The following is a 57671-nucleotide window of genomic DNA, read 5'->3' on the forward strand; positions in this document are numbered from 1 at the left end:
ATCCTCTGGCATATTGCCGAGAATGCCCATTTCATCCATCTTTTCAACCAAGGTTGATGAGAGTCCACCACGCTTGCGGAGTTCAGTTTTAGAGAGGAATTCTCCCTCTTGACGGGCACGAACCAGTTGCTTGGCAACGTTCTCTCCCAGTCCATCCATAGCAACAAATGGTGGGATGAGGGTGTCTCCATCGATGATGAATTCAGTCGCATCACTGCGATAGAGGTCCAATTTGCCGAACTTAAAGCCACGTTCCCACATCTCATTGACGATTTCAAGCGTTGTATAGAGGTCGATTTCCACGTTGGAAGCTTCATTGTTCTTGCGCTTCTCAGCAATTTCTTGCATCTTGCGTTTGATAGCTTCCAAGCCTGCACCCATGGTCTTGATATCAAAGGCCTTGGCACGGATGGAGAAGTAAGCACAGTAATAATAAATCGGATGGTGAACCTTGAAGTAGGCCACGCGAAGGGCCATCATAACGTAGGCTGCCGCATGGGCTTTAGGGAACATGTACTTAATTTTCCCACAAGATTCGATATACCACTCAGGTACATTGTTAGCCTTCATAGCTTCGATATAACCATTGCGCTCTTCTTCTGAGATTTTAAGCCACAATCCCTTACGTACACGCTCCATGATGGTAAAGGCCATCTTTGGATCCAGGCCAGCGTGCATGAGGTAAACCATGATGTCATCCCGACATCCGATAACGGTTGATAGGTCCGCAATTCCAGCCTTAATCAAGTCTTGGGCATTTCCCAACCAAACGTCGGTACCATGAGACAGACCAGAAAGCTGAAGTAACTCCGCAAAGGTCGTCGGATGAGTTTCATCCACCATTCCGCGAACAAAGTTGGTCCCAAACTCTGGAATTCCAAGCATACCGGTCGAAGTGCCGATTTGTTCAGGTGTCACTCCCAGGATATCTGTACCCGAGAAGAGGGCCATGACACCAGGATCATCCATAGGGATATCATTTGGATCAATGCCTGACAAGTCCTGGAGCTTGCGAATCATTGTCGGATCATCATGTCCAAGGACATCGAGCTTGAGGACGTTCTCATCGATATCGTGGAAGTTAAAGTGAGTGGTCTGCCATTCAGCAGTTACATCATCTGCAGGATACTGCACTGGAGTAAAGTCATAGACATCCATATAATTAGGGATAACAACGATTCCTCCTGGGTGTTGACCGGTCGTACGTTTAACACCAGCAGCTCCTTGGGCTAGGCGCTCAACTTCGGCTTCTCGGTAGAATTTGCCATAGTCACGCTCGTAACCCTTGACAAATCCATAGGCTGTCTTAGCAGCCACCGTACCAACCGTTCCTGCACGGAAGGCATATTCTTCCCCGAAGATATCACGAACATCCAAATGTGCGCTCGGTTGGTCTTCACCTGAGAAGTTCAAATCGATATCAGGTACTTTATCCCCATCAAAACCAAGGAAGGTCTCGAAAGGAATATCCTGGCCATTTTTGCTGAGTTTGTAGCCACAGTTTGGACAGTCCTTATTGGGCATATCAAAACCTGAACCGTAAGAACCATCTGTGATAAACTCACTGTACTGACACTGACCACAGACATAGTGAGGAGAGAGCGGATTGACCTCGGTAATTCCAATCATGGTCGCAACGAAACTAGATCCAACAGACCCACGGGAACCAACCAAATAACCTCGTTCGTTGGAACGATGCACTAGCATCTGTGAAGCCAGATAAATTACGGCGAAACCATTCCCCAAGATAGAGGTCAATTCCTTTTCAATCCGTAGATCAACGATATCAGGTAGTGGATTTCCATAGATTTCAAAAGCTTTTTTATAGGTTAACTCGGCGACCGTTTCTTCAGCTTGGTCAATGAACGGTGTATATAAGTCGCCTTTAACAACCTCGACAGGCTCAAAGATTTCTGCCAAGGCATTAGTATTTTCAATGACAATCTTACGAGCCAAATCTTCTCCTAGAAAGGCAAACTCATCCAACATTTCATTGGTTGTTCTAAAATGCGCCTTTGGTAGTGGAGCTGGTTGGGCAGCTTCTCCATGACCGATCGTTCGGTTAATCATGGCACCCTGACCTAGACTTCGCACGATAATCTCGCGATAAATTTCATCCTCAGGTTCGATATAGTGGACATTTCCTGTCGCAAGAACGGGCTTACCGAGACGGTCTCCGACCTCAATCAAGCTCTTGATAATAGTCTGAAGCTCCTCCATATCTTTGACCTGCTCTTTGGCAATCAGAGGTTCATAGATAGCCGGAGGCATGACCTCGATAAAATCATAGTATTTAGCTACTTCGACTGCCGCATCTACACCTTGTGATACGACTGCATCAAAGACTTCCCCTTCCGTACAGGCTGAACCTAAGATCAAACCTTCTCGATGGGCATCCAGCACCGTACGTGGAATCCGTGGAACTCCTTCAAAATACTGGGTATTAGAAAGGGAAACCAGCTTAAAGATATTTTTCAAGCCCACTTGATTTTTCACATAGATAGTCGCATGCTTAACTCGAGCTTTTTTATAAGAGTCTGGACTGATTAAATCAAGGTTTAATCGTGCTAAGTCTGTCACACCGTGTTTTTCTGCTACTTCTTTGATAAAGATAAAGAGCAGACGACCAGTTGCTTCCGCATCATAGTTGGCCATATGGTGGTGTTCTAGAGCTACGCCAAAACGTTTGGTCAAGGGGCCCAAACCATGGCGTTTGTACTCAGGATAGAGATTTCTAGCGAACTCTAGCGTATCGATGACAGGTTGAGTAATTTTTGGAAGACCGTGACGCTCATAGTTGGCATTCATAAAACCAACGTCAAAGCTTGCATTATGGGCTACAAGAACGGTATCTTTACAGAATTCTTGGAATTCTTTCAGAACTTGAATCAAGGGTTTAGCGTTTTTCACATGATCATCAGTAATTCCTGTCAATTCGGTTGTAAAGGCTGATAAGGGGTGCCCAGGATTGATAAATTCATCAAACTCAGCGATGATATTACCCTTATACATCTTGGAAGCCGCCACCTGAATCAAGTCATTATAGATAGCAGATAGACCCGTCGTTTCCACGTCAAAGACTACATAGGTAGCTTCAGAAAGATCCATCTCCACTTCGTTATAGACGATAGGAACACGATCTTCTACGATATTGGCTTCCATTCCATAAATCAGCTGAATACCAGCTTTCTTAGCAGCCTTATAACCGTGAGGGAAGGATTGAACATTTCCATGGTCTGTGATTGCTACTGCTTTATGACCCCATTTTGCTGCTGTTCCAACGATTTCCTCAACCTCAGGAAGAGCATCCATAGTCGACATATTGGTATGGGCATGAAACTCAACGCGACGCTCGCCTTCTGGCATCAAATCCTTACGTTCATAGTGGACTACTTCCTGCACATCTTGTACATTCATGGTCAAATCTCGTGTGAAATTATTGACCTCGACATTTCCACGAACACGGAGCCATGAATTTTTCTTGATGATATCAAACTTCTGAGCTTCCTCTTCATTTTTGACCCATTTTTGCATAGAGAAACTAGACGTATAGTCAGTCATCTTGAAATTAATCAAGACACGACCCGTTCTAGTCACTTTATGTTCCACATCAAAGACAACCCCTTCAAAAACCAGTCGATTTTCTTCGGTATTGACCTCAATCATTGGAGTTATCTCTGCCTTGTCGAGTTTAGGCTTGGCAGCTGCCTTCTTGGCTTGGAAATCAAAGACAGGTTTGTCCTCAACTGGAGGTGGCGGTGCCATCTGTTCTAACTGTTCCATAGCTCGAAGGGTCTCATCATTGGCAGCCTGAACAATCATTTGATTCTCTGTATGGAAGGCTTCTTGTTCTTCCTTGGTCAGGTCCTCATTTTTTTCCAATCGGAAGGTTAATTTAGGAAAACCAAATTCTTCCAACTGTTTGACAAGATTAGGCAGGTGATTTTTTCTGAAATGCTCTGTATCTGCTGCTTCAGAGGCCTCAATAATCAACTGATCATTTTCAAACCGAACCTGAAAATCCTGATACATGGTCCGAAATCCTTGGCTAGAACAAGGGCCAGCTGAAAAAGCCTCCCGATAGTAGGCCTGTAAAAGCTCTCTTGAAAAATCTTGATCTTTCGTTTTAATCTCGAAAGTCGCTTGATTTCCTGTTTTTGAAAATTCTTCTTTCAATCCCTTCTTCAATGCTAAAAAGAGTTCAAAGGGCAGAATATTCTCAAAGACAAAACGGAACTCCCAAATGTTACTTTGCTTGTGTACGATAACTTGTTCAATTTCAGCCTGGGAGAAGGCCTCATGATTTCTTATCTCAGCAGGAATTCCCAACTGATTCATTAAAATTTCAAAAGTGGTTGACATCCATTTTCCTCACAATATACTCCCTCTATTTTACCATATTTGAGGCAATTTTAGCTATTTTACCAAACAGAAAAAGGAAGTCACTAAGTGACTTCCTTTTAGAGTGACGACGTATTAGTCTTCACCTTTGTTTTTCTTAATGATTTCTTCTTGTACTGACTTAGGTACATCTTCGTAGTGGTCGAATACCATCATGAAAGTACCACGTCCTTGAGATGCAGAACGAAGAACTGTTGCGTAACCAAACATTTCAGCAAGTGGAACGTAAGCACGAACGATTTGGCTGTTACCGTGAGCTTCCATACCATCTACACGTCCACGACGAGCAGTTACGTGACCCATAACGTCACCAAGGTTTTCTTCTGGAACAGTGATTGTTACAAGCATCATTGGCTCAAGGATAGCTGGTTGTGCAGTCTTAGCAGCTTCTTTAAGTGCAAGAGATGCAGCGATCTTGAAGGCAGTTTCAGATGAGTCGACATCGTGGTATGAACCATCGTAAAGCTTAGCTTTAACGTCAACCATTGGGTAACCTGCAAGAACACCGTTAGCCATAGATTCTACCAAACCTTTTTCAACCGCTGGGATAAATTCACGAGGAACCACACCACCGACGATTGCGTTTTCGAATTCGAATCCTTTTCCTTCTTCGTTTGGAGTAAATTCAATCCATACATCACCGAATTGACCTTTACCACCAGACTGACGTTTGAAGAATCCACGTGCTTGAGTAGAAGCGCGGAATGTTTCACGGTAAGATACTTGAGGAGCACCTACGTTCGCTTCAACTTTGAACTCACGACGCATACGGTCAACAAGGACGTCAAGGTGAAGCTCACCCATACCAGAGATAACTGTTTCACCAGTTTCAACGTTAGTTTCAACGCGGAATGTTGGATCTTCTTCAGCCAATTTTTGAAGGGCGATACCCATCTTGTCTTGGTCAGCTTTAGATTTTGGCTCAACCATCAATTGGATAACTGGTTCTGGAACGTTGATTGACTCAAGGATGATTTTCGCTTTTTCATCTGTCAATGAGTCACCAGTTGTAGTGTCTTTCAAACCAACGGCAGCAGCGATATCACCTGAGTAAACAGTGTCGATTTCTTGACGGCTGTTAGCGTGCATTTGAAGGATACGTCCGATACGTTCACGTTTACCTTTAGAAGTATTCAATACGTAAGAACCTGATTGAAGAACACCTGAGTAAACACGGAAGAATGTCAAACGACCTACGAATGGGTCAGTCATGATCTTGAAGGCAAGAGCTGCAAATGGCTCTTCATCAGATGCTGGACGAGTTTCTTCTTCATCTGTATCTGGGTTGATACCTTTGATCGCAGGGATATCAAGTGGGCTTGGAAGGTAGTCGATAACCGCATCAAGCATCAATTGAACACCCTTGTTCTTGAAGGCAGAACCACAAAGTACTGGGTAGAATTCAACGTTGATAGTCGCTTTACGGATACCAGCTTTCAATTCCTCGTTAGTGATTTCTTCACCTTCGAGGTATTTCATCATCAATTCTTCGTCAGTTTCAGCAACTGCTTCAACCAATTTTTCACGGTATTCTTGAGCTTGTTCAAGGTATTCAGCTGGAATATCTTCTTCAAGGATATCTGTACCAAGGTCGTTAGTATAGATTTCAGCTTTCATCTTGATCAAGTCGATGATTCCGCGGAAGTCATCTTCAGCACCGATTGGCAATTGAATTGGGTGTGCATTTGCTTGAAGACGATCGTGAAGTGTGCTTACTGAGTAAAGGAAGTCAGCACCGATTTTGTCCATTTTGTTGGCAAATACGATACGTGGAACTCCGTACTCAGTTGCTTGACGCCAAACTGTTTCAGTTTGAGGCTCAACACCTGATTGTGAGTCAAGAACTGTAACCGCACCGTCCAATACACGAAGAGAACGTTGTACTTCGATTGTGAAGTCCACGTGTCCTGGTGTGTCGATGATGTTTACGCGGTGGTTGTTCCATTGAGCTGTTGTCGCAGCAGATGTGATAGTGATACCACGTTCTTGCTCTTGCTCCATCCAGTCCATTTGAGACGCACCTTCGTGAGTTTCACCGATTTTGTGGATTTTACCAGTGTAGTAAAGAATACGCTCAGTTGTAGTTGTTTTACCAGCATCGACGTGGGCCATGATACCGATATTACGAGTTTTTTCAAGTGAAAATTCGCGTGCCATGAGGTTTGTTTCTCCTATATTTTTTATTTCTATTCTATTATAACACGATTTCAATAAAAACGGATAGGCAGGACCCACCCGTTCTCAATGTTTATCTTGTTTAGTTGGTTTCAACTCGTGAGATGGGAAGTTGAATTGTACTCGGGCTATAGTTAGTTAGCCGATTTGAGCCGGAACGGGATGCTGTGTGAAAAAGATAAACTTCCTTGTATTCGTCGAATACTGCGTCAGTTTCCTATTTTCACCTTGCATCCTTACCGTTCCTAGCATCATTTTATTACCAACGGAAGTGTGCGAAGGCACGGTTAGCTTCAGCCATACGGTGAGTGTCTTCACGTTTCTTAACTGCTGCACCAGTGTTGTTAGCAGCATCCAAGATTTCTTTTGCAAGACGGTCTTGCATTGTGTGTTCACCACGAAGGCGAGCAATTGTTACCAACCAACGAAGTCCAAGTGTTGTACGACGTTCTGGACGAACTTCAACTGGGACTTGGTAGTTTGATCCACCAACACGACGTGCACGTACTTCAAGTACAGGCATGATGTTTTCCATAGCTGTTTCAAATACTTCAAGTGCATCGTTACCAGTAGCTTCTTTGATTTGCTCAAAAGCACCGTAAACGATTGAAGCAGCTGTACCACGTTTACCATCAAGCATAACGCGGTTGATAAGACGAGTAACTAATTGTGAATTGTAAAGCGGATCTGGCAATACTTCACGTTTTGGAGCTCTATTTTTACGACTCATTTCTCTTTATCCCCTTTCCTTATGCTTTTGGACGTTTAGTACCGTATTTAGAACGGCCTTGTTTACGATCGTTAACACCTGCAGTATCAAGTGCACCACGGACGATATGGTAACGTACCCCTGGAAGGTCCTTTACACGTCCACCACGAAGAAGCACCACGCTGTGCTCTTGCAAGTTGTGTCCGATACCTGGGATGTAGGCAGTAACTTCGATAAGGTTGCTCAAACGTACACGAGCAAATTTACGAAGGGCAGAGTTAGGTTTTTTAGGTGTCATAGTTCCAACACGAGTTGCTACACCACGTTTTTGTGGTGAAGAAACGTTTGTTTGAACTTTTTTATGACTGTTGTAACCAACGTTCAAAGCTGGTGATTTAGATTTTTCTACTTTTGATTTACGCGGTTTGCGAACCAATTGGTTAATTGTAGGCATCTACATTCTCCTGTGTTTTTTTTTATTTTTGGTGATGATACACTTGGTGACAGCTATCATCTGTGTGTACTTTTGCAACATTTGTCAGCACGTCCCTGTACACTCTTGAGAGACCAAAAGTAAAAAGTACCGTCTAACATTGTACCACTTTTTTTCTATTTTTGTCAATATATTTCTTCTTATTTTTTGACTTCTTGGATCATAAATCTATCTGAAAACGCTCACCTACCAGATAGGTTCTCCAATCGACCACATAGACAAAGCTTCTTGTAATTGTCGACAAAATGGTGTTTAATAGATTTGTAAGCAAGAGATCTCTATTACAACTTTATAAAGGAGAAATTATGAAAGTCAGACTTGACATTGATGCACAACATACTGAAGAACAAATCATAATCGAAGCGCCAACCTTGTCCACTCGAGTTCAAAAAGTTCAGGACTTTGTCCAATCTCTGGATCAAAAGGAGACCATCAAAGGAAAATTTCAAGACCAGGTCTACTTGATTCAGATTAGCAAAATCCAGCGAATTTACATTGAAAATCGTAAAGTTTTGGCTGAAACTGATAGTCGAACCTACGCTCTCGACATTCGTCTTTACCAAGCAAGTGAAATTCTACCTGCTTCCTTTATCCAAATTTCCCAATCGGAAATTGTCAACATTGATGCAATTAATCATCTAAAACTAACCTCTAACGGCTTGATTGAAATCTATCTAAAAAACGACAGTTTTACCTACTCATCTCGCCGTTACCTCAAAACTATTAAGGAGAAATTAGAACTATGAAAAAACAAGTATTTCACGATGCCACAACTGGTATCCTCATCGGCCTCATCCTATCTATTATCTTTTCTTTTATCTATTCACCAAGCAACTACGCGCCACTTAGTCCAGAGTCAGCTATTGGTCAATTCATGAGCAGTCATCAGGTTCACGGTGCTCTAGTTTTACTCTACTGTACACTTATCTGGTCAGCTATTGGAGTCCTCTTTAGTTTTGGTAGCCGTCTATTCGCTCAAGATTGGAGCCTTCTTCGTGCGACTGTCACTCACTTCTTCCTTATGTTGCTAGGTTTTGTACCTTTAGCAATCCTAGCAGGCTGGTTCCCTCTTCACTGGACTTTCATCCTTCAGCTCATCCCAGAGTTTGCCATCGTCTACCTCATCATTTGGACGATTCTCTACAAGAGAGAATCTAAAAAGGTTGCCCACATCAACCAACTATTAGCTCAGAAAAAATAATACAACAGAAACCCACTCACAGGACTGAGTGGGTTTTGACTTATAATTTTTGCTTCCATTCTAACAAGAGGTTCATGGCTTGCATCGGTGTCATATTGTAAACATCTACTTCAGCCAATTCTGCTAGGATAGGATTTTCTTCTTTTTCATCAAAGAGAGACATTTGCTCATTGACAACATTCCTTTGATTGATAGAAATTGGATTTTCCTGACCTTGGCTCTCTAGTTGAGTTAGAATCGCATCCGCTCTTTTTAGCAAGTCTGCTGGCAATCCTGCAATCTTAGCTACATGGATACCGTATGATTTGTCAGCTGGTCCTGGTTCTATCTTGTGAAGGAAAGTAACCTGACCATTTTGTTCCAGCGTAGCCACGTGAACATTTACTAGATGATCAAGATTAGATTCCAGACTTGTTAATTCATGGTAGTGAGTCGCAAAAAGAGTCTTGGCGCCGATATGCTCATGGATGTACTCGATGATAGACTGGGCAAGAGCCATGCCATCATATGTTGCGGTTCCACGTCCTAACTCATCAAAGAGAATGAGAGAGTTCCTGGTCGCATGACTAATAGCATTATTAGCTTCCATCATCTCTACCATAAAGGTGGATTGGCCTGAAACCAAGTCATCAGCTGCACCAATACGAGTGAAGATCGCATCAAAGATTGGCAAACAAGCACTCTCAGCTGGGACATAAGAACCCATCTGGGACATAATTGCTGTTATCGCTAACTGGCGCATATAAGTTGACTTACCACTCATGTTAGGTCCTGTAATCAGCTGGATGCTGGTAGCTTCATCCATCTGGATACTGTTCGGAATATAGGTCTGCGCTCCCATAACCTTTTCAACAACAGCGTGACGACCATTTTGGATATCAATTCTAGAATCTTGTCCAAACTCTGGTCGAATCAGATGCTGTTTTTCTGCGACCACTGCCAAACCTTGCAAGACATCGACAGTGGCGATTCCTTGGGCTAGGGCTTGCAGGCGTTGGATATACTTGCCAACCTCCTCACGAATACGCATAAAGATTTCGTATTCTAGGTTTGCCAATTTTTCACGTGCCTCTAGCATTTCTCCTTCGATACGCGCCAACTCCTCTGTTCCAAAACGTTCAGAGTTTTTTAGCGTAGCCTTTCGGAAAAAATGGTCTGGAACATTGCCGAGCTGCGAATTGGTCACATGGAAATAGTAACCGTCTTTTTTATTGTAATCAATCTTGAGAGTATTGATGCCCGAGTTTTCTCTTTCCTTGGCCTCAATCTCAGCTATCCAGCTGGTTCCTTCTCTCAGAACACGGCGGTATTTATCCAAGGTCTCATCAAAGCCCGTTCGGATAATACCACCTTCGGTAATCACGTGGGGAGCCTCAGGGGCAATAGCAGCACTTATCAGGCTTTCCAACTCAGGAATATCATCCAGTTGTTCAATTAGATAAGCTAGAGCTGGTTGCTCCATTCCTTCTAAAATTGCTCGAATTCGTGGAACACTTCCTAAGGTAGTTGCTAATTGCAAGAGGTCTTTAGGGTTACTTTTCCCAAAAGACACTCGACTGGCCAGACGCTCGATATCGTAGACTCCCTTGAGACTTTCTGTCAAATCACTGCGCTCAAAGAAATAATCTAAAAAGACCTGCACAACATCCTGACGTTCAAGGATACGATCCTTGTCAATCAAAGGACGGTGGATCCAAGAACGTAGAAGACGCATACCCATAGCAGTCTTAGTTTCGTCTAGCAACCAGAACAGGCTACCTTGTTTCTTGCCTGAGCGAGCATTTTCAACCAAATCAAGACTAGCCTTGGTCGCAAAATCCATCTGCAAGAAATCTTTGATTTCATAACGAATAACAGGTTTTAAGTGATTCAACTCTCTCATCTGCGTCCGATGAACATACTGAAGAAGTTTTCCACTAGCTGCTTCTTCAACAGTTGCCAATCTTGAATCCAACAGATGTACATCTTCATACGGTTCCTGCTCATAGGAAAGTACTAGATTCATTTGACGACTGAGAATCTGTTCTTCCGCTTCAGACAAGTCGTAACCAATCACCACTTCTCTGGCCTTGAGATTACGGATTTCACCACAGACTAGAGAGAAATCTGATAATCCCGTTACATAGAAATCACCTGTCACTAGGTCCATATAGGCTAGTCCATACTGGGAACCTTCACGATCAATAGCCACTAAAAAGTTATTGTGACTATCTGGCTTACTACTATCAACCACTGTCCCTGGTGTAATGACCTGGACGACCTCACGCTTAACGACACCAACAGCTTGCTTAGGATCTTCCATCTGCTCGGCGATGGCAACCTTGTAGCCACGCTCAACGAGGACATCGATATACTGTTGGGCAGAATGATAAGGGACTCCAGCCATGGGAATCGGATTTTCAGCATTTTTATTGCGACTGGTCAACGAAATCTCTAGAATCTGAGCGGCATTGATGGCATCTTCATAAAACAACTCATAAAAATCACCCATGCGAAAAAGCAAAAAAGCATCTGGATATTGTTTTTTGATATCCACATACTGTTGCATACCAGGTGATAATTTTTCAGTAGTCATTTACTCTCTCCTTGTAAAAACAGTCCTGAGAGAAGCTCTCAAGACCTTATCTATCTTCCATTAACTCTAGCAAGCGTTCTTCCATGACTTTAGCTGCATGTTGATCTTTACAGATAACCAACAAGGTATTCGCTCCAGCAACTGTACCTAAGATCCTACCATCTTTATTTGAATCTACTACATTGGCTAAAACGGATGCTTCTCCAAGTTTAGTGTGGAGAACCAAGGTGAATTCGGCTCTTGCAACACCCTCTAAGTGATGTGAAAGGAATTCGACCAAATCAATCTTCTCTGTCTCATTTGCTAGCACATAGTAAACAACATCGTTTTTCTTAACTTTGGTTAAGCCAAGCTCTCGCAAATCACGGGATAATGTCGTTTGTGTCACAAAGACATCACAGGCTTCCAATCGATCTTGAATTTCCTTTTGAGTTCCTAGTTTTTCTTCTGTAATCATTCGTTTGATGAGCTGATGACGTTCTCTTTTTCTCATAAGATCCTTTCAAGTGCATATTTATTACATTTTACATTTTTTTAGTAAGAACATTATATCAAAAAAACTAGATATTTCAAAAAATATCTCTTCTTTCAAAAAAAATGTAGTAAATTGTGATAAAATAGTAGAAAAGCCCTAAAGGAGCCTTAAATGAATACAAAAGAATTGATTGCTAGCGAGTTGGCTAGTGTCATTGATAGCCTGGACCAAGAGGCTATTTTAAATTTACTAGAAACACCTAAAAACTCAGATATGGGAGATATCGCCTTCCCTGCCTTCTCATTGGCAAAGGTTGAACGTAAAGCTCCTCAAATGATTGCTACTGACATCGCTGAAAAGATCAATAGCCAAGCTTTTGAAAAGGTTGTAGCAACAGGTCCTTACGTCAACTTCTTCCTTGATAAGGCTGCCATTTCTGGTCAAGTTCTACAAAACGTTATCACTGAAAAAGAGCACTACGCTGACCAAGAGATTGGCAATCAAGAAAATGTTGTCATTGACATGTCTAGCCCTAATATTGCTAAACCATTTTCAATCGGTCACCTTCGTTCAACAGTTATCGGAGATAGCTTGTCACATATCTTCCAAAAAATCGGCTATAAAACTGTCAAGGTCAACCATTTGGGAGACTGGGGCAAACAGTTTGGGATGTTGATTGTTGCCTACAAGAAATGGGGTAACGAAGAAGCTGTCAAAGCTCATCCAATCGATGAACTCCTCAAGCTCTATGTCCGCATCAATGCTGAAGCTGAGAACGATCCAAGCTTGGATGAAGAAGCACGCGAATGGTTCCGCAAGCTTGAAAACGGCGATGAGGAAGCTCTCGCTCTTTGGCAATGGTTCCGCGATGAAAGCTTGGTAGAATTTAACCGTCTCTACAATGAGCTTCAAGTTGAATTCGACAGCTATAACGGAGAAGCTTTCTACAATGATAAAATGGATGCAGTTGTAGACATCCTTTCTGAAAAAGGGCTATTAGTCGAATCAGAAGGTGCTCAAGTTGTTAATCTTGAAAAATATGGAATTGAACACCCAGCTCTTATCAAAAAATCTGACGGTGCAACCCTCTATATCACACGTGACTTGGCCGCTGCCCTTTACCGTAAAAACGAGTACCAATTTGCCAAATCTATCTATGTAGTCGGTCAAGAACAATCTGCTCACTTCAAACAACTCAAGGCTGTCTTGCAAGAAATGGGTTACGATTGGAGCCAAGATATTGTCCATGTTCCGTTTGGCTTGGTTACAAAAGAAGGGAAAAAACTTTCTACTCGTAAAGGGAATGTTATCTTGCTAGAACCAACTGTAGCAGAAGCCATCAGCCGTGCTAAAGCGCAGATCGAAGCCAAAAATCCTGAACTTGAAAACAAAGACCAGGTCGCTCATGCTGTTGGAGTTGGGGCCATTAAATTCTATGACCTTAAAACTGACCGTACAAATGGATATGACTTCGACCTTGAAGCTATGGTATCCTTCGAAGGGGAGACTGGCCCTTATGTTCAATATGCCTACGCTCGTATCCAATCGATCTTGCGTAAAGCCGATTTCAAACCTGAAGCAGGTGCCAACTATAGCTTGAACGATGCTGAAAGCTGGGAAATCATCAAGCTCATCCAAGACTTCCCACGTATTATTAAACGTGCAGCTGATAATTACGAACCTTCTATCATCGCTAAATTTGCAATCAGCTTAGCGCAAGCCTTTAACAAATACTATGCCCACACTCGTATCTTAGATGAAAGTCCAGAACGTGACAGTCGCCTAGCCCTTAGCTATGCAACAGCAGTAGTCCTCAAAGAAGCCCTTCGTCTGTTGGGTGTAGAGGCGCCAGAGAAGATGTGATTCAGTACCAACAATTGGAACTAAAGGTTCCTAATTGTTGGACGCTAGCCGCTTTTATGCGGACTAGCTAACTGCCTCACTAGTTCTATAACATAAATAACATCGATTTATGTTATAGAACGTCGTAATCTTCAAATTACTGGAACTAAAGTTCCTAGTCTCTTGACGGCAATCGCTACTGGGCGATTTGCCTAAACGCCTTACTAATGCATCCAAATAAATAATATCGACTTATTTGGATGCATGTCGTGATCTATTAAATTAAATTAATTTATTACTAAGCAAGCTCAGTAACTAACGTCAAATCCTATTCGGACTTTGGCTAGGCGCTTACAATACTATCACTCGAAAGGCGAAGGATATTCGTTTTTCTCTAACCACTTACTTCTTTATCACCTAGGGAGAATTTTTATGAGCCAGTATGCTTATATTCTAGTTGTTATCAGTCTTCTTTTTCTCTTTCTTGTCAACAAATATGAAAAAGAGAAACTTCAAAGACTGCTTCAGGACCAACTATTGAAAGATCAAGATTTTCGTGCAACTATCAAAGAAAAAATCCAAACGATAGAAAATATCAATGATGTCATTGATTACGTGAATAAAGGTTACCGTTTAGGAATTCCCATTTCAAAAGAAATCGTTGACGAAATTCGCAACTAACAAAAAGACTCGAGATGACATTTCTCGAGTCTTTTTATTTATTTCTGACAGCTAAGATTCCTACCAGGATAACAATCCCTAAGGATACCATGGTTCCAACTGGTGCTACATTTTCATCAAAAATTTTCTCAGAGAACAGTAGCAGAGCAATCGCTAATAGTAGCAAGGCACTGCATAGCATAATATCCTTGAAGCTTGGTTTGCGTTTTATATACTTTAAAAATGATCTCTGTAATTTACTCATTTGAACTGTTCTCTTTTGAAAAAATTCTATGATCCATGGGATAAAAATCTAGCCCAGCATCTCTATCCTCTTACAAGGATTCAAGCTCATAAAGCTCAGCAATAATACCTGCAACCTTTTTGATGTCTCCTAGCATTCCGCGCATTTCAAAGTCAGCTAGGACTGGAAAACCAAAGCGCTGGCTATATTGTTTGGCGGTCAAACAGTATTGGTTGTTAAAATTGCGATTACCCGATCCTACGACACCAAAACACTTGCTAGCATTATCACCATATGCGATAAAGTCACCTACTGGAGTGGTCAAGATTTCCACATCTCCATTGTCAACCCCATTGCCACCTTCGAGGTAAGTCGGTAGAAAAGCCACATATGGGTTGGTCATCTCAAAGAAGTCTTCTCCTTCCTTGACCAAGTCTTTAATATGAATTTTTTCCACATCAATATTCGCATATTGCTCCAACAAATAAGCTTTCAAACGAGTTACAAAACTCTCCGTGTTGCCGCTTAGACTGATATAAACTAAGGAAATTTTTTTCATCTTTTCCTCCCTCTTTCTCGAATCCAAAAAAATAACTACCAAGATTGTATCTTGATAGTTATCCTTTGTCAACTCTTAGACGAGTTCTTCTTCTTGAGATTCTGTTAATTCTTTTTGTTGCTGCCATATTTTATAGAAGACGATTGCTAGAAAGATAACATTGAGTACAATCCCAAAAATAGTAGAACCTTTAGCACCTAGTTCAGCCCCCATACGAACATTAGGGTCTGTAAAAAGTGAAAGTGCATCTTGGACTCCTACAAAGTTGTAGATAGAACCAAGGATAGCTAGAAAGACATAGCCGATATAGGTATAATTGGCCAACTGAATATTTTTACGTACGAGGAAAATCAAAGCAACAACAACTAGAATAGCTGATAAGATAACTAAGATAATGTTGATAATTGAATGACTATGTTCAGCTGCTTTAATCGTGTAGGCAATCAATTCCTTAGCATAAGTAGCATCTACACCTGATGTCTCAATATTACCCATACTTTCTGCAGTAGGTACTGGAGAGATGATCCCAAATAGTGACATTGCTGAGAGTAAGGCTGAAAAAATCAGTAATACCCATAGATAGATTGGTTTCTTTTTCATAAAAGTAACCTCCTCATATTTTTTAAACTTATTATAGCATATTTTAAGATGGATAACAAAAGTTAGAGGGTTACATCAATCTGCTTGCGGTAAGCCTTAGGAGATTTTCCACATAGTTTTCGAAAGACCTTGTAGAAATAGCCTACATTACTATAACCAACCGTATAGCAAATATCCTCGATACTATCATTTGTAGATAGTAAAAGTTGCTGGGCTGCCTTGATGCGTTGCTTATTGAGAAGCTCAGCAAAGGTTGAATTGGTTTCCTTCTTGATTAACTGACCTAAGTAAACAGGATTGATAAAGAGATCTTTGCTGATATCCTTGAGAGAAAGCTCTTTTTTATAGTCTCTACCAATAACTTCAAGTACACTGACGACATTTTCATTCATACGATATTGACCAAAGAAGGACGTCAAGGTTTCTTTTGTATAAGCCACTAAGTCTTCAAAGTTAGTAATAGCATGAATCCTCTTGACAATATCTGTCATGTCGTCTGCTTTCAAATGCTCAAAGAGATGGAAAACATCCATCACAAACTGAGTAAAGAGTTGCTTGGTAATGGACACCCTCGGTGTGTTTTCCAACACAATCTTCTCAAGTAGGTTCAACTCCTCGATAATCTGTTGAAGATTGCCCTGGATAATAACTCGATAGATGGGTTCATAATAAGAAAAGAGACTGTCAGATTGATCTAGATTTACAGTCCCATAGAAGAGGGCTTTTTCAACGTCAAATTTCCATTTTTCAAAGTTGGATTGATAAGGTGCTTCAAAAGGCATGACCAACAAGCCCTCAAATTCCTGATCAGCAAGGACGATCTGCCAGTCTTGACCTAGGACGTAGTAAGGAATGACAAAATTCCCTTGTTTTTCTTTTGAAAGTCCAATCCACCAGTTTTCTTTTTGGCTGAGATGAGTCTTGAATGCTTCTTCATCTAGTTGCTGACTCAATATTTCGGGCTCATGAGATTTTTCACCAAGCTGACTGGCAATCTTTTCAAGCAAGCGTTCAAGCTCAACCTTATCAACTGGTTTGACAAGATAATCTACAACATTGAGGTTCATGGCTTTCTTGACATATTCAAATTCTTGATAGCCGGAAAGAAGGATATAGTAAGCCTCTGGCAAGAGTTCCTTCATTTCCCCAATCATTTCAAGTCCTGTCTTGCCAGGCATGTTGACATCAGAAATGACGATATCTACGGGATGTTCTCGAACATAGTCCAAAGCGTCGTCAGCATGATTGGCTGTTGCAACGACTTCCATATCCCATTTTTCAAAAGGGATCAAACGCTTAAGTCCTTCTGTAATCATGTACTCATCGTCAACTAATAGTACTTTATACATCTTTATCCTTTCTCTTCATCCTGAATGGTGATTCTATATTGAACACCTTTTTGTTCAGCTGATTCTACATTGATGTTATAGTGGTCTCCAAAATAGAGCACAAAGCGTTCGTGGATATTAACAATCCCAATAGACTGTCGTTGCCCCTTATAATCTGCTGTGTGTTCAAAGGTTCTTTGAGCCAGTTTAGCTTGAATTTCTGCTAGTTTTTCAGCAGACATCCCACGGCCATTATCGGTTACTAAGATTTCGACATAGCCATCTTTTTTCAAAGCCTTGATACTGATAACATTATCTGTTCTTCTGTGATCAACTCCGTGGGCAAAATAATTTTCCACTAACGGTTGGAGGGTGAATTTTGGAATGCGCATTTCTTCCAAGCCAGGGTCAATCTTAAATCCGTAAGCAATGGATTTTGGATAGCGAACCATACAGAGATAACTGTACTTCCGACAAAACTCCACTTCTTGTTTGAGTGTCGTTTCTCGCTCGTCAGAGATATTATTGCGCAGGAGACTACTGAACTCATAGATAATATCTGCTAGTTCATTTTGGTTCTCCATTACAGCATACATCCGCAAAAATTCCAGAGTATTGTACATAAAATGCGGATTAATCTGAGCTTGTAGTGCTCGCATGTTGGCATCTTTTTGATTGAGTTCCAGTTGATAAATATCGTGAATATTACTTTCTAGTCGATCCAACATATCATTTGTCGACTCAGCAATTAGTAGCAATTCCTGGTCCTTTTTATCTGTGTCGATTCTCTTGGTCTGCTCTCCCTTAGTAATGGCTTGGATAGAGTCCACCAAGTCCACAACTTGACTTTGATAGTCAGAAAAAGTCCTTCTTAAGGTCATATACAAAATGATGATAAAGAGAGCGCTCAAACCTAAAATAAGTGCCGAACTCGCTAAAGTCCCACTCCAAACATAATCCTTTGGTACAGCTACTCGAACTTGATAACCATGGGCAGTTGTTCCTACCAACCAAGACTCATTCGTTCCCTTCGCTCCAATATAGAACATATCTGTTTCATATGGTGCAATGACCGTTACGGCAACAGGAATTGTTCCCCTGGTATTGTCAATCGCCTTATAGAGGAATTCTGGTTCTACGGAAATATAAATGACCCCTAGAGCTTGATCCGAGATGGGATCAGACACTGGAACAGCGAAACTATTGGCATCTGGTTTAAAGCTCTCAGCTGGAATCTTCTGTCCACCTCTGTTTCCTCTTTTGGAAACAAATACATCCGTTGAATCCTGTAGAACAATCGAAATACCTGTTACAAAATCGTTTCGCACGTATATATCATCGATATTTTCATAAATAGAAACGGAAATATAGGGTGACGCCTTGCGCTCTAACTGCCAGTAAAAATAATCCGGCGTGCTGAGGCTAAAATACTTGTAAATCCCTTCAATGCGGGCTTGATTCTCGACCAATCCCTGAGCTAGGCGGGTTGACTCCCGATAGTAGTATTCAACCTCATCAACTGTTCGAGCGAGAACACGCTGACCGACACGATTGGCTTCCCTTTCACGCATATCCCAGTCTGCATAAGAAATCAAGAGAGCAAAGCAGGAAATGATGACAATCATTACCAGACTATAGATTCTTAGGAGTGAGTGGAGGCGAAATTGTTTGGTCTTATTTGGTTGCCGATTTTTCATGAATACTTTCATAAACAGGCTCCAATAAATCACTAATAAAGAAGTGCCACATTCCAATGCCTACAAAAGCAATGAGGGCTGGCATATAGAAGCCAATAATGGCTAACAAGACGCTACCAAGGAGAACTTTGGCCACTGCTGATAAACTCATAAAAATTCCGATAAAGGCGAGCTTTAAGGTGTTTTTATAGGACAATTCAAAGTAAACCTGTAACTTTAAAGATACCGTGTAGGCCAAAAATACCAAGGCTACTAAAAAGATATTTAGAAATGTTGCTGCCAAGTGGATAATCGTCTGGTTTGGCAACTGAATCATCAGATACAAGCCATAAATCAAGATGAAGTCAATCCCTATAAAAGTGTAGAAACTGATATTACTTTTGACAAAATTGCTCTTAAATAAAGCCCATGCTTCCTTGAAACGATAAGCACGGTAAGAATAGCCGTTTTCAGCAAATAAACTCATGAGAGTTGCACTAGCGGGTGCTATACCAAAGACCACTCCTCCTGCTAGTGTCAATAACCAAAAATAAGCCGTCGCAATCATCCCCAAAAAGAAACGATGAAAGACTAGCTCAATGAAATTTCCCACGGTTTGCCTCCTATACATTAATCTAGTTTTATTATAACATATTTCAAGCGCTCTCAAAAATAGGAGCAATAAAAATAAATACATTTATTGGTTTAATAATGATGTTTGTACTATAATAAAGATAGATAGAGATACCGATTAATAATCAAAGAACAAAGACTTTACCAGGGCAGATGGATATGTTTGAAAATTAGATAATTACTATTCAACTTATTTACTGGATTAACAACTAACGAAAGGAGTATGGACCATGACTATTTTTATTTTAAAAACTACTTTGTTTTGGGTTGCGCTTGTATTGAGTCTTTTCTCTGATAAATTGTTCAAACAACAATATGTAAAAATCGTAAAAATAATTTGCACTATAATCATGTTAGTCGTTTCATTATCATATCTGTTCTAAGTTATTTTAGGAGCTGGATTAACAATAATGAAAGGAGTATGGAACATGACTACTCAAACTTTAAGCACTGCGTTGATGTGTGTTGCGCTTGTATTGATTCTTTTCTCTGATAAATTGTTCAAGCAACATGAAAAAATCGGAAAAATAATTTGCACTATAATCGTATTAGTCGCTGCTTTGTTAAATCTGCTCTAAGTTATTTTAAGAATACAGGAATTTGTTTGTCCTGTATTCTTTTTTTCGTCAAATGTACATTGATAAAATAAATAACAAGTCGATAACATCAATCAAGTTAGAGGCGAAAAAGGTAGAGATTGAACTGAAATATAGTGACATGTATTGAAATTGAAAAAAGAAAAAACGCTTGAAATCAGCGTTTTTCTTATGTATTGATTCGTATTGAATGCTTACTTCACTTCTGTAAACACAACGTGTTTGCGAAGTTTTGGTGAGTATTTCTTCAATTGAAGACGGTCTGGAGTGTTACGTTTGTTTTTAGAAGTAAGGTACAAGCGTTCACCAGATTCTTTGTGTTCAAGTGTAATATTTACGCGCATGGTATCTCCCTTCTATTATTCAGCTGATGCAGCTTTAGCGATCTTACGTCCTTTGTAGTATCCTTTAAGTGATACACGGTGAGAACGTGAGTAATCTCCAGTAGTTTCGTCAAAGTTTACAGATGGAGCTGTTACTTTGTAGTGTGTACGACGTTTGTTTTTCTTCGCTTTTGAAGTGCGACGTGCAGGTACTGCCATTTTGTTTTCTCCTTTTAAGATATAATTCAGTTAGGTTTGATTTTCATCAACCATATTAGAATAACACATTTTTTTTGTAAAGTAAAGTTACTTGACAAAAAAAGATGTATTTTTTTTCGTACACTGCTGAATTGTCTGAAAATTTAAAAATTTTCTTCTGTTATTCATGTGAAAATTGTGCTATAATGGAACAAACTGAAATGGGAGGGATCAAATGACAGAATTAGATAAACGTCACCGCAGCAGCATCTATGACAGCATGGTAAAATCACCCAACCGTGCCATGCTTCGTGCGACTGGTATGACAGACAAGGACTTTGAAACACCGATTGTTGGGGTCATCTCGACTTGGGCGGAAAACACACCGTGTAATATTCATTTGCATGACTTTGGAAAATTGGCTAAAGAAGGTGTTAAATCTGCTGGTGCTTGGCCTGTGCAGTTTGGAACCATTACGGTAGCCGACGGTATTGCCATGGGAACGCCTGGGATGCGTTTCTCTTTGACATCTCGTGATATCATTGCGGACTCCATCGAAGCAGCTATGGGTGGTCATAACGTCGATGCATTTGTAGCTATCGGTGGTTGTGACAAGAACATGCCTGGTTCTATGATTGCCATTGCCAATATGGATATCCCAGCTATTTTCGCTTACGGTGGTACTATCGCCCCTGGAAAACTGGATGGCAAAGACATCGACTTGGTTTCTGTATTTGAAGGAATCGGTAAATGGAACCACGGTGATATGACTGCTGAGGACGTGAAACGTCTGGAATGTAATGCCTGCCCTGGCCCTGGTGGTTGTGGTGGTATGTATACTGCCAATACTATGGCTACTGCTATCGAAGTTTTGGGGTTGAGTTTGCCAGGTTCTTCTTCGCACCCAGCCGAATCTGCTGATAAGAAAGAAGACATCGAAGCAGCCGGTCGTGCAGTTGTCAAAATGCTTGAACTTGGTATCAAACCTTCAGATATCTTGACTCGTGAAGCCTTTGAAGATGCCATTACAGTGACAATGGCTCTCGGTGGTTCTACTAACGCCACTCTTCACTTGCTTGCTATTGCCCACGCAGCTAATGTTGACTTGTCACTTGAGGACTTTAATACCATCCAAGAACGTGTACCTCACTTGGCCGATTTGAAACCTTCTGGTCAGTATGTCTTCCAAGATCTTTACGAAGTTGGTGGTGTGCCTGCAGTTATGAAGTACTTGTTGGCGAATGGATTCCTTCATGGAGACCGTATCACATGTACTGGTAAGACTGTCGCTGAAAACTTGGCTGACTTTGCAGATCTTACTCCAGGTCAAAAAGTCATCATGCCACTTGAAAATCCTAAACGTGCGGACGGTCCGCTTATCATCTTGAACGGTAATCTTGCTCCTGACGGTGCAGTTGCCAAGGTGTCAGGTGTTAAGGTTCGTCGTCACGTTGGTCCAGCTAAGGTCTTCGACTCTGAAGAAGATGCTATCCAAGCTGTCTTGTCAGATGAAATCGTTGATGGCGATGTTGTCGTTGTTCGTTTCGTTGGTCCTAAGGGTGGTCCTGGTATGCCTGAAATGCTATCACTTTCATCCATGATCGTTGGTAAAGGCCAAGGAGACAAGGTTGCCCTCTTGACAGATGGCCGTTTCTCTGGTGGTACTTATGGTCTCGTTGTCGGACATATTGCTCCTGAAGCTCAGGATGGTGGACCAATTGCTTATCTTCGTACAGGCGATATTGTTACGGTTGACCAAGATACTAAAGAAATTTCCATGGACGTTTCCGATGAAGAACTTGCAAAACGTAAGGCAGAAACAACCTTGCCACCACTTTATAGCCGTGGTGTCCTCGGTAAATATGCCCATACTGTATCTTCTGCATCACGTGGTGCTGTTACAGATTTCTGGAATATGGAACAATCTGGTAAAAAATAAGCAAATCAAAAGCAAGCCTCAACTGGCTTGATTTTTTGTATTTTCAAAACAAATAATTATCGTGGAGGTAGCCCTAGAGCTATACGCCCATAACGACTAATGCGTGTAATCTTCCATGCTGGAGACCAGGTAACCTCAACCTTGACATCCTCAATCCCGTCAATTTGTTTTAAACCTGCCACAATCTCGATTGGCAGACTTTCTGCACAGTCACAGGCAGTATCAGTGAAGGTCATAACAACTGTACAAAGGCCAGCCTCATCTAAATGAATCTCATAAATCAATCCAAGATTGTATACATCTAACTCTACATCTGTATCATAAACTTTTTCGAGTACTTCAATGATTTGATCTTCCAAGGCTAGAGCACGGTCATTAATCTTGATGTCTTCTCTCATTGCATTCCCTCCATTTTTTGATTGTTCCTATTTTCTCATAATTCTGACAATTTAGCAAGTTTTTCCCAATCCTGTTTAAAGCAAAAAAGTAGAGATTCTATCTCTACTTTTTATTGATTATTTTGATTTGACAGGTTTATCTTCAAGAGTTTTTATAGCAGCATTAATAATCTCTGCATAAAGTTTAGCCCCTTCTTCCTGCTTAGTAGTATCACTACCGAAGTGAACTTGGTCTGTTCCTTTCCAAATTCCTGGATGATCTTTGGCTGCTTGATTCCAATCAGCAAGTGCAATATAAGGATATTTTTGTGCCAATTCACGCGCATAGCTTGCATACTGCTCAACATAAGGTTGCGTTTCCTGCGTTGTATCACCCTCGTATGGAGTTACAAGCACAAGCTGATGTCCCTTAGGTAGATTTGTGACTAAAGAATCGATATCCGCTTTATAATCTTCAGGATTGTTTACTCCAGTTGCAATGACTACAATTTTGGGCAAGACTTTATTTTGGCTATAATTTAGCATCAACGCATTTGCTTGTTTGGTATTTCGGCTAACTTGCCCATCAATTTGAGCGTTCGTTAAAATTTCTTTAATTTCAGGGGTTGCACGCAAAGTTACAGAATCTCCGATGATTGCTACACCATCAGCTATATTGTAGCGACTTGCTTCTGCTTGATCTGCCATGGTTTTTGTTCGGTTCATATTGGTTTGCGCCTGATTGAGACCATTAACCATCAAATCTGTTTCAAATGCGCCTACTTGAGGAGCTATCAATATCACGACAACGGTAATCAGACCGAGTACTCCAGCACTACTAGCAAAGACCGGTTTAATGTGCGGAATTTCTTTTGCCTTTTGCAAGAGTTCCGTAGTTTTTCCTGCTACCAAAGGTTCGATGATATAGAAAGAAAGGGTTGCGAAGATATAAGAGAAGATGGTCGTTAGAATCACTGCCGGAATATTTCCCATTAACTGTGAGAAAATAATATAAAACGGCCAGTGGAAAAGATAGACAGCATAGCTGGTATCCGCTAAAAAGCTGATAATCTTTGGCTCTTTGATAGTCGGTGTTTTCTCATGCAAGAGGCGTGCCGCAACAATCATCAGAAGCGCTGCTAAACTTGCCAACAAAAATCCAAGTAAATAGGCAAAGAGATATGTAAATTTCACAAAGAAGGTCAGTAATAGCAAGACTCCGAGCCCAGCTCCAAAGACTAGCAAAGTCTGCTTCAAATCCAAGCTTCTATTCAAACGTTTAAGAAGTGGCGTTGCATGACGAACCCCTATTATGGTAGCAAGCACACTACCTAAGAAGAATGGATACACATGAGCTAAGCTTGAAAAGTATACTGTTGAGTAAGAACTTACAATAAAACTACCGATAAACATCGAAAGGAAACTGACGATAAAGGCAGCTGATGAAAGTAGAAAGATTGTTCCTCGTAGTTGTCCGCTTGATTTTGCTCGCTTAGATAGGAACCAGACTGCCAAGCCCCACAAGATATAATAATGAACTTCAACAGCTAAGCTCCAGTTGTGAACAAAGAGGTGAGGGATAAACTGAGATTCATAACTTCCTCCTGTCAGCATTTCATAGAAGTTAGTCATAAATCCTAGAACACCGGCAATCTGCCCACCAATTCCTGCCACATAATCTTGGCGAACCAAGAAGGTGAATGGCATGATGACAAGAATCATTAAAACGACCGGTGGAAAAATTCGATAGAAACGTCTTCTAAAAAATCCTAAGATATCAATTTTCCCTTTTTGTCCAAATTCTTCTAATAAAAGTGATGTGATCAGAAAACCTGAGAAGGTAAAGAAGACGTCAACCCCGAAGAAACCTCCTGGGAAAGCCGTCTGAAAGAAATGATACAAGAGTACCAAAAGCAAACCTGTAATCCTAATCAAGGAAAACCATTTAATACGCATACGAGTTTATTCTCCATTCATTAGATTGGCAAAAAAGCCATCTAACTTTCATTCATAGTACCTTTATTTTATCAAAAAAAACAGAAAAATCCTAAGAGAAAACTTAGGATTTTTGGTGGATCTCAAGCTAAATTTAAAAATTTCGCCCTGACTTGTTATAACCATATTTTTCAACAAAATGTTCACGAAATTCCAGGAGATTATCATCCATGATAGCCTGGCGAACCTGCTTCATCAGATTGAGCAAGAAATACAGGTTATGGTAACTTGTCAAGCGGATACCAAAGGTTTCATCTGCCTTAAGCAAATGGCGTAGATAAGCACGGGTATAATTCTTACATGTGTAGCAATCACACTCTGGATCAAGTGGTGTAAAGTCCTCCGCAAACTGAGCATTCTTGACTACCAAGCGACCTTGACTGGTCATACAAGTCCCGTTACGAGCGATACGAGTTGGCAAGACACAGTCAAACATATCGACACCACGGATAACACCATCAATCAAGCTATCTGGCGCTCCTACTCCCATCAAGTAACGAGGTTTGTTCTCAGGAAGCAGTTGGGTCGTAAAGTCCAAAACTGCATTCATCTCTTCGTGGGTTTCTCCAACTGCTAGTCCTCCGATAGAGTAGCCTGGGAAGTCCATGCTAACAAGATCATGCGCCGACTGACGACGAAGATCTTCAAATCCTGCCCCCTGTACAATCCCAAATAGACCTTGATCATGCGGACGAAGGTGAGCCTTTAACCCACGCTCTGCCCAACGGCTAGTACGTTCAATCGATTTTTTCACATAATCATAAGGTTGATAAAATTGGGGACATTCGTCAAAGGACATCATGATGTCTGAGCCCAGATTGTTCTGGATAGAAATAGCTTTTTCAGGCGATAGAAACATTTTAGAACCGTTGAGGTGGTTCTTGAAGGTTACCCCTTCTTCTGTAATATTACGGCTGTCTGCTAGGGAATACACTTGGAATCCACCGCTATCCGTTAAGATTGGTTGATCCCAATTCATGAACTTGTGAAGACCTCCAGCACGGGCAATGAGTTCGTCCCCAGGGCGAAGCCACAAGTGATAGGTGTTGGATAGGATAATCCCTGAACCCATCTCTTTCAATTCTTCAGGCGACTGAGTCTTGACCGTTGCCTGAGTCCCTACTGGCATAAACATAGGCGTTGGGAAGGTACCATGGGGTGTGATAATCTCACCCAAACGAGCTCCTGTGTGTTTTTCTTTTTTAATCAATCGATATTTGATTGGCGAATCTGACATTTTTTACCTCCGAAGCTGGGAAAGACAGTCCCAGTTCTTACTTTGCGCCCAGGGGCATACTGTATGATTCTATCAAAAAAAACAGGAACTGTCACGAACTATGGTATAATGAAAGAATGAAGTACCCAAAAATTAATTTAAAAGAAGTTCGCGAGCAGACTAGACAATTTCAAGCCGAGCACCCTCGATTGCTGCTTGTCTTTTTATTACCAAGTATTCTCTTGATTCTATCGAGCTTTATCAGACCTTTATCCCTACTTGATGAAGGCATTCTTGAACAGTCCTTCTTGAGTTTTCTAGGGACCACAATCCAGTCTGCTCTCTTTCCGATAGCCGTTGGATTTACAAGTTCCATCATCCTAGCTGGTGCTCTCTTTACCACGATTAATCTTTACAGAATTTCTGAGATAGAGCTGTCCTTTAAAGATAGTCTGTCCTTGCTTGACAACCGCTTCTTTACCCAAACTTTTCTAACGCTCTTACTCAAGCGTTTCTACCTCTTTTTATGGAGCATCCCTAATCTTTTTGGAGTCTATTTGCTCTTTTATAGCAGTGCCATGGCTCGTAAATTTGTGGAACTTCATCCCGAATTTCCATCTGTCGACGTCACCAATCCAGATATCGAACACTTCCTACTTACTTTTGCTCTCTATTTCTTTGGTAGCGTCCTAGTAATGATTTTGGGAACCATTATCTATCTGCCACAATATTATGCCTATTCCCAAGTTGAACTACTTTTATGTGACACCCTTGCAATAGGGATTGCAAAACCAAGTCGTACACTTCAAACCAGCCGCTTCCTTATGAAAGGCTACAAGTTCCAACGCTTTGTCCTTGATTTACAACTACTTCCTTGGTATATCCTCATCTGGATTAGCTTTGGAATCGCAAGTATCTCTATCTTCCCTTATATCTATAGTAGCCAAATCTTCTTCTATCAAAGACTACTTGAAATCAAGCGGAGAAAAGTTTAACAGCAGTTATTAAAAACCAGCACCTTCATAGAAAGTGCTGGTTTTTTTATTTTAATAAGAGGATACTCAAAAGTGTTAAGATTGCTGGGCCACCTTGCTTTAGAATGATTTTTTTATCTGCTGTTAAAGCGCCATAAGTCGCTGCTCCTATGACAAACAAAACAAAGATTGTTACGATTTCTAAGCTATGCGAGAAATAAATCCCATAGATAAGAAACACCCCAATCAAAGCATTATAAATCCCTTGATTTTTAAACAGTGAGGCAACAGATGGTCGAGTCAACTCTTCCTTTCCCATATTAAAGACCCGGCTAGTTGCGTCTGATTGGGTTGCCATACTCTCCAAATAAAAGATATAAAAATGTTCGAGGGCAACAATAGTTGCTAAAACAGTAGTAATGATTGACATAGTGTTCTCCTTAAAATTCTATTTTTTCTAAACCTGAGACTAGTTTTGTCAGTAAGGTTGTCAGTTCTTTCTGCTCACCAGGCGATAAGATGCTCTCCATCTGTTCCTTCACATTCAAGTGATATTTAGGCGGATTAACTAATAGTTGATTCTTGGCTTCTTGGGTTAATTCAACTAGGACTTCCCGCTGATTGATTGGATTACGCTTACGACTGACATAGCCCTCTGACTCTAAAACCTTAAAATGACGGGTCAAAGCTGCCTGGTCAATCTGTAACTTCTCTTGAACGGCAGTTTGGTTACACGGTGACTTTTGCAATAAAAACTGCAGAATTTGATAGCGGGTTAAACTAATTCCCAATTGTTTCTCAAAAAGTTGAGTAATCGTTTGATCCGTTAAATGGAGCTGGTACAGCAATTCATGTATTTCTGACATTGTTCTTTCCTCGTTGATATTTGATTTATCAATAATTGACTCATCAAGTATAATACAAATGAATTGACTTTGCAAGCCATTTGCTCAATCCGTTAAATTTGCCTGCTAGCCACAATCCCAGAAAACTAGGTTTCCAAATTTTATGTCTGGAGTTTATCTTTGCTACCTAAGAATTTGAAAATAAAAAAGAAGTGGAAACTGAATCAGTTCCCAACTTCTCATTCATTATTAGTTCATAGATACGTGAACGTGGTCATAGTGGTTTTCTGTTACGCTACCACGATCTGGCATTGGATTCCAAGTGTAGGCTGGTCCATATTTGCTATCGTATGGTGCGTAGAAACGTTGTTTCCAGATGATGTAGTTGATTCCACGGCTAGCCATATTTTGGATAGCATAATCTGCAATTTGATCACCGAGAGCTGAACTTACTGGGACCATGAAATCAATCGCTAGACCTTTTCCGTGGTCACCTGGATCTCCTGGACGGTAACCACTAAATGATGTGATACCAAACAAGTTAGCTACTTCTTCTTTAAAGGCAGCAGTTTGTGGTTGGAGACCTGCATTTTCTGATTTTGTAGCTGCAATATTTGCATAATCAGGAGCAGCTGGCGCTGTATAAGTTGCTGATGCACCTTGACTTGGTTCAGCTTGGTAAGTTGCTGGAGCTGATTGAGCTTTTGTTACAGCCTCAGTTGTTGCTTCTGTTGTAGTTGTCTCCTCAACAGTAGTCGTTGTTTCTTCAACTGTTGTAGTTGGTTCAGCGACCGTAGTTGTTGGTTCAGCGACCGTAGTTGTTTCTTCAACGACAGGTGCCGCAGCTTCAGTAGTTGCTTCTGCTGTTGTTGCTTCTGACGATACTGTAGTTTCTGCTACAGCTTCAGTTTCTTCAACTGGTTGTGTCAAATCTTCGACTTGAACAGTTTGTTCATCTACTGTTACTTGATTCGTTGTTAAATCTGCTGTTGCACTTGCTACATCAGAACCAACTTCTTGAGGTGTATAAACCTCAACCTCTGTTACTTCTTCATTTTCGTTAACAGTTGTAGTCAGTACAGTTTCTGGGAAAATCAAGTCAATATTTGTGATTTTGTTCAAGTTTGCAAGGACATTTAAGTCTACTCCCAAAGCCTCTGCAATCGTGCTTAGGGTATCTCCGTACTTAATTGTGTAACTTGTTTTATTTTCGCTTTTAGCAACATCGTTTTGAATTTGCTCAACTGAACGTGGTGACCATACAATTTCTTCTGCTTGAGTCGCCAAGGTAGGGGCAAGTGATAGAGCTACTGTTGATGCTAAAATAATTCGTTTCTTCATACTATTCAAACTCCTTTTCAAATGTAGTACCTTTCTATCATAACATAAAGAAAAAAGAAAAAAAGCCCTTGGGGGGCTATTTAATAAAACTGTCTAAGCTCTGTAACAAACCACATTAATTGAAATAGTATGTATGAATTTTGTCACAAAGCTGACATATTCTCTTTCATAAAACTTTCATAAAGAGAGAGAAGGAATATCCGCTAAACAAGAAATCTGATGATTGCAATCCACCAGAGCTCCAAGGAAATTGATACTCTGGATGCCACTGTTTTGTGCAAAATAGATATCTAAGGTGCGGTCCCCTATATAAAAGGTGCGGTCTGGTTTTAAATGGTATTTGCTGATAAGGTAGGTCGCTGCTTCTGGACTTGGTTTACGAGCAAAACCGCTCTGGCTTGTCAAAATTTCTGTAAAATAAACATCCAAGCCCAAATCTCGTAAAAAAGTCAAGGCATTATCGCCTTTGTGGGTGTAGACATATTGCTGAATTCCTTGCTGATTTGCCCAGGCTAAAACCTCGTGCGCCCCCGGCATCAAGATGACCTGGGCATTCTTTTCAGCCAAGCTCTGAGCCCGAACTTGATTGAGCCTATCAACATCCAAGCCTCTTTCTTCTGCCACTTGCATTAGTAAATCCTGGACAGAGTATTTCAAGATAAAAGCTCGAACTTTCTCCTTGTCAAAAGGAATGGAAAATTGTGCATAGGTTTCCTCGATCCCTGACAAAATAGCTTCATAGGAGTCCAATAAGGTCCCGTCTAAATCCCAAATAAAAGCCGTTTCTTGCATTTTTTATCCTTTCAATGTCATATAAGATTTGTAACGATAGCGTAGGAAAATCCAACGGAAACCATTATCCAAAAGCGTTCCTGCCCAGATACCAGGCAAACCCCATCCAAGAACAATTCCCATCAGGTAACCAGTCCCAATACGGATGCACCACATTCCAATACTTGTCGCATAAAAGGGAAGTCGGGCATTTCCCAAACCTTGCCAGACAGCTGTATAAATGACCGTTCCCGTTGTCATAGGAGTCCCTAAAAGTGAAAAAAGAATCACTAAAACACTGGCTTTGATAGCCACAGGATCGCTGGTGTAGAGATAGCTTAGTGGTGTCCCGAGAGCATAGATACTAAGCGTTAAGGGCAACATGAGAAAGAAAGACAACCAAAAAGTTTGCTTACTTAGTCTGTCCACCCTTGCCCAATCATCCTCCCCAACTGCTCGAGCTACCTGCATGACTGTTGCTGTCGCAACACCAAAAGCAGGCATATAGTTGAACTGAGTCAAAACTTCACCGATAGCATTTCCCGCGACTGCCTCCGTCCCAAAGGAAACAACCAAGGCAATAATGACTACATCACCAGCCCTCATCATGAGACGCTCTCCTGCTGCAGGTAACGCCAAGGTCAGCAGGTCTTTATCCAGTCCAAACGTCGGTCTCATATATGGAAGTTTTAATTGTGACCACAAAATCACAACCCCGATCAAACGAGACAAAATAGTCCCCCAAGCTACACCAGCTATCCCCATATCAAGGATAAAAATGGCGACACTTGAAAAAACAATATTTAAAGCATTGGATAAAAAACTAACATAAAGCGGCAGTCGAGGATTGTGGGTAGCGCGAATCAAGGCCCCTAAACTAGTCATTAAGCCCAGGAGAACAATTGAACCACCCACCAATGACAGGTAAAGTCCACCGCTCTTAGCCACAGGCGCTTCAGTACCCAAAAGACCAATCATCTCTTGACCTGCAAAGATGGACAAGCCACCTAAAATTAAACTCAATAGCAAGGTTATCTTGAGAGCTTCTGTCACATGGTAGGCTAGTCTAGACTGATCTTTCTGTCCCAAACTTTTTGATATAACACTAGAAATTGCTGCTCCCAAGGCAATAAAAATAGCCTGATAAATGGTGATAATATTTCCAGCTACAGAAACACCCGAAATGGCGATTAACCCAAGATTAGCTACCAAGTAGCTATCTACCATCCCCATGAGCATCTGTAAGAAATTTTCACCCATGGCAGGTAAAGCTATGTTGAGAATATCCTTATTTTTCTTAAACAATCCTTCCTCCTGATGAAAAGAAACTCAGTTAGTTTCCCAACCGAGTTTACTTCCTCTCTTTTAAAGTCCTAGATAAGATTCTACTGCAGCCTGCATCTCTGCCGCTGCAACAGTTGTCTTGTGACGAACTGGAGCTGTTTCGAGGCCATCCACTGCTGGTGGCACTGCTACTCCTGAGATTTCATGTAATTGAGCCAAGGCCTCAAAGTCGCTCAAACCTGATTTCCCTGTTACAGCTTCTACTGCAACTACTGGGAATTTATAAGGACTAGCTGTTGAAGCAATCACGGTCTTAGTCACATCACCTGTCCCCGCTTGGTATTTTTTATATACGGCTGAGGCAACTGCTGTATGAGGGTCCTCAATATAAGCATCTGCCTCATAAACACGCTTGATTTCTGCTGCTGTTTCCGCTTCAGTCGCATACTCTGCTGCAAAAAGGTCAAGAATCTCTTCATCAAAATCTGTCAATTCATACTGACCTTGGTTATTCAAAGCATTCATGAGTTCAGCTGTCTTAACCGCATCATTACCCAAAAGATGGAAAATCAAGCGCTCCAAGTTTGAAGAGACCAAGATATCCATAGATGGGCTAGTGGTTACTTTAAACTCGCGCTTCTTGTCATAAACACGAGTTTTGAAGAAGTCTGTCAAGACATTGTTGTCATTTGAAGCACAGATTAACTTGCCGACTGGTAGACCGATTTGTTTGGCATAAAAGGCAGCCAAGATATTTCCAAAGTTTCCTGTCGGTACGGTGAAGTTAACCTTATCACCTGCATTAATTTCGCCAGTTTTAACAAGCTGAGCGTAGGCATAAACATAATAGACAATCTGTGGGACCAAACGACCAATATTCATAGAGTTAGCTGATGAGAACTGGAGCTTGTTGACTGCCAATTTCTCACGAAGAGCCACATCATTGAACATATGTTTCACGTTTGTTTGAGCATCGTCAAAGTTTCCATCAATAGCGATAACATGGGTATTTTCGCCCGTTTGAGTGGTCATTTGCAACTCTTGTACCTTGCTGACACCGTCTTTTGGATAAAAAACGATAATTTCAGTACCTGGGACATCCGCGAAGCCTGCCATAGCAGCTTTCCCAGTATCTCCAGATGTTGCTGTCAAGATGACAATCTTGTTTTCCAAACCGTGTTTCTTAGCTGCCGTTGTCATAAAGTATGGCAAGATAGACAATGCCATATCCTTGAAGGCAATGGTTGAACCATGGAAAAGTTCCAAGTTGTATTGGCCATCTAGTTTCACCAAAGGGGCAATGGCTGGTGTATCAAACTTGCTGTCATAGGCGTTGGTGATACAGTAGTCCAACTCTTCTGCTGTAAAGTCATCCAAGAAAGCTGACAAGACAAGCTTGGCCACTTCTTGATAAGAAGCGTCTTTCAATGTTTCAAAATCCAAATCAACCTTTGGATAGCTAACTGGAGTAAATAAGCCTCCATCTGTTGCCAAGCCTTGCAAAATCGCTTGGCTGGCTGTTACTGTATTGTTCGCATCACGCGTTGATTGATAAACTAATGTCATAAATCTCTATCCTTTATCTATAGTCTCATTCATTATAACATGATTTTTCAGAAAATTCTTCCGTTATAAGAAAATTATACGTCCAATTCTTCTTTCAAAGGTTCTAAATAAGTCGTTTCACTCTGACCTCTCATCTTAAGTCCTTGCTCTGCTATCGCTAGCAAGTCTTTGGAGAACTGAACAATCCCAGCTGTTTCTTCATCTGTGAGGTGTTTCTTAGAAAATTGTCTTCTCAAAGACTTGTAGTCACGACCAAAACTTTCAAAGAAAGGAGCTGTTTCTAGGTAAGCTTCAAGCTTGTCAAGATTCACCAACAAACCTAGATGAAAGGCTGCTGAAGCAAAAGTGCGGTCTAGTGGCTGGGTACAAACACTCCGAAATTCGACCGTTCCTCGAGTTGTTAAATCTTGGAATTGATAGCTACGGTGCGTTTGGAAATCCTTTTCTAGAGGAACAAGAAGAGTTTCTTTCCCATTTAGAGTATAAGCAGGAATTTCGTCAGTAGCTAGGTAATCTCTAGCTTGAATCGGAGAAAAATAGTAGGTTTCTCCATCTCTTTCTGCCGTAAAAATCGCAGAATGGTCGAGATAATCAAAGAAATCATCCTCATCTTTGAAGAGTTTTGAATTGACACCAACATTCTCTGGATAAATCCCATGCATGGAGTCTTCCCAAAAGATATCTCGTGAAATCTGGGTGTCCCAGTCTGCTCCAGAGAACTCAGAATTGGCAAACAAGAAAGCTTTGGCTGCCTCTATCTGTGTGAAAGCATTGATAACACGTAGGTAGTTATCGGTCGAAACATCCAACTGGACTTGGCTCCCGCAGATGAAGGCTCCGTATTGCGGAAAGTCATGTAAATGCGCACTTTCTTGGTGAGTCCCCATACTCAGATAATCCATCAGCATCTGATAGCGTGGATAAGCCACAGGTCGATTGTCATTTTGATTCCAGTTTGGGTGAATCCCCCAACCCTGGATAGCATGATCCTTTTCTCCTAGCTTTTCCTGAATGACCTTCATATAGGCATCAAAGCGTCCTTGAACCTCTTGGATATCCTGAGCCCTACCAAAGGCAAACTCCAAGGTCGTGTAGGAAACCTCAAACAGAATCCGGTCCTGACTCTTTGGTTCTACAAGCTGAATTGGATTGCCATCCTGGTCCTCTTTTTCAACTTTCAGACTGAGAGCATTCACCAAAAAGCGCAACAAATCCTTGCTGACTTCAATATCTGTAGGTTGGCCTTTCGTATGAACGATAGGAAACTCCAACTCAATACCGATGTAGAGATCTGGATTTTCTTTGATATTTTTTAAATAGCGGTCTTTTAATAACTGAATTGAAGGGGACATACATACCTCTCACTCTAACTTCTCATACTAGAAAATAAATTACTCTCTATTATACCAAAAATCAGAGATAATCTTGTCGAAAACAAACTTTTTACAAAATAAGGACAGATTTGGAATTTATATTAAATTTTACATGTTTGCTTTTAAAACCTATTCTAAAAATGTTGATATATTAATATCTTTAAAAATCATTACTCCTATAATTTTTGTATAATTTAATTTAATTTGTTGATTTTTTTATGAAAACGGTTTATACTTAGTTAGTCTTAAAGTTTTCTTAAACTACAAGTCAAACATTTTATAAGGAGGAATGACAATAATGAGTATCGGAATCATTATTGCGAGTCACGGTGAATTTGCCGCGGGTATTCATCAGTCAGGATCTATGATCTTTGGTGAACAAGAAAAGGTTCAAGTTGTAACCTTTATGCCAAACGAAGGTCCAGATGATTTATACGCAAAATTCAACAATGCTGTGGCTGCATTTGACGCAGAAGATGAGGTTCTAGTCTTGGCTGACCTTTGGAGTGGTTCTCCATTTAACCAAGCTAGCCGCGTAATGGGAGAAAATCCTGAGCGTAAATTTGCCATCATCACAGGACTTAACTTGCCGATGTTAATCCAAGCCTACACCGAACGCCTGATGGACGCTAATGCCGGAGTGGCTAAAGTTGCTGCGAACATCATTAAAGAAGCTAAGGATGGCATCAAGGCTCTTCCAGAAGAGCTAAACCCAGCTGAGGAAATTGCAACTGCTGCAGCTGCTCCAGTAGCCCAAGCTGCTATTCCAGAAGGAACTGTTATCGGAGACGGAAAATTGAAAATCAACCTTGCACGTCTTGACACACGTCTCCTTCACGGGCAAGTCGCAACTGCTTGGACACCAGATTCAAAAGCAGACCGTATTATCGTTGCTTCAGATAACGTTGCAAACGACGAATTGCGTAAAGAGTTGATCAAACAAGCAGCTCCTAACGGAGTAAAAGCTAACGTTGTGCCAATCAAAAAATTGATTGAGGTTGCAAAAGACCCTCGTTTTGGTAACACACACGCCCTTATCTTGTTTGAAACACCTCAAGATGCCCTTCGTGCTATCGAAGGCGGTGTACCAATTAAGACTCTTAACGTTGGATCAATGGCTCACTCAACTGGTAAAACAATGATCAACAACGTATTGTCAATGGACAAAGACGACGTTGCTACATTTGAAAAAATGCGTGACCTTGGTGTTGAATTTGACGTACGTAAAGTACCAAACGACACGAAAAAAGATTTGTTTGACTTGATTAGCAAAGCTAACGTTCAATAATTTACATTAAATAGAAAAGGAATAAAACCATGTCAGATATTTCAATCATTTCTGCTATCTTGGTTGTAGTTGTTGCCTTCTTCGCAGGTCTTGAAGGTATCCTCGACCAATTCCAATTCCATCAACCAATCGTTGCTTGTACCCTCATCGGTCTTGTAACTGGTAACCTCGAAGCAGGGGTTATGCTTGGTGGATCACTTCAAATGATTGCCCTTGGTTGGGCTAACATCGGAGCTGCCGTAGCTCCTGACGCTGCTCTTGCCTCTGTTGCAGCAGCAATCATCATGATTAAGGGTGGTAACTTTACTACTGAAGGTATCGCAGTCGCAACTGCAACTGCAATCCCTCTTGCCGTAGCTGGACTTTTCTTGACTATGATCGTTCGTACAATCTCAGTTGGTTTGGTTCACACTGCAGATGCTGCTGCTAAAGAAGGAAACATTGCAGCTGTTGAACGCGCTCACTACTTTGCCCTTGCTCTTCAAGGTCTACGTATTGCTATCCCAGCTGCACTCTTGCTTGCAATGCCAACTGAAGCCGTTCAAGGAGTATTGGAACTTATGCCAGAATGGCTTAAAGGTGGTATGGCTGTCGGTGGTGCCATGGTCGTTGCCGTTGGTTACGCTTTGGTTATCAACATGATGGCTACTCGTGAAGTATGGCCATTCTTCGCACTCGGTTTTGCCTTTGCTGCCATTTCTCAATTGACTTTGATTGCCCTTGGTGTAATCGGTGTTGCCCTTGCCTTCATCTACCTCAACCTTTCTAAACAAGGTGGAAACGGTGGCGGAGGAGCTGCAACTTCTAACGACCCAATTGGTGATATCTTAGAAGACTACTAGAAAGGGGAACAATCATGGCTGAAAAAATTCAATTATCAAAATCAGATCGCCAAAAAGTTTGGTGGCGTTCACAATTCCTTCAAGGTTCTTGGAACTACGAACGTATGCAAAACTTGGGTTGGGCATACTCTTTGATCCCAGCTATCAAGAAACTTTACACTAAAAAAGAAGACCAAGCTGCTGCTCTTGAGCGCCACCTTGAATTCTTCAACACTCACCCATACGTGGCTGCTCCAATCATGGGGGTTACTCTTGCACTTGAAGAAGAACGCGCAAACGGTACAGAAATCGATGACGCTGCTATCCAAGGTGTTAAGATCGGTATGATGGGACCTCTTGCTGGTATCGGTGACCCAGTCTTCTGGTTTACAGTTCGTCCGATCCTTGGTGCCCTTGGTGCATCACTTGCTGCAACTGGTAACATCGTTGGACCACTTCTCTTCTTCTTTGGATGGAATGCAATCCGTATGTCATTCCTTTGGTATACACAAGAGTTTGGTTACAAAGCTGGATCTGAAATCACTAAAGACATGTCAGGTGGTATCTTGAAAGACATCACTAAGGGTGCATCTATCCTTGGTATGTTCATCCTTGCCGTTCTTGTACAACGTTGGGTATCCATCAACTTCACTATCAACCTTCCAGGCAAACAATTGTCAGAAGGTGCCTACATCAACTTCCCAGAAGGTGCTGTTACTGGTGGAGAATTGAAGGGCATTCTTGGTCAAGCGCTTAGTGGTATGAGCCTAGATAGCGTTCAACCACAAACGCTTCAAGGTCAGTTGGACTTATTGATTCCAGGATTGATGGGACTTCTCCTTACTTTCCTTTGCATGTGGTTGCTTAAGAAAAAAGTATCTCCAATCACAATCATCCTTGCCCTCTTTGCAGTTGGTATCGCAGCTCGTTTCTTCGGTATCATGTAATCTCGGCGAGAATGTACAAACAAAAAAAGAATCAGGTTTATCACCTGATTCTTTTTTATTTTCAATTATTCTGCCAAGGCACCCATTGGATCCCATGGTGCAAGCACGATTGGTTCTGCTTCATAAGCAGCTTGTTCTTCTGCTGTCAGCAATTCTTTACGAACAACGATTTGGTAAGTGTATTCGTCCATCCAAGCATCTGAGGCAACAAAGTAACCATCTGTACCGACCTTGTCTCCCCATGAGTTTTCAACTTTCCACTTAGTTGACTTACCATTTTCATCCAAATCAACACCTGTCAAGACCATAGCGTGGGTCATCAAGCTTTCGCTGTAGTCCAAACGTCCCGCCTTGTCTTGAGTGAGTTGAATATCCATACTTGATTCAAAGTCATAAACATCTGTCGCAAGAATCCCTGCTTTACGGTTGCTGAGCTGGCCGACATCTGAACCAAACCAGACAGTTTCTCCTGTCTTCATTTGGGCAATGGCCAATTCTTTCAAGCGTTCCATCGGTACGTTGATGTAGCGAACTGCACGGCTTCCAACGACATTTCCCAACATCTCAACTGTATATGATTTACCGTATGGTTTATCAGCAGTTGGAGCATTGATCACAGAAACGTAGTCTTCTAGTGGAAGGTCAACGTATTTCTTGTAAAATTCTTGTGGGGTGATGCCCTTTTCGCTTTGGTAGTTGTTATCCTTATCGCGATAAGCAAAGTCAAACTGACGTGGTGGAAGTCCTAGTGACATGGCAAGGAAATTAAAGATTTCTTGCAAGAGGTCTTCTTTCTTAGCTTGAACAGTCGCTTGGTCTGCACCAGAAGCCAAGAGGTCACGCAAGATTTGAGCATCTTGACGAAGCAATTTGTTAAGGATTGCATTGAGCTCACGGCTACTGCTAGATGAAACAGACTCTGGATAAACAGACTTAGGAACGACACCGTATTTCTCAAAGAGAGAAACGACCATATCCCACTGACCACCATCTTGTTGTGGAGTTTGGAGTAGGAAGCTAACCTTGCGGCTTGTCAATTCTTGGTCAGCAGTCGCAATCACTTGCTCCAAGAACCAGTTAGATTTTTCATACTTGTCCCAGAAGAAGGTGTGGGCTTGTGACAATTCAAAGTTTTCAAGTTTGTATTGAGAGATGAGTTTGTGGCGGAAAGTATTAAGTGCCGCAAACATCCAGCAACGACCAGAAGCCTTCTGGTTAGTGACCTTGTCCTTTGTCAAATCAAGCGAGAAAACAGGTGTGTTGTCTACATGGCTTTGACGACGCTCAAGGGCTGCAAAAATTCCATTGTGGCTAGCTGCATTTTCGATAGCTTGGTATTTTACATTTGCTTCATAGTTGGCAAATAATTTATCTGTAAATGATTCTTGAATCGCGTTCATAAAATCCTCCTTTTTTCTTACTGTCTATTATAACGCTTTTCACAAAGGAAGCAACCAAAAACTGAAAAAGGTAGGGATATTCCCCCTACCTTTTCCGATTATTCAGTTTATTGAACACTTTCAAGCATGCCTTCTAGTTCTTCCTTGCTTAAACGACGCCATTCTCCACGTTTCAAATTCTCATCCAAGGTCAAAGTTCCCATGGTTAAACGTTGCAAGTCCACAACTTCCTTACCACAGTAGGTCACCATCCGTTTGACCTGGTGGAATTTCCCTTCTGCAATGGTCACTCGGACCAGGCTTTCTTCCTTTTCCGTATCAATAGACACAAGCTCCAGCTTGGCAGGCTGACAGGTAAAGTCCTTGAGTGGAATTCCCTTGGCAAATGTCTCAACATCTGTATCTGTCATGATTCCCTTGACCTGCGCAAGATAGGTTTTATCCACATGGCGTTTAGGTGAAAGAAGGGCATGAGCCAGTTTGCCATCATTGGTCAAGAGCAAGAGTCCATGCGTATCGATATCCAAGCGCCCTACTGGGAAAACTTCCTTGGCACGTGCATAGTTATCTAACAAGTCCAAAACAGTCTTATGTTTAGGATCTTCAGCCGCTGAGATAACTCCCTGGGGCTTGTTCATCATATAGTAAACAAACTCCTCGTAGTCTAGCTTTTGCCCGTCAAAGCAAATCTCGTCTGTCTCTTCATCAATTTGTAGCTTTGCAGATTTTTCTTTCTTGCCATTGACCGTCACGCGCCCTGACTTGAGAAAGTTTTTAACCTCAGTCCGACTCCCAACAGCACAGGCTACTAAAAATTTATCTAATCTCATAGGGCTATTATATCATGAAAAAGCATAGACTTAGAACAAAAAAAGCCACCTGATTGGGCGACTTAATTTTTTTATAGGGAGATTATTATGAAAAAGTTTTAGGAGTATAAGTTAAGGTCTTCTTAACTTATGAGATAAGTATACAGCTCCTATCTTAAAGTTTCCTTAAGTATTTTTAAATGTGAGATTTTTCCATTTTTCTCGCCAATTTTTCTTAGATAAACGCAGTTGATAAAGCTTCATTCGGTCTTGATTTTCTAAGAAATGAGGAGTTGGAGAAACCTGAAAGTTCAAAATATCCTCTAAACCATAAGGAGCAAAGAGCTCTAGAGTTGCGTCAGCATGCAAGCGAAGTCCTATCGCCGTGCAACGTTCGGGATATTTACTCATAGCGTCACAGGAATTCACATACGGTTCCGTATGGGGACTATGCTGATGCATATAGACTTGATTTTTCAACTCCCACTGATACTGGGGGAAATCCTCTCTCAACTTGTTTTCTATTGCCAGCGTTTCTTCATAACTCACCTCTGGGTCAAAGAAAATGACGTCCACATCCGTTTCACGGTCAAAGGCTGGTTTATCTGACAAGAGATTCCAGATAAAATTTCGAACCGAACCAGCTGCTAACCAGGAATCTTTTAACTCCAAGTCACGGATGATGGTCAAAATAGCCATCATTTCAGAATTTTCCCTAAAAGAGTCTAAAATTTCAGTCTCATTTTTCAATATATTCATACCCCAAATGATCATAAGCCTTGGCTGTCGCGACCCGTCCTGAACGAGTTCGCATGATAAAGCCTTTCTGGATTAGGTAAGGTTCATACATATCTTCTACCGTCTCACGCTCTTCAGCGATATTAACCGAAAGAGTTCCTAGACCGACAGGACCCCCACCGTACATCTCAATCATGGTGCGAAGGATTTTCTGGTCCACATAGTCCAATCCTTCATGGTCTACATCCAGCATGGTCAAGGCCTTATCCGTAATGACATCATCAATCAAGCCATCGCCCATAATTTGGGCAAAGTCACGCACGCGCTTGAGGAGTCGATTGGCGATACGAGGAGTTCCACGACTGCGTAAAGCTAACTCTGAAGCAGCCTCATGGGTGATTTCCATCTCAAAGATATCTGCCGTCCGCTCGACAATCTCTGTCAAGTCAGCATGTTCGTAATATTCCATGTGACCTGTAATCCCAAAACGGGCACGAAGAGGATTGGACAGCATCCCTGCTCGTGTCGTTGCCCCAATCAAGGTAAATGGTGGCAATTCCAGATGAACGCTGCGACTGGTTTCACCAGCACCGATCATAATATCGATATAAAAATCTTCCATGGCACTGTATAGCACCTCTTCTACCGACATGGGCAAGCGATGAATCTCATCAATAAAAAGAACATCTCCTGGCTCCAAGTCATTCAAAATCGCTACCAAATCACCGGCTTTTTCGATAACGGGACCAGACGTCTGCTTGAGATTAACTCCCAATTCATTGGCAATGACAAAAGCCATGGTTGTTTTCCCGAGACCTGGAGGGCCAAACAAAAGAACATGGTCCAGCGCCTCATCACGCATTTTTGCTGCTTCGATAAAGATTTGAAGCTGATCTTTGACCTTGTCTTGTCCGATATATTCACGTAAATATTGGGGACGAAGGGTACGCTCTACTAACTCTTCATCACCCATGATTTCATTATCTAAAATTCTACTCATGCTCCTATTATAGCAAAAATCCAGCCCACAAACAAAAAAGCCACCTGATTTGGTGGCTTCTTTAGGGAGATTATTATGAAAAAGAAAAGTTTAGGATTTCTATTAAATAAAGTTAGGAGGTCTTTACTTAATGATTACATGATACATGAGTAAACTTAAAGTTAACTTAACCTATAATTTTTATTTTTTGCTAGAGATTTTAACTACTACCAGCCAAAGCAGAAAAGTTAGGAGGCAGATACTCACCACTATTAAGTATGTTTCTTCCTTTGTTAAAAGGTTCTGCCAATTAAGCCGGATTCCTAATTTTTCTTGAAACTCTTCTAATAAGCTACTATTCCCCATAAATGTAGTTTCTAATTGCTCCTTCATTAAGACCTGTCTATAGAGAGAAGCAAGATAGGTAGCCGGTGTGCACTTCATGAGAACTTGAGCGAAGTTAGGAAGAATTCCCATTGGTACATAAGTTCCTACTAAAAATCCTGAAGCTGTACCTACAATTGTAGCCAATTTACCCAGACTATCTACTGACTGGAAATGATAAATCAAGAGTACATTTACCAATGTTGAAAGGAGACTACTTAGCAGCATGATTAAACTTATTTCAAATAGCTTACTCATAGCTGGAATTTCTTGAAAATAAAGGCTCATAACAATAAGCATAAAGGCTTGCATAACAAAGGAAATGATAAGGCTACTAATAAGATAAGACAGTTGCAAGCCCCAGCTCCCTAAATCTGTCAAAAAGAGATCCTGATCCACTTGATTTTCACGGTCTTGTATCATCTGGGTCAAAGCTGTAAAACTGGTTGTAATCCCAGTCACAGCCAAGGTTCCACCCATCAGCCAGTTATTTAATAGACTCTTATTATCAGGAAGTTGGGACCAGGCATCCATCAAATTTTTCTGCAAAAAAATGATATAGAGTAGAAAGGAAATCAAAGCTCCCAGTAATGAGAAAAAGACTCCTGAACGATTACGAAAATACAACAAAAAATCACGTTTTAACAAGGCTAACATTAGCGCACCTCTCTTCCTGTAAGGGCTATGAAGGCATCATCCATAGTTCCTGGACGAAATTCAAAGCTAGCAATCTTCTCACGAACTTGGGTCAAATAATCAATAGCTTCCAATTGGCCCTTAGGATAAAGACTATACTCAAACTCATTTTCCTTTTCCACAGGCATATTTTTAGGTAAGAATTTCTCCACCTGCTTGTCTTTAAAACAAATTTTTAAAAGATTGGAAGCGTACTCACTTTTAATTTCAGCAGCAGAACCTTGGGCAATAACCTTTCCATGATCTATAATATAAAGTTGATCTGCCTCATCTGCTTCATCCAGATAATGAGTCGTTAAGATAATAGTCATCCCTTCATCTCTTTGTAGACGATACAATAAATCCCAAATGGATTTGCGAGTCTGAATATCTAGTCCAGTCGTAGGCTCATCTAGAAATAAAATATCGGGATTGGATAGGAGAGCCCGAGCAATGTCAACTCGACGTTTCTGTCCTCCTGATAAAGTTCCATAAAGTTGTTTCTGAAAAGCAGTCAACCCTAGTTGATTGATTAAATCTTCCACACGATCACCTTTAATCCCCTTATACTGCTGGGCACGAATGGCTAGGTTTTCTTTGACCGTCAACTTTTCATCCAATACACTTGCTTGAAAAACAACTCCAATCCTAGTATTGGGCGCATAGATGATTTGACCATTAGTTGCTCGTTTAAGTCCGATTAACATTGAAATCGTGGTCGATTTGCCAGCCCCATTAGGTCCTAAGATTGCGTTAAAACTTCCTTTTTTAAACTCTAAATTTATATCTTTTACTGCTGTATGGTCTCCATAGTTCTTAGTGATGCCTTTTGCTTGTAAAATCATATTTCCTTCCTCCTTTTTACACCTTCAGTTTAACAAAAAGAAAAAAGAAAAAATATAGTTTGGTGCTATGTGGTCGAAATGGATGATTATGTGGCCAATTCTACCTTAAAACTTCTGCATTTGAACATAAAAAAAGCCACCTGATTTGGTGGCTTCTTTAGGGAGATTATTATGAAAAAGAAAAGTTTAGGATTTCTATTAAATAAAGTTAGGAGGTCTTTATTTAATGATTACATGATACATGAGTAAACTTAAAGTTAACTTAAGATAAAAGAATTATTGTAATTTTTTTCGATCCACCCAAATCATTCCTATACAATCATAAGTAGATAAGGTTTCAAACCCCAGAGAGCGGTAAAAACCCAAGGTTTTTTCTGTCTGTTCAGTCGCTAGTTGTACTTGGTAGGCATCCTTATAGTCAGCTAAGGCTTCTTTCATCAAATTACTTCCAATTCCTTGGCGCTGATAGCTAGGCAAAACAATCAAATCCTGGACAAAAACGGATGAAAAACCGTCTCCAACTAGACGTACTAAACCAACGATTTCCTCACCATCACGGGCAAGATAAGTCGCTAGCGAATGAGACAGGGCCTGTTCCAACATCTGTGGCTGATTGGTATAGTTTGTCCAACCAACTGCCTGATAGAGATGTAAAACGTCATCAATTGAAACAGATGTTTCTTTTGTAATCTTAATCATAGCAAACCTTTCTAACATTCTCTAAGAGATTTCAACTGTTGCCCATTTTCATCAAAATTATCCGGACTCAACCACGATTCAAAACGAACTTTGACCTTTGACTAATCCTTATCAATCATAGACATCCAGTCCGTGTCTCTGGTACGCCCTTTATAAATAACAGCTTGGCGGAAGGTTCCCTCGTAGATAAAGCCCAAACGCTCTGCTGCTTTTCTAGATGGAAGATTGAAGGCATCGCACTTCCACTCATAACGGCGATAGTTAAGCTCTTCAAAGACATAACGAGCTAGCAAATAGTGGGCTTCTGTTCCCATCCTGGTCTGCTTGAGAGCCGGAGAAAAGGTTACCGCGCCAACTTCAATGGTGCGATTAGCTTGGTCAATACGCATAAGAGAAAAAGTCCCCAGCGCCTTTCCAGTCACTTTATCGATAATCGCATAATAGAAGCGATCCTTGCGCTCAATCATCTGCTTCAAAGCTACGATTAATTCTTCGAGATTCTCTACTGGTGATTGAAAGAGATAGGTCCACATGTCACGAGGGCTATCTGGGCCATAAACAGCTAATAAATCCTCTGCATGCTTTTCCACCGATAGAGCTTCTATAATCGTATATCGCCCTTCTATCCGAACAAGTGAAGGCAAAACTCCAGGTGTATCATCTACAGGTTCACCAATCATCTGACCGTATTCATTTACTGGCATAGTTTTCTCCTTATCTCACTCTTATAAGTTTAAAGATGTGAATAGTATATCACATCTCACAGGTAATCTACAAAAAATCCTCCAGATTCTACTCTGAAGGACTTTTAAATTTATTTCGTTACGATATTTACAAGCTTATTAGGTACACTAATTACTTTCACGATTTCTTTACCTTCGATCTCTGCTTTGACTTTTTCGTCAGAGAGAGCAACTTCTTGCAATTCCTCGCGTGACAGGTCTTTAGCGACCATGAGTTTGGCGCGGACTTTTCCTTTGATTTGGACTACGATTTCAATTTCATCTTCAACCAATTTGCTTTCGTCCCATGTTGGCCAAGCTACATAAGAGATAGACTCGCCTGTTGCTGCCACTGTTTGCCAGAGTTCTTCAGCCAAGTGAGGAGCAAATGGAGCAATCAATTGGATAAAGCCTTTAGCGTAATCCACATAGAGTTTGTCTTCCTTGTTCGCTGCGTTGACAAAGACCATGAGTTGGGCAATGGCTGTGTTGAATTTCATGGACTCGATTTGCTCTGTGACAGCTTTAACAGTTTCGTTGTAAACCTTGTCTAGAGCACCATTGTTTTCTGCAACGATTTCTTTACTTGTGATCAAACGGTAAACACGATCAAGGAATTTACGACTTCCTTCCAAGCCTTCTTCTGACCAAGCGATCGAAGCATCGAGTGGCCCCATGAACATTTCATAGACACGAAGGGTATCAGCACCGTATTGTTCCACCACATCGTCTGGGTTTACCACGTTCTTGAGGGATTTCGACATCTTGGCTGGCGCTTGTTCCAACTCTTCGCCTGTTTCCACATGGAAGAAGGAACCGTCACGTTTTTCAACTTTATCAGTCGCTACAAGAGCACCACGGTGGTCACGGTAGCTTGTTCCCAAAATCATTCCTTGGTTAAAGAGTTTTTGGAATGGTTCTTTGGTTGGAACAACACCGATATCATAGAGGAATTTATGCCAGAAACGAGCGTAAAGCAAGTGGAGCACAGCGTGTTCTGCACCACCCACGTAGATATCGACTGGCAACCATTGTTTGAGTAGATCCTCATCAGCCAATTTTTCTGTGTTATGTGGATCGATATAGCGGAGGTAGTACCAGCTTGAACCTGCCCATTGTGGCATGGTATTGGTTTCGCGACGACCTTTGACGCCATCTTCGCGGGTTACTTCCAGCCAGTCTGTCAAGTTGGCTAGTGGGCTTTCCCCAGTACCTGAAGGGCGGATGTCCTTGGTGACTGGCAAGACAAGTGGGAGTTCATTTTCTGGAACGGCTGTTGAAGTTCCATCTTCCCAATGAATGATTGGGATTGGTTCACCCCAGTAACGTTGACGGCTAAAGAGCCAGTCGCGGAGACGGTAGGTCACCTTCTCTTGGCCGCAACCTTTTTCTTCCAGCCAAGCCACGATTTTAGCAATCGCTTCTTCTTTGTTAAGACCGTTCAAGAAGTCTGAGTTGACGTGAAGGCCATCTTCTGTGTAGGCAGCTTCTGCTACGTTTCCACCTTCCAGTACTTCTACGATTGGAAGTCCAAACTGTTTGGCAAATTCCCAGTCACGTTGGTCGTGGGCAGGTACAGCCATAACAGCACCTGTACCATAGCTAGACAAAACGTAGTCGGCAATCCAGATTGGAATTTCTTTGCCGTTTACAGGGTTGATCGCATAAGCACCAGTCCAAACCCCTGTTTTTTCCTTGGCAAGGTCTGTACGAGCCAAGTCTGATTTCAAGCTAGCTTGGTGTTTGTAATCTGCTACGGCTTCAGCTTGTTCCGCACTTACGATGGCATCTACTAGTTCATGCTCAGGCGCCAAAACAGTGAAGGTCGCACCAAAAAGAGTATCAGGACGTGTCGTAAAGACGGTGAATTCCTTGTCAGTCCCTTTCACTTTGAAGGTGACATTGGCACCAGTTGATTTACCAATCCAGTTGCGTTGCATGTCCTTGATAGACTCTGGCCAGTCCAGATCATCCAAGTCATTGAGCAAGCGCTCTGCATAGGCAGTGATTTTGAGCATCCATTGGCGCATTGGTTTGCGGACAACTGGATAGCCACCACGCTCAGATGTTCCATCTGGAAGAACTTCTTCGTTGGCGATAGCTGTCCCTAGTTCCTCAACCCAGTTTACTGGCACTTCCGCTTCATAAGCTAAGCCTTTTTCGTAAAGCTTTGTAAAAATCCACTGAGTCCACTTGTAGTAGTTTGGATCCGTTGTGTTGACTTCACGGTCCCAGTCGTAAGAGAAACCAAGGGCGTTGATTTGGCGTTTGAAGTTGGCAATGTTTTCCGCTGTGAATTCCGCTGGGTCATTCCCTGTATCCATAGCATATTGCTCTGCAGGCAAACCAAAAGCATCCCAGCCCATTGGGTGAAGGACGTTGTAGCCTTGGGCACGTTTGAAACGGCTAAGGATATCTGTCGCTGTGTATCCTTCTGGGTGTCCTACGTGAAGACCTGCTCCAGATGGATAAGGGAACATGTCCAATGCATAAAACTTAGGTTTTGAGGCATCTGTTCCTGTCTTAAAAGTATGATGGTCAGCCCAGTGTTTCTGCCACTTAGGCTCGATTTCTTTGTGATTGTAAAAACTCATGCTGTCTCTCCAATTTTCGTGATGTTCCTATTATACCATTTTTAGGAAAAATATTGTTCCTCTTTTCGTGTTTTTTATCGTTTTAACCTTTAAGTACAAGACATTTTTACTGATAGTTTCTCCAATTTATATAATTTACCATTCAATTAACTCTTCATAAATAATATAGATGCAAGATAGGGCTTTTTATGATAGAATATAGGAAAGTGCTTTCTCAGAAGGAGGGAAAAATGAACAAACAAACCATCGCTGTTTTAGGGCCTGGTTCTTGGGGTACTGCTCTGTCACAAGTTTTAAATGACAATGGAAATGAAGTGCGTATCTGGGGAAATATTCCTGACCAAATTGACGAAATCAATACACAACATACCAACAAACGCTATTTTAAGGATACTGTTTTAGACGAAAAGATTGTTGCCTACCATGATTTAGCAGAAGTCTTGAAGGGCGCTGACGCTGTTTTGTTCGTAGTTCCAACTAAGGTGACAAGATTGGTAGCTCAACAAGTGGCTGCTGTCTTGGACCATAAAGTGGTTATTATGCATGCTTCAAAAGGTCTCGAGCCCAATAGTCACAAACGTCTTTCAACCATTCTAGAAGAAGAAATCTCTGAAGAGTTACGTAGTGAGATTGTAGTTGTATCTGGTCCTAGCCATGCAGAAGAAACGATTGTACGTGACATTACCTTGATCACAGCTGCATCCAAGGACTTACAAACTGCTCAATATGTTCAGACACTCTTTAGCAACCACTACTTCCGTCTTTATACCAATACAGATGTGATTGGAGTAGAAACAGCTGGTGCTCTAAAAAATATCATCGCGGTTGGTGCAGGAGCCCTTCATGGACTTGGATTTGGAGATAATGCCAAAGCAGCTATTATCACGCGCGGGCTTGCGGAAATCACTCGTCTAGGAGTCAAGCTTGGAGCAAATCCACTGACTTATAGCGGACTTTCAGGTGTTGGGGATCTAATCGTTACTGGAACTTCTATCCACTCACGTAACTGGCGAGCAGGTGATGCTCTTGGGCGTGGTGAAGCCTTGGTAGACATCGAAGCCAACATGGGAATGGTCATCGAAGGAATTTCAACAACCAAAGCTGCTTACGAATTGGCGCAAGAGCTTGGAGTCTATATGCCTATTACCCAGGCTATTTACCAAGTTATTTATGAAAACATTAATATTAAAGATGCTGTTTCTGAACTCATGAGTAACGAGTTCAAGGCAGAAAACGAGTGGTCATAATCACCGTTAGAAAGGAAGCTCATGAAGCAAAAAGTTAGAAAAGCTGTTATCCCTGCCGCGGGGCTTGGAACTCGCTTCCTCCCGGCAACCAAAGCCTTGGCCAAAGAAATGTTGCCAATCGTGGATAAGCCAACTATTCAATTCATCGTTGAAGAAGCTCTCAAGTCTGGAATTGAGGATATTCTTGTTGTAACAGGGAAGTCAAAACGTTCTATCGAAGACCATTTTGATTCAAACTTTGAACTAGAGTACAACCTTAAGGAAAAAGGAAAAACCGACCTTTTGAAACTAGTTGACGAAACAACTGGAATGCGCCTCCACTTCATCCGTCAAACACACCCACGTGGACTCGGAGATGCCGTTTTACAAGCCAAAGCTTTCGTCGGGAACGAACCCTTTGTGGTGATGCTTGGAGACGACCTCATGGATATCACTGATGACAATGCTATCCCATTGACCAAGCAACTCATGAATGATTACGAGGAAACTCATGCTTCTACTATCGCCGTAATGCCTGTCCCACACGAAGAAGTTTCTTCATACGGTGTTATCGCTCCTCAAGGGGAAGGAAATGGCGGTCTTTACAGTGTTGAAACCTTCGTTGAAAAGCCAGCACCTGAAGACGCACCAAGTGATCTAGCCATCATCGGTCGTTACCTTCTCACACCTGAGATTTTCGGTATTCTTGAAAATCAAAAACCTGGTGCGGGAAATGAAATCCAACTAACAGATGCTATCGATACCCTCAACAAAACCCAACGAGTATTTGCTCGCGAGTTTAAAGGTGCACGTTACGATGTTGGAGATAAGTTTGGATTTATGAAGACATCCATTGAATACGCCCTCAAACATCCTCAAGTCAAAGATCATTTAAAAGACTACTTGATTGATCTTGGAAAAGAACTTTCAGGTGAATAACAAACCCTTAAAACCAGGTTGAATTTACCTGGTTTTTTTGTTGCCTAAACACCTCCAAAGCTAGTCCAAGCCTAATTTCTTGCAATCATTGCTTTTATGGTATAATAATAAGGAGTGAGGAAAGAAATGAAGAATAAATTATTATCTATGAAAGAAAAAGGACTGGCCTTACTGGAGTCCCTTAAAACAAAACTAAAAAATATACATCTAGAAAAAAAAGGTTCTAAAAATTCTAAAAAGAAAAAGCAAACCAAAACGAATATTTGGACTATCTTTGCCAATATCTTACTGGGAATCAAGGCAACCTTTAATACCCTATTCATTATCGCCTTTCTTGGTGGACTTTTAGGTACTGGGGTTGTTTTGGGTTATGCAGTTTCTCTATTTGACAAAGTAACCGTTCCTCAGACAGAAGATCTGGTCAAACAAGTGAATGATATCTCATCTATCTCCGATATTCGATATGCAGACGGCTCCTTAATTGGATCAATCGAAAGTGACCTCCTTCGAACTTCTGTTACATCTGACGCTATTTCAGAGAATCTCAAACAAGCTATTGTTGCAACCGAAGATGAACACTTTGCGGAACACAATGGTGTTGTTCCTAAAGCTGTGGTTCGTGCCAGTCTAGGAAAATTCATCGGCCTTGGTTCCTCTAGTGGAGGCTCTACCCTAACACAGCAACTTATCAAACAACAAGTAGTGGGTGATGCTCCTACACTTGCTCGTAAAGCAAGTGAGATTGTGAATGCCTTGGCCTTAGAGCGAGCCATGAGTAAGGATGAAATTCTAACCACCTATCTCAATGTTGCACCTTTTGGTCGTAACAATAAAGGTCAAAATATCGCAGGTGCTCAACAAGCTGCTAAAGGGATTTTTGGGGTTGACGCCAATCAACTTAGTGTTCCACAAGCAGCCTTTATAGCGGGTTTGCCACAAAGTCCTATCTCCTACTCTCCTTATGAAGCGACTGGTGAAATGAAGAGTGAAGAAGATATGGAACTTGGAATCAAGCGCTCCAAAGATGTTCTCTACAATATGTACCGAACTGGAGTTCTCAGCCAAGAAGACTACGAAACCTATAAAGCTTATGACATCAAGCAAGATTTCTTGCCCGCAGAAAATGTAGATATAGCTGCGAAAGGATTCCTCTACTTCACTGCACTCAATGAAGCTACTAACCTCATGTATGATTATATGGTCAAAAAAGATAACGTTTCTGAACAAGAACTCAAAAATGAATCCATCCAAAAATCTTACCATGAATTAGCTGAAAAAGAGATTAAAAATGGAGGTTATCGAGTCACAACTACCATTGATAAAACAATCCATACGGCTATGCAAAATGCAGTCGCAAACTATGGTTACCTTGTAGATGATAGCTCAGGTCAACCTGAAGTTGGAAATGTCTTAATGGATAATCAAACAGGAGCAATTTTAGGTTTTATAGGCGGACGAGATTACCAAAACAATCAAAATAATCATGCTTTTGATACTAAACGCTCTCCTGCCTCTACTACTAAGCCACTATTAGCTTATGGTATTGCTATTGACCAAGGATTGATGGGAAGTGCTAGTATCCTATCAAACTATCCTACCAACTTTGCTAACGGAACCCCTATCATGCACGTCAACAGTCCAGGAACAGCTATGATAAACCTTAAGGAAGCCCTCAATTATTCATGGAACATCCCTGCCTACTGGACCTATCGTATGCTCCGTGAAAAAGGAGTTGATGTCCGTTCTTACATGGAAAAAATGGGCTATGAGATCCCAGAATACGGCATTGAAAGTCTTCCTATGGGTGGAGGAATCGAAGTTACTGTAGCTCAACATACAAATGGATATCAAACACTTGCTAATAATGGAGTTTACCATAAAAAATACATGATTTCGAAAATCGAAAAAAGCAATGGCGAGGTCATTTATGAGCATAAAGACGAACCTGTTCAGGTCTATTCTAAAGCTACTGCAACCATTATGCAAAGTCTATTGAGAGACGTTCTTTCATCACGGGTAACCACAAGCTTCCAAAGCGATCTTGCTTCCATCAATTCTAAGTTAGCAGGTGCTGATTGGATTGGTAAAACTGGTACAACTAACGAAGAAGGTGATATGTGGCTCATGCTTTCAACTCCAAGATTGACTCTTGGAGGCTGGGTTGGTCACGATGATAATAGTCCCCTAGCTAACGGCGCATACTTCCGTAATGCTAAGTACATGGCTAATCTGGTAAATGCTATTCAACAAGCTTCTCCTTCTGCTTGGGGAACTGAGCGTTTCAGCCTCGACTCAAGTGTAACTTCTTCTCAAGTTCTTAAATCAACTGGTCAAAAGCCAGGACGAGTTAACCTCAACGGAAAAGATTACGAAATTGGTGGAGAGACTGTTACAAGTTACTGGGCCAACCAAGCTGGTGCCCCAACTACGACCTTCCACTTTGCAATTGGTGGTAGTGAGGCTGACTATCGACATGCTTGGAATACAATTGTTGGAAATTTAATAAAACAAGATAACAATCAAGATAACAATAACAAAGATAACAATAACAATAACAATAACAATAACGATAATAACAATAGCAACAGCAATAATAACAACGGTAACAGTAATAGTAATAATAGTAGCAACAACAATAATAACAACGATAACAGTAACAACAATACTACTAGCGGTCGCAACAACTCTTCTTCGAATAGGTCTCAACGCTAACATACCTATTATCAAGAGTATGTCACCTAACTCGACTTTTATATGAATCACTATCAAAAAAATATTTTCAAGGGAACCATATGCTCTCTCCTATCCGGATTAATATGGGGTATCTGTGGCATTTTAGGAGAATTCTTCTTTACGCATTATCCAGTCTCCTCTGGTTGGATCACTTCTATGCGACTAAGCCTTGCAGGTGGTTTCGTACTTATCTTGTCCGGCTTTAAGTTCCGTTCACAGTTATTCGACCTTTGGAGAAACCGCAACAATTATATACCTTTTCTGGCTTATGCTATCCTAGGAATCTTCTCCGTTCAGTATTTCTTCTATCTCTGTGTAGAATACTCTAATGCGACAACGGCAACCATCCTACAATTTATCAGTCCTGTCTTCATTCTTATCTACAACCGCATCATCTACAAGAAAAAAGCTTCTAAAAAAGCAATCTTCTATGTTTTAACTGCTATGCTTGGAGTCTTTTTGATGGCTACCAAAGGCGATTTGTCTAAGTTATCCATCACTCCTATCGCTTTATTAACTGGACTACTCAGTGCACTGGGAGTTATGTTTAATGTCATTTTGCCCCAGCCATTTGCTCGAAAATACGGTTTTGTTCCTACTGTTGGTTGGGGAATGATGCTAGCTGGACTCTTTAGTAATTTTCTCTACCCTGTATATAGAATTAGCTTTCAGCTAGATTGGGTGAGCATCTTGATTTGTTTGACCATTGCCTTTTTGGGAACAGCTTTTGCCTTTTTCCTATCTATGAAGGCTGTCTCGCTGGTATCCCCATTGGTGGTGTCAGTGGTCAGTGCAAGTGAACCGCTATCCTCTGCTATTCTAAGCGTTCTATTTCTAGGTCTGGTCTTAGATGGCTACCTGCTATTAGCTATGATTTTGATTATTATTCCCATGATCTTCTTATCCATCGAAGAATCAAAGGATAAACTGAAAGAATCTTCTTTTAACACTTAAGGCTTCAATTTTGAAGCCTTTTTTGGTAGAATAGTAAGCATTACAAAGAGTGAGGAGACCCCTATGACTGCTACAAAAATGAATGCACAAGAAATTATCCAATTTATCGCCAATGCTGAAAAAAAGACAAGTGTAAAAGTAACCTTTGAAGGACAACTTGCTGGAACTATCCCTACTTCTGTTACCAAGCTTGGTAATGTTCTTTTCGGAGACTGGAAGGATATTGCTCCTCTTCTCGAAGGACTGACTGAAAATAAAGACTATGTTGTTGAGCAAGATGCTCGTAATTCTGCAGTTCCTTTGCTAGATAAACGTGCTATCAACGCTCGTATCGAACCAGGGGCTATCATCCGTGACCAGGTTGAGATTGGCGACAACGCTGTTATCATGATGGGAGCTGTGATCAATATTGGTGCTGAAATCGGTGCTGGCACTATGATTGACATGGGTGCTATTCTAGGTGGACGTGCTATTGTTGGTAAAAATAGTCACGTGGGTGCGGGAGCTGTTCTTGCAGGTGTTATCGAACCAGCTAGTGCAGAGCCTGTCCGTGTCGGTGACAATGTACTCATCGGTGCTAACGCTGTGGTTATCGAAGGTGTTCAAATCGGTAGCGGATCTGTTGTTGCAGCAGGTGCCATCGTCACTCAAGATGTTCCAGAAAATGTTGTGGTTGCTGGTGTCCCGGCTCGTGTTATCAAAGAAATCGATAGCCAAACCCAACAAAAAACAGCGCTAGAAGATGCGCTTCGTACCTTGTAATTAGTAACAGAGGCGGAAACTTTTCCAGCCTCTTTATCGTATCAATAGAAGGAAATTAGATATGTTAGATTTGATTCAAACTCGACGTGATCTTCACCAAATTCCTGAGATCGGTTTAGAAGAAGTCAAGACTCAAGCTTATTTGCTCAATATCATTGAGAAATTAACAGCTGGTAAGGATTTTGTTCAGATTCGTACTTGGCAAACAGGTATTTTAGTTTACTTGCAGGGAAGTCAGCCAGAACGTACCATCGGTTGGCGGACAGATATCGACGGACTCCCAATCGTTGAACAAACAGGTCTTGCCTTTGCCTCTCAGCACCCAGACCGTATGCATGCTTGTGGGCACGACTTTCACATGACCATTGCCTTAGGAAGTCTCGAACGTGCTCTAGAAAACCAACCTAAAAACAATCTCCTCTTTCTCTTCCAGCCTGCCGAGGAAAATGAAGCAGGTGGCATGCTCATGTATGAAGATGGGGCCTTTGGCGACTGGTTGCCTGATCAATTTTATGGACTTCATGTCCGTCCAGACCTAAAGGTTGGTCAGATTGCGACCAATACCCATACACTCTTTGCAGGAACTTGCGAGGTCAAGATTCGTTTCAAGGGTAAAGGTGGTCACGCTGCCTTTCCACATCAAGCAAACGACGCTCTGGTTGCAGCTAGCTATTTTGTCACTCAAGTTCAGTCAGTTGTCAGCCGTAATGTCGATCCTATCGAGGGAGCTGTCGTCACTTTCGGTGTCTTTCAAGCTGGTACAACCAATAATGTCATCGCTGATTCAGCTTTCTTGCATGGAACCATTCGAGCCCTCACACATAGCATGAGCCTCTTGGTTCAAAAACGTGTCAAAGCCATCGCTGAAGGTGTCGCAGCTGCTTTTGATATGGAAGTGGAAGTTGAACTCAAGCAGGGAGGTTATTTGCCTGTCGAAAACAACCCTGAATTAGCCCGGGAATTGATGACCTTCTTTGATGAAAAAGAGGGCATTGAACTAATCGATATCGAACCTGCCATGACAGGAGAAGACTTTGGTTATCTTCTCTCTAAGGTTCCTGGTGTCATGTTCTGGCTTGGAATTGATAGTCCCTATGCTCTTCATCATCCCCAGATGAGCCCTAAGGAAGAAGCTCTAGCTATCGGTGTCGAAGCTGTATCAAGCTTCTTAGCAAAGAAAGCTGCGGAATAAACTATGAAAAAAAGCTTACGCAAGCAGGTCTTGCAAGAACTCAAATCTCTATCAGCCGAAAAAAAGGAAGTCATGGACGCTTGGTTGACTGAACAACTACTTCTACATCCCTTCTACAAGGAAGCAAAAACCATCGCCACTTACCTGTCTTTTCCTCATGAATTTCAGACAGCTAGACTCATTGAAGAAGCTCAAAAAGATGGAAAGACTATCCTCATTCCCAAAACCTATCCATATGGGAAAATGGACTTTGTTCTATATGAACCAGAGAAACTCGAAAGAAATTCTTTTGGACTTCTTGAACCACAGGGGAAAACTATTGTCTTTGAGCCGTCTCAGATTGACTTGATCCATGTTCCTGGTTTAGCTTTCAATCCTTCTGGTTATCGAATTGGCTACGGTGGTGGCTATTACGATCGCTACTTGGAGCATTTCCCAGGCAACACTATCAGTACACTTTATCCTTGTCAGATTCAGGACTTCCATCCTGATCCACACGATATTCCTGTTGAGGAGGTACTCATCTATGAAAGAAATTTTTGATCGTCGGTATCCTGTCACGAGCTTCTTTCTCCTCGTGACAACCCTGGTTTTCATACTCATGTTTCTAACCAGTGGTTTCAACTATACCAGCGCAGCCACCTTATATAAATTCGGAGCTGTGTATCCCCCTGCTATCAAGGCCATGCCTGAACAAATCTGGCGCTTATTCTCCGCAACCTTTGTTCACATTGGCTTGCAGCACTTTTTCGTTAATATGCTTTCCCTCTACTTTCTGGGACGCCAGATGGAGCAGATCTTTGGCTCCAAACAGTTTTTCTTTATCTACCTTCTGTCAGGTATGATGGGAAATCTCTTTGTCTTAGTTTTTAGTCCCAATGCTATTACTGCAGGTGCTTCAACTGCCCTCTACGGTATGTTTGCATCAATTGTTGTTCTCCGATATGCTTCACGCAATCCCTATCTTCAACAGCTTGGTCAATCCTATCTCTCCCTCTTAGTCATCAACCTAGTAGGTAGTGTCTTAATCCCTGGGATCAGCCTTGCTGGACATGTCGGGGGAGCTGTCGGGGGTGCATTACTGGCTATCGTCTTCCCGGTTCGAGGAGAACGAAAGATTTACAGCCCAGGCCAACGTGGTCTAGCAACCCTAGCCTTTATTGCTTTATCAGCCTTGATGCTTTTTATCGGATTATTATAAAACAAGAAAAACCATTGGAAAAACTCGTAAAGAATTGATTTCCAATGGTTTTTTCTTAATCTAATTGGTTATTTTACTTTTAAAATCCATTATTATCACTGAGTTCTTTGAACCAGTGGCCTGATTTTTTCAGGCGGCGTTCTTGTGTTTCAAGGTCAAGCTCGACTAAACCATAGCGGTTTTTATAGCTGTTGAGCCATGACCAGCAATCGATAAAGGTCCAGATCAAGTAACCTTTACAGTTAGCACCATCTTCAATAGCGCGATGGAGTTCACGAAGGTGACCTTTGACAAAGTCAATACGATAATCATCCTGAATCATTCCATTTTCGCGGAATTTATCTTCACCTTCAACGCCCATCCCATTCTCTGTCAACATCCACTCGATATTGCCATAGTTTTCCTTGATATTTTGAGCGATATGGTAAATCCCTTGCTCGTAGATTTCCCAACCGCGGTGGGGATTGATTTTACGACCAGGCATGACATAAGGTTCATAAAAATGTTCTGGCAAGAGCGGACTGTCAGGATGCTTAGCAAAACGTGGCGCCATGACACGCAAAGGCTGGTAGTAGTTGACTCCAAGGAAATCTACTGTGTGCTCACGAATAAGTCCCAACTCCTCAGCTGTAGAATCTGGCAGCAAATTATGCTCAGCTAAAATTTCCACCAATTCTTCTGGATAAGTTCCCAAGACAGATGCATCAAGGAAAGATTGGGCCTGGAAGAGATCGGCAATGCGAGCTGCTTTTACATCGGCAGGATGCTGACTACGTGGATAGGCTGGTGTCAAGTTGAGGACAATTCCAATCTTAGAATCAGGCAACATTTCGTGACAAGCCTTGACTGCAAGAGTGCTGGCAAGTTGAGTGTTATAGGCTACCTGAACCGCAGCTTTGGCATCCACCTTATGTGGATAATGCGCATCATAGAAATAGCCAAACTCAACAGGAACGATAGGCTCATTGAAGGTAATCCATTGGTCCACCAAGTCTCCATAAGTTTCAAAACAGAAACGCGCATATTCTTCGTAGGCCTTGATGGTCGCCTTATTTTCCCAACCATCGCCATCCTCTTGAAGGGCAAAAGGCAGATCAAAGTGATAAAGATTGACTAAGAGACGGATTCCCTTGGCCTTGATGGCTTCAAAGACCTGGCGATAGAAAGCCACACCCTCAGGATTGACTTCTCCACGACCCTGTGGGAAAATACGAGACCACTGGATAGAAGTCCGAAAGGCTGTATGCCCTGTTTCTAACAATAGTTCGATATCTTTTTCCCAATTTTCATAAAAGGTCGATGTTTTGTCTGGTCCAATCCCATTATAGTAGCGATTTGGTTCCACTTGAAACCAATAATCCCAGAGATTATCTCCCTTTCCGTCACCAGGCACT

Annotated in this window: 50 protein-coding genes and 1 pseudogene (2 of these 51 only partly in view); 17 read left to right on the top strand and 34 right to left on the bottom strand. The window is 41.5% G+C overall.

Translation table 11 applies throughout. From position 1 onward, the window contains the following. The 4 genes from QM859_RS06820 to rpsL all read right to left on the bottom strand — a co-directional run. Nucleotides 1-4362 carry the 5' portion of a PolC-type DNA polymerase III gene (locus QM859_RS06820; RefSeq protein ID WP_414262537.1) on the bottom strand. 33 nt of this gene lie to the left of the window's left edge, so the window shows 4362 of its 4395 coding nt (coding positions 1-4362); the start codon lies at nucleotides 4360-4362; its stop codon lies off the left edge, out of view. Between the two features lie 114 nt (nucleotides 4363-4476). Continuing rightward, on the bottom strand, nucleotides 4477-6558 hold the full coding sequence (fusA, locus tag QM859_RS06825; protein WP_006152851.1) for an elongation factor G: 2082 nt from the start codon (nucleotides 6556-6558) through the stop codon (nucleotides 4477-4479). Between the two features lie 277 nt (nucleotides 6559-6835). Next, nucleotides 6836-7306 (bottom strand): 30S ribosomal protein S7, encoded by a 471-nt coding sequence (rpsG, locus tag QM859_RS06830; protein WP_004250722.1) that lies wholly within the window; start codon nucleotides 7304-7306, stop codon nucleotides 6836-6838. A 19-nt stretch (nucleotides 7307-7325) separates the two neighbouring features. Then, nucleotides 7326-7739, bottom strand: coding sequence for a 30S ribosomal protein S12 (gene rpsL / locus QM859_RS06835; RefSeq protein ID WP_001142332.1), 414 nt, complete (start codon nucleotides 7737-7739; stop codon nucleotides 7326-7328). 344 nt (nucleotides 7740-8083) lie between these two features. On the opposite strand from rpsL, the gene QM859_RS06840 reads away from it, so the two are divergent. After that, complete coding sequence (locus QM859_RS06840) at nucleotides 8084-8524, top strand: LytTR family DNA-binding domain-containing protein (RefSeq protein ID WP_414262538.1); 441 nt, start codon at nucleotides 8084-8086, stop codon at nucleotides 8522-8524. Then, nucleotides 8521-8979: a DUF3021 domain-containing protein gene (locus tag QM859_RS06845; RefSeq protein ID WP_414262539.1), complete on the top strand. Its 459-nt coding sequence runs from the start codon at nucleotides 8521-8523 to the stop codon at nucleotides 8977-8979. Before QM859_RS06840 ends, QM859_RS06845 begins: the two co-directional genes overlap by 4 nt. Nucleotides 8980-9019: 40 nt before the next feature. Here the strand turns inward: QM859_RS06845 and mutS are convergent, their stop codons facing one another. Next, nucleotides 9020-11554, bottom strand: coding sequence for a DNA mismatch repair protein MutS (mutS, locus tag QM859_RS06850; protein WP_414262540.1), 2535 nt, complete (start codon nucleotides 11552-11554; stop codon nucleotides 9020-9022). A gap of 46 nt (nucleotides 11555-11600) precedes the next feature. Then, nucleotides 11601-12047, bottom strand: a complete 447-nt coding sequence (gene argR / locus QM859_RS06855; RefSeq protein WP_414262541.1) for an arginine repressor — start codon at nucleotides 12045-12047, stop codon at nucleotides 11601-11603. Between the two features lie 153 nt (nucleotides 12048-12200). On the opposite strand from argR, the gene argS reads away from it, so the two are divergent. Together argS and QM859_RS06865 are read left to right on the top strand one after the other, a co-directional pair. Further along, on the top strand, nucleotides 12201-13892 hold the full coding sequence (gene argS / locus QM859_RS06860; protein WP_414262542.1) for an arginine--tRNA ligase: 1692 nt from the start codon (nucleotides 12201-12203) through the stop codon (nucleotides 13890-13892). 411 nt (nucleotides 13893-14303) lie between these two features. Beyond that, nucleotides 14304-14552 (top strand): hypothetical protein, encoded by a 249-nt coding sequence (locus QM859_RS06865; protein WP_006146258.1) that lies wholly within the window; start codon nucleotides 14304-14306, stop codon nucleotides 14550-14552. Between the two features lie 34 nt (nucleotides 14553-14586). Here QM859_RS06865 and QM859_RS06870 read toward each other — a convergent pair whose 3' ends face one another. The 8 genes from QM859_RS06870 to rpmF all read right to left on the bottom strand — a co-directional run bounded on the left by QM859_RS06870 (nucleotide 14587) and on the right by rpmF (nucleotide 20709). After that, complete coding sequence (locus QM859_RS06870; RefSeq protein WP_004250709.1) at nucleotides 14587-14796, bottom strand: hypothetical protein; 210 nt, start codon at nucleotides 14794-14796, stop codon at nucleotides 14587-14589. A 70-nt stretch (nucleotides 14797-14866) separates the two neighbouring features. Continuing rightward, complete coding sequence (gene nrdI, locus QM859_RS06875) at nucleotides 14867-15334, bottom strand: class Ib ribonucleoside-diphosphate reductase assembly flavoprotein NrdI (protein WP_070678690.1); 468 nt, start codon at nucleotides 15332-15334, stop codon at nucleotides 14867-14869. Nucleotides 15335-15409: 75 nt separating this feature from the next. After that, entirely contained in the window at nucleotides 15410-15934 is a 525-nt protein-coding gene (locus QM859_RS06880) for an ABC transporter permease (protein WP_414262543.1), read from the bottom strand. 62 nt (nucleotides 15935-15996) lie between these two features. Further along, nucleotides 15997-17283 carry a response regulator transcription factor gene (locus QM859_RS06885; RefSeq protein WP_414262544.1) on the bottom strand — a complete coding sequence of 429 codons (1287 nt, stop codon included), beginning with the start codon at nucleotides 17281-17283 and terminating at the stop codon, nucleotides 15997-15999. Nucleotides 17284-17285: 2 nt separating this feature from the next. Further along, a complete protein-coding gene (locus tag QM859_RS06890) occupies nucleotides 17286-18959 on the bottom strand; it encodes a sensor histidine kinase (protein WP_414262721.1) in 1674 nt (557 codons plus the stop codon). Continuing rightward, entirely contained in the window at nucleotides 18937-19569 is a 633-nt protein-coding gene (locus QM859_RS06895; RefSeq protein WP_414262546.1) for a YesL family protein, read from the bottom strand. Before QM859_RS06895 ends, QM859_RS06890 begins: the two co-directional genes overlap by 23 nt. A gap of 792 nt (nucleotides 19570-20361) precedes the next feature. Further along, nucleotides 20362-20511, bottom strand: coding sequence for a 50S ribosomal protein L33 (gene rpmG, locus QM859_RS06900; protein ID WP_001265622.1), 150 nt, complete (start codon nucleotides 20509-20511; stop codon nucleotides 20362-20364). A 15-nt stretch (nucleotides 20512-20526) separates the two neighbouring features. Next, on the bottom strand, nucleotides 20527-20709 hold the full coding sequence (rpmF, locus tag QM859_RS06905) for a 50S ribosomal protein L32 (RefSeq protein ID WP_000290417.1): 183 nt from the start codon (nucleotides 20707-20709) through the stop codon (nucleotides 20527-20529). A 214-nt stretch (nucleotides 20710-20923) separates the two neighbouring features. On the opposite strand from rpmF, the gene ilvD reads away from it, so the two are divergent. Next, the gene (gene ilvD, locus QM859_RS06910) at nucleotides 20924-22627 is read left to right on the top strand and encodes a dihydroxy-acid dehydratase (protein ID WP_414262547.1); all 1704 of its coding nucleotides are present in this window, start codon (nucleotides 20924-20926) and stop codon (nucleotides 22625-22627) included. Between the two features lie 56 nt (nucleotides 22628-22683). On the opposite strand, the gene QM859_RS06915 is transcribed toward ilvD, so the two are convergent. The 3 genes from QM859_RS06915 to tgt form a co-directional block, all read right to left on the bottom strand. After that, entirely contained in the window at nucleotides 22684-23025 is a 342-nt protein-coding gene (locus tag QM859_RS06915) for a metal-sulfur cluster assembly factor (RefSeq protein ID WP_004250665.1), read from the bottom strand. 117 nt (nucleotides 23026-23142) lie between these two features. After that, a complete protein-coding gene (locus QM859_RS06920) occupies nucleotides 23143-24960 on the bottom strand; it encodes an acyltransferase family protein (protein WP_414262548.1) in 1818 nt (605 codons plus the stop codon). Between the two features lie 133 nt (nucleotides 24961-25093). Further along, nucleotides 25094-26236 (bottom strand): tRNA guanosine(34) transglycosylase Tgt, encoded by a 1143-nt coding sequence (gene tgt / locus QM859_RS06925; protein ID WP_414262549.1) that lies wholly within the window; start codon nucleotides 26234-26236, stop codon nucleotides 25094-25096. Between the two features lie 116 nt (nucleotides 26237-26352). On the opposite strand from tgt, the gene QM859_RS06930 reads away from it, so the two are divergent. Continuing rightward, nucleotides 26353-27210: a DUF975 family protein gene (locus QM859_RS06930; protein WP_414262551.1), complete on the top strand. Its 858-nt coding sequence runs from the start codon at nucleotides 26353-26355 to the stop codon at nucleotides 27208-27210. Between the two features lie 46 nt (nucleotides 27211-27256). On the opposite strand, the gene QM859_RS06935 is transcribed toward QM859_RS06930, so the two are convergent. The 7 genes from QM859_RS06935 to QM859_RS06965 all read right to left on the bottom strand — a co-directional run bounded on the left by QM859_RS06935 (nucleotide 27257) and on the right by QM859_RS06965 (nucleotide 34348). Next, nucleotides 27257-27619 (bottom strand): DUF1304 domain-containing protein, encoded by a 363-nt coding sequence (locus QM859_RS06935; RefSeq protein WP_074324504.1) that lies wholly within the window; start codon nucleotides 27617-27619, stop codon nucleotides 27257-27259. A 10-nt stretch (nucleotides 27620-27629) separates the two neighbouring features. Then, nucleotides 27630-28055 (bottom strand): MarR family winged helix-turn-helix transcriptional regulator, encoded by a 426-nt coding sequence (locus tag QM859_RS06940; RefSeq protein ID WP_074324503.1) that lies wholly within the window; start codon nucleotides 28053-28055, stop codon nucleotides 27630-27632. A 228-nt stretch (nucleotides 28056-28283) separates the two neighbouring features. Continuing rightward, nucleotides 28284-29375 (bottom strand): LysM peptidoglycan-binding domain-containing protein, encoded by a 1092-nt coding sequence (locus QM859_RS06945; protein ID WP_414262552.1) that lies wholly within the window; start codon nucleotides 29373-29375, stop codon nucleotides 28284-28286. Nucleotides 29376-29552: 177 nt separating this feature from the next. Continuing rightward, nucleotides 29553-30167 (bottom strand): HAD family hydrolase, encoded by a 615-nt coding sequence (locus QM859_RS06950; RefSeq protein ID WP_414262553.1) that lies wholly within the window; start codon nucleotides 30165-30167, stop codon nucleotides 29553-29555. A gap of 3 nt (nucleotides 30168-30170) precedes the next feature. After that, nucleotides 30171-31451, bottom strand: a complete 1281-nt coding sequence (locus tag QM859_RS06955) for an MATE family efflux transporter (protein ID WP_074324500.1) — start codon at nucleotides 31449-31451, stop codon at nucleotides 30171-30173. Between the two features lie 60 nt (nucleotides 31452-31511). Then, complete coding sequence (gene thrC / locus QM859_RS06960) at nucleotides 31512-32996, bottom strand: threonine synthase (RefSeq protein ID WP_414262554.1); 1485 nt, start codon at nucleotides 32994-32996, stop codon at nucleotides 31512-31514. 74 nt (nucleotides 32997-33070) lie between these two features. Continuing rightward, entirely contained in the window at nucleotides 33071-34348 is a 1278-nt protein-coding gene (locus QM859_RS06965; protein WP_414262555.1) for a gamma-glutamylcysteine synthetase, read from the bottom strand. A gap of 319 nt (nucleotides 34349-34667) precedes the next feature. Between QM859_RS06965 and QM859_RS06970 the strand changes: the two genes are divergently transcribed. The 3 genes from QM859_RS06970 to QM859_RS06980 are packed head-to-tail and all read left to right on the top strand — an operon-like array spanning nucleotide 34668 to nucleotide 37425. Further along, nucleotides 34668-35657 carry a PTS sugar transporter subunit IIB gene (locus QM859_RS06970; protein ID WP_036756858.1) on the top strand — a complete coding sequence of 330 codons (990 nt, stop codon included), beginning with the start codon at nucleotides 34668-34670 and terminating at the stop codon, nucleotides 35655-35657. Between the two features lie 29 nt (nucleotides 35658-35686). Then, entirely contained in the window at nucleotides 35687-36499 is an 813-nt protein-coding gene (locus QM859_RS06975) for a PTS mannose/fructose/sorbose transporter subunit IIC (RefSeq protein WP_414262557.1), read from the top strand. A gap of 14 nt (nucleotides 36500-36513) precedes the next feature. Further along, on the top strand, nucleotides 36514-37425 hold the full coding sequence (locus QM859_RS06980) for a PTS system mannose/fructose/sorbose family transporter subunit IID (protein WP_414262559.1): 912 nt from the start codon (nucleotides 36514-36516) through the stop codon (nucleotides 37423-37425). A gap of 65 nt (nucleotides 37426-37490) precedes the next feature. Here QM859_RS06980 and pepC read toward each other — a convergent pair whose 3' ends face one another. The 9 genes and pseudogenes from pepC to leuS all read right to left on the bottom strand — a co-directional run bounded on the left by pepC (nucleotide 37491) and on the right by leuS (nucleotide 47270). Next, complete coding sequence (gene pepC / locus QM859_RS06985) at nucleotides 37491-38825, bottom strand: aminopeptidase C (RefSeq protein WP_414262560.1); 1335 nt, start codon at nucleotides 38823-38825, stop codon at nucleotides 37491-37493. Nucleotides 38826-38932: 107 nt separating this feature from the next. Beyond that, on the bottom strand, nucleotides 38933-39655 hold the full coding sequence (locus QM859_RS06990) for a pseudouridine synthase (RefSeq protein ID WP_414262562.1): 723 nt from the start codon (nucleotides 39653-39655) through the stop codon (nucleotides 38933-38935). A gap of 165 nt (nucleotides 39656-39820) precedes the next feature. Further along, entirely contained in the window at nucleotides 39821-40393 is a 573-nt protein-coding gene (locus QM859_RS06995) for a nucleotidyltransferase family protein (protein ID WP_414262563.1), read from the bottom strand. Beyond that, nucleotides 40374-41372 carry a Holliday junction branch migration DNA helicase RuvB gene (gene ruvB, locus QM859_RS07000; protein WP_414262565.1) on the bottom strand — a complete coding sequence of 333 codons (999 nt, stop codon included), beginning with the start codon at nucleotides 41370-41372 and terminating at the stop codon, nucleotides 40374-40376. The genes QM859_RS06995 and ruvB overlap by 20 nt, the downstream gene beginning before the upstream one ends. Before the next feature lie 180 nt (nucleotides 41373-41552). Continuing rightward, nucleotides 41553-42392, bottom strand: coding sequence for an ABC transporter permease (locus QM859_RS07005; RefSeq protein WP_414262566.1), 840 nt, complete (start codon nucleotides 42390-42392; stop codon nucleotides 41553-41555). After that, nucleotides 42392-43255, bottom strand: coding sequence for an ABC transporter ATP-binding protein (locus QM859_RS07010; RefSeq protein WP_414262568.1), 864 nt, complete (start codon nucleotides 43253-43255; stop codon nucleotides 42392-42394). Before QM859_RS07010 ends, QM859_RS07005 begins: the two co-directional genes overlap by 1 nt. A 276-nt stretch (nucleotides 43256-43531) precedes the next feature. Next, nucleotides 43532-43954, bottom strand: a complete 423-nt coding sequence (locus QM859_RS07015; protein WP_414262569.1) for a GNAT family N-acetyltransferase — start codon at nucleotides 43952-43954, stop codon at nucleotides 43532-43534. 11 nt (nucleotides 43955-43965) lie between these two features. Then, a pseudogene (locus tag QM859_RS07020) lies at nucleotides 43966-44658 on the bottom strand (GNAT family N-acetyltransferase). A 110-nt stretch (nucleotides 44659-44768) separates the two neighbouring features. Continuing rightward, nucleotides 44769-47270 (bottom strand): leucine--tRNA ligase, encoded by a 2502-nt coding sequence (gene leuS / locus QM859_RS07025; RefSeq protein WP_225749950.1) that lies wholly within the window; start codon nucleotides 47268-47270, stop codon nucleotides 44769-44771. Nucleotides 47271-47500: 230 nt separating this feature from the next. Between leuS and QM859_RS07030 the strand changes: the two genes are divergently transcribed. The 8 genes from QM859_RS07030 (at nucleotide 47501) to QM859_RS07065 (ending at nucleotide 56277) form a co-directional block, all read left to right on the top strand. Further along, nucleotides 47501-48517: an NAD(P)H-dependent glycerol-3-phosphate dehydrogenase gene (locus QM859_RS07030; RefSeq protein ID WP_414262570.1), complete on the top strand. Its 1017-nt coding sequence runs from the start codon at nucleotides 47501-47503 to the stop codon at nucleotides 48515-48517. Between the two features lie 21 nt (nucleotides 48518-48538). Beyond that, the gene (galU, locus tag QM859_RS07035; protein WP_414262571.1) at nucleotides 48539-49435 is read left to right on the top strand and encodes a UTP--glucose-1-phosphate uridylyltransferase GalU; all 897 of its coding nucleotides are present in this window, start codon (nucleotides 48539-48541) and stop codon (nucleotides 49433-49435) included. Between the two features lie 126 nt (nucleotides 49436-49561). Beyond that, nucleotides 49562-52147, top strand: coding sequence for a penicillin-binding protein PBP1B (gene pbp1b, locus QM859_RS07040; protein ID WP_414262572.1), 2586 nt, complete (start codon nucleotides 49562-49564; stop codon nucleotides 52145-52147). A gap of 42 nt (nucleotides 52148-52189) precedes the next feature. Next, nucleotides 52190-53122 (top strand): DMT family transporter, encoded by a 933-nt coding sequence (locus QM859_RS07045; RefSeq protein WP_414262573.1) that lies wholly within the window; start codon nucleotides 52190-52192, stop codon nucleotides 53120-53122. A gap of 63 nt (nucleotides 53123-53185) precedes the next feature. Beyond that, a complete protein-coding gene (gene dapD, locus QM859_RS07050; RefSeq protein ID WP_004250605.1) occupies nucleotides 53186-53884 on the top strand; it encodes a 2,3,4,5-tetrahydropyridine-2,6-dicarboxylate N-acetyltransferase in 699 nt (232 codons plus the stop codon). A 61-nt stretch (nucleotides 53885-53945) separates the two neighbouring features. Then, on the top strand, nucleotides 53946-55076 hold the full coding sequence (locus tag QM859_RS07055; protein ID WP_414262574.1) for an N-acetyldiaminopimelate deacetylase: 1131 nt from the start codon (nucleotides 53946-53948) through the stop codon (nucleotides 55074-55076). Between the two features lie 3 nt (nucleotides 55077-55079). Beyond that, nucleotides 55080-55619 (top strand): 5-formyltetrahydrofolate cyclo-ligase, encoded by a 540-nt coding sequence (locus tag QM859_RS07060; protein WP_414262576.1) that lies wholly within the window; start codon nucleotides 55080-55082, stop codon nucleotides 55617-55619. After that, nucleotides 55603-56277 carry a rhomboid family intramembrane serine protease gene (locus tag QM859_RS07065; protein WP_414262577.1) on the top strand — a complete coding sequence of 225 codons (675 nt, stop codon included), beginning with the start codon at nucleotides 55603-55605 and terminating at the stop codon, nucleotides 56275-56277. Before QM859_RS07060 ends, QM859_RS07065 begins: the two co-directional genes overlap by 17 nt. Before the next feature lie 79 nt (nucleotides 56278-56356). Here the strand turns inward: QM859_RS07065 and QM859_RS07070 are convergent, their stop codons facing one another. Next, nucleotides 56357-57671: the 3' portion of a glycoside hydrolase family 1 protein gene (locus tag QM859_RS07070; protein WP_414262578.1), read on the bottom strand. The gene runs 65 nt beyond the window's last position; the window shows 1315 of its 1380 coding nt (coding positions 66-1380); its start codon lies off the right edge, out of view; it ends in the stop codon at nucleotides 56357-56359.

The sequence above is a fragment of the Streptococcus infantis genome, from assembly GCF_047463175.1.
Taxonomy (GTDB): domain Bacteria; phylum Bacillota; class Bacilli; order Lactobacillales; family Streptococcaceae; genus Streptococcus; species Streptococcus infantis_AC.

Bases quoted from the DNA above. Each gene is read 5' to 3' on its own strand.
- QM859_RS06945 (WP_414262552.1), bottom strand. From the start codon at position 29,375: ATGAAGAAACGAATTATTTTAGCATCAACAGTAGCTCTATCACTTGCC.
- pepC (WP_414262560.1), bottom strand. From the start codon at position 38,825: ATGAACGCGATTCAAGAATCATTTACAGATAAATTATTTGCCAACTAT.
- QM859_RS07045 (WP_414262573.1), top strand. From the start codon at position 52,190: ATGAATCACTATCAAAAAAATATTTTCAAGGGAACCATATGCTCTCTC.
- QM859_RS06915 (WP_004250665.1), bottom strand. From the start codon at position 23,025: ATGAGAGAAGACATCAAGATTAATGACCGTGCTCTAGCCTTGGAAGAT.
- argS (WP_414262542.1), top strand. From the start codon at position 12,201: ATGAATACAAAAGAATTGATTGCTAGCGAGTTGGCTAGTGTCATTGAT.
- QM859_RS06965 (WP_414262555.1), bottom strand. From the start codon at position 34,348: ATGTCCCCTTCAATTCAGTTATTAAAAGACCGCTATTTAAAAAATATC.
- ilvD (WP_414262547.1), top strand. From the start codon at position 20,924: ATGACAGAATTAGATAAACGTCACCGCAGCAGCATCTATGACAGCATG.
- QM859_RS06990 (WP_414262562.1), bottom strand. From the start codon at position 39,655: ATGAGATTAGATAAATTTTTAGTAGCCTGTGCTGTTGGGAGTCGGACT.
- QM859_RS06950 (WP_414262553.1), bottom strand. From the start codon at position 30,167: ATGCAAGAAACGGCTTTTATTTGGGATTTAGACGGGACCTTATTGGAC.
- mutS (WP_414262540.1), bottom strand. From the start codon at position 11,554: ATGACTACTGAAAAATTATCACCTGGTATGCAACAGTATGTGGATATC.
- QM859_RS07015 (WP_414262569.1), bottom strand. From the start codon at position 43,954: ATGATTAAGATTACAAAAGAAACATCTGTTTCAATTGATGACGTTTTA.
- rpmF (WP_000290417.1), bottom strand. From the start codon at position 20,709: ATGGCAGTACCTGCACGTCGCACTTCAAAAGCGAAGAAAAACAAACGT.
- QM859_RS06840 (WP_414262538.1), top strand. From the start codon at position 8,084: ATGAAAGTCAGACTTGACATTGATGCACAACATACTGAAGAACAAATC.
- QM859_RS07030 (WP_414262570.1), top strand. From the start codon at position 47,501: ATGAACAAACAAACCATCGCTGTTTTAGGGCCTGGTTCTTGGGGTACT.
- QM859_RS06895 (WP_414262546.1), bottom strand. From the start codon at position 19,569: ATGTATAGGAGGCAAACCGTGGGAAATTTCATTGAGCTAGTCTTTCAT.
- QM859_RS06885 (WP_414262544.1), bottom strand. From the start codon at position 17,283: ATGTATAAAGTACTATTAGTTGACGATGAGTACATGATTACAGAAGGA.
- fusA (WP_006152851.1), bottom strand. From the start codon at position 6,558: ATGGCACGCGAATTTTCACTTGAAAAAACTCGTAATATCGGTATCATG.
- QM859_RS07060 (WP_414262576.1), top strand. From the start codon at position 55,080: ATGAAAAAAAGCTTACGCAAGCAGGTCTTGCAAGAACTCAAATCTCTA.
- galU (WP_414262571.1), top strand. From the start codon at position 48,539: ATGAAGCAAAAAGTTAGAAAAGCTGTTATCCCTGCCGCGGGGCTTGGA.
- nrdI (WP_070678690.1), bottom strand. From the start codon at position 15,334: ATGAAAAAAATTTCCTTAGTTTATATCAGTCTAAGCGGCAACACGGAG.
- QM859_RS06920 (WP_414262548.1), bottom strand. From the start codon at position 24,960: ATGCGTATTAAATGGTTTTCCTTGATTAGGATTACAGGTTTGCTTTTG.
- QM859_RS07055 (WP_414262574.1), top strand. From the start codon at position 53,946: ATGTTAGATTTGATTCAAACTCGACGTGATCTTCACCAAATTCCTGAG.
- rpmG (WP_001265622.1), bottom strand. From the start codon at position 20,511: ATGCGCGTAAATATTACACTTGAACACAAAGAATCTGGTGAACGCTTG.
- QM859_RS06975 (WP_414262557.1), top strand. From the start codon at position 35,687: ATGTCAGATATTTCAATCATTTCTGCTATCTTGGTTGTAGTTGTTGCC.
- ruvB (WP_414262565.1), bottom strand. From the start codon at position 41,372: ATGAGTAGAATTTTAGATAATGAAATCATGGGTGATGAAGAGTTAGTA.
- QM859_RS06930 (WP_414262551.1), top strand. From the start codon at position 26,353: ATGAAGTACCCAAAAATTAATTTAAAAGAAGTTCGCGAGCAGACTAGA.
- QM859_RS06995 (WP_414262563.1), bottom strand. From the start codon at position 40,393: ATGAATATATTGAAAAATGAGACTGAAATTTTAGACTCTTTTAGGGAA.
- thrC (WP_414262554.1), bottom strand. From the start codon at position 32,996: ATGACATTAGTTTATCAATCAACGCGTGATGCGAACAATACAGTAACA.
- rpsG (WP_004250722.1), bottom strand. From the start codon at position 7,306: ATGAGTCGTAAAAATAGAGCTCCAAAACGTGAAGTATTGCCAGATCCG.
- QM859_RS06890 (WP_414262721.1), bottom strand. From the start codon at position 18,959: ATGAAAAATCGGCAACCAAATAAGACCAAACAATTTCGCCTCCACTCA.
- QM859_RS06980 (WP_414262559.1), top strand. From the start codon at position 36,514: ATGGCTGAAAAAATTCAATTATCAAAATCAGATCGCCAAAAAGTTTGG.
- dapD (WP_004250605.1), top strand. From the start codon at position 53,186: ATGACTGCTACAAAAATGAATGCACAAGAAATTATCCAATTTATCGCC.
- leuS (WP_225749950.1), bottom strand. From the start codon at position 47,270: ATGAGTTTTTACAATCACAAAGAAATCGAGCCTAAGTGGCAGAAACAC.
- QM859_RS06940 (WP_074324503.1), bottom strand. From the start codon at position 28,055: ATGTCAGAAATACATGAATTGCTGTACCAGCTCCATTTAACGGATCAA.
- QM859_RS06845 (WP_414262539.1), top strand. From the start codon at position 8,521: ATGAAAAAACAAGTATTTCACGATGCCACAACTGGTATCCTCATCGGC.
- tgt (WP_414262549.1), bottom strand. From the start codon at position 26,236: ATGTCAGATTCGCCAATCAAATATCGATTGATTAAAAAAGAAAAACAC.
- argR (WP_414262541.1), bottom strand. From the start codon at position 12,047: ATGAGAAAAAGAGAACGTCATCAGCTCATCAAACGAATGATTACAGAA.
- QM859_RS07005 (WP_414262566.1), bottom strand. From the start codon at position 42,392: ATGTTAGCCTTGTTAAAACGTGATTTTTTGTTGTATTTTCGTAATCGT.
- QM859_RS06870 (WP_004250709.1), bottom strand. From the start codon at position 14,796: ATGAGTAAATTACAGAGATCATTTTTAAAGTATATAAAACGCAAACCA.
- QM859_RS06880 (WP_414262543.1), bottom strand. From the start codon at position 15,934: ATGAAAAAGAAACCAATCTATCTATGGGTATTACTGATTTTTTCAGCC.
- QM859_RS06935 (WP_074324504.1), bottom strand. From the start codon at position 27,619: ATGTCAATCATTACTACTGTTTTAGCAACTATTGTTGCCCTCGAACAT.
- QM859_RS06865 (WP_006146258.1), top strand. From the start codon at position 14,304: ATGAGCCAGTATGCTTATATTCTAGTTGTTATCAGTCTTCTTTTTCTC.
- rpsL (WP_001142332.1), bottom strand. From the start codon at position 7,739: ATGCCTACAATTAACCAATTGGTTCGCAAACCGCGTAAATCAAAAGTA.
- QM859_RS07010 (WP_414262568.1), bottom strand. From the start codon at position 43,255: ATGATTTTACAAGCAAAAGGCATCACTAAGAACTATGGAGACCATACA.
- pbp1b (WP_414262572.1), top strand. From the start codon at position 49,562: ATGAAGAATAAATTATTATCTATGAAAGAAAAAGGACTGGCCTTACTG.
- QM859_RS06970 (WP_036756858.1), top strand. From the start codon at position 34,668: ATGAGTATCGGAATCATTATTGCGAGTCACGGTGAATTTGCCGCGGGT.
- QM859_RS07065 (WP_414262577.1), top strand. From the start codon at position 55,603: ATGAAAGAAATTTTTGATCGTCGGTATCCTGTCACGAGCTTCTTTCTC.